The organism is Mesorhizobium sp. ISC25 (genome assembly GCF_042295465.1).
Lineage (GTDB): Bacteria > Pseudomonadota > Alphaproteobacteria > Rhizobiales > Rhizobiaceae > Mesorhizobium.
The window spans coordinates 4343546-4397784 of record NZ_CP135441.1; the positions used below are offsets into that span (position 1 = coordinate 4343546).

Annotated in this window: 60 protein-coding genes (2 of these 60 running past the window's edge); 31 read left to right on the top strand and 29 right to left on the bottom strand. The window is 63.3% G+C overall.

The annotated features are described in order from the left end of the window. A protein-coding gene (gene lepA / locus RQ479_RS21450) for a translation elongation factor 4 (protein WP_376702543.1) crosses the window boundary here: on the bottom strand, nucleotides 1-169 show its 5' portion. It extends 1637 nt beyond the left edge of the window; the window shows 169 of its 1806 coding nt (coding positions 1-169); it begins with the start codon at nucleotides 167-169; its stop codon lies off the left edge, out of view. 166 nt (nucleotides 170-335) lie between these two features. Between lepA and RQ479_RS21455 the strand changes: the two genes are divergently transcribed. The 4 genes from RQ479_RS21455 to msrA all read left to right on the top strand — a co-directional run bounded on the left by RQ479_RS21455 (nucleotide 336) and on the right by msrA (nucleotide 3647). Continuing rightward, nucleotides 336-1421, top strand: a complete 1086-nt coding sequence (locus RQ479_RS21455; protein WP_376702544.1) for a TadE/TadG family type IV pilus assembly protein — start codon at nucleotides 336-338, stop codon at nucleotides 1419-1421. A 342-nt stretch (nucleotides 1422-1763) separates the two neighbouring features. After that, nucleotides 1764-2474, top strand: coding sequence for a DUF1223 domain-containing protein (locus tag RQ479_RS21460; RefSeq protein ID WP_376702545.1), 711 nt, complete (start codon nucleotides 1764-1766; stop codon nucleotides 2472-2474). 79 nt (nucleotides 2475-2553) lie between these two features. Then, the gene (locus RQ479_RS21465; protein ID WP_292664581.1) at nucleotides 2554-2841 is read left to right on the top strand and encodes a hypothetical protein; all 288 of its coding nucleotides are present in this window, start codon (nucleotides 2554-2556) and stop codon (nucleotides 2839-2841) included. 77 nt (nucleotides 2842-2918) lie between these two features. After that, the gene (gene msrA / locus RQ479_RS21470) at nucleotides 2919-3647 is read left to right on the top strand and encodes a peptide-methionine (S)-S-oxide reductase MsrA (RefSeq protein ID WP_376702546.1); all 729 of its coding nucleotides are present in this window, start codon (nucleotides 2919-2921) and stop codon (nucleotides 3645-3647) included. A 231-nt stretch (nucleotides 3648-3878) separates the two neighbouring features. On the opposite strand, the gene RQ479_RS21475 is transcribed toward msrA, so the two are convergent. The 3 genes from RQ479_RS21475 to RQ479_RS21485 form a co-directional block, all read right to left on the bottom strand. Continuing rightward, nucleotides 3879-6413, bottom strand: coding sequence for a mechanosensitive ion channel family protein (locus RQ479_RS21475; RefSeq protein WP_376702547.1), 2535 nt, complete (start codon nucleotides 6411-6413; stop codon nucleotides 3879-3881). A 101-nt stretch (nucleotides 6414-6514) separates the two neighbouring features. Then, entirely contained in the window at nucleotides 6515-7519 is a 1005-nt protein-coding gene (locus tag RQ479_RS21480; RefSeq protein ID WP_376702548.1) for a cytochrome d ubiquinol oxidase subunit II, read from the bottom strand. Beyond that, nucleotides 7516-8889, bottom strand: coding sequence for a cytochrome ubiquinol oxidase subunit I (locus RQ479_RS21485; RefSeq protein ID WP_376702549.1), 1374 nt, complete (start codon nucleotides 8887-8889; stop codon nucleotides 7516-7518). Before RQ479_RS21485 ends, RQ479_RS21480 begins: the two co-directional genes overlap by 4 nt. Before the next feature lie 263 nt (nucleotides 8890-9152). Here RQ479_RS21485 and RQ479_RS21490 point away from each other — a divergent pair, with 263 nt between their 5' ends. The 4 genes from RQ479_RS21490 to RQ479_RS21505 all read left to right on the top strand — a co-directional run bounded on the left by RQ479_RS21490 (nucleotide 9153) and on the right by RQ479_RS21505 (nucleotide 12189). Further along, a complete protein-coding gene (locus RQ479_RS21490; protein ID WP_352716093.1) occupies nucleotides 9153-10079 on the top strand; it encodes an ABC transporter ATP-binding protein in 927 nt (308 codons plus the stop codon). A gap of 14 nt (nucleotides 10080-10093) precedes the next feature. Further along, entirely contained in the window at nucleotides 10094-10855 is a 762-nt protein-coding gene (locus RQ479_RS21495; protein WP_292656992.1) for an ABC transporter permease, read from the top strand. A gap of 165 nt (nucleotides 10856-11020) precedes the next feature. Further along, nucleotides 11021-11512 (top strand): MarR family winged helix-turn-helix transcriptional regulator, encoded by a 492-nt coding sequence (locus RQ479_RS21500; protein WP_376702550.1) that lies wholly within the window; start codon nucleotides 11021-11023, stop codon nucleotides 11510-11512. Next, nucleotides 11509-12189, top strand: a complete 681-nt coding sequence (locus RQ479_RS21505; protein WP_376702551.1) for a GNAT family N-acetyltransferase — start codon at nucleotides 11509-11511, stop codon at nucleotides 12187-12189. The genes RQ479_RS21500 and RQ479_RS21505 overlap by 4 nt, the downstream gene beginning before the upstream one ends. Nucleotides 12190-12292: 103 nt before the next feature. Here RQ479_RS21505 and RQ479_RS21510 read toward each other — a convergent pair whose 3' ends face one another. Further along, the gene (locus RQ479_RS21510) at nucleotides 12293-14284 is read right to left on the bottom strand and encodes a PhoX family phosphatase (protein WP_376702552.1); all 1992 of its coding nucleotides are present in this window, start codon (nucleotides 14282-14284) and stop codon (nucleotides 12293-12295) included. A 202-nt stretch (nucleotides 14285-14486) separates the two neighbouring features. Here RQ479_RS21510 and RQ479_RS21515 point away from each other — a divergent pair, with 202 nt between their 5' ends. The 4 genes from RQ479_RS21515 (at nucleotide 14487) to RQ479_RS21530 (ending at nucleotide 18017) form a co-directional block, all read left to right on the top strand. Next, nucleotides 14487-14825, top strand: coding sequence for a hypothetical protein (locus RQ479_RS21515; protein WP_352468647.1), 339 nt, complete (start codon nucleotides 14487-14489; stop codon nucleotides 14823-14825). A 14-nt stretch (nucleotides 14826-14839) separates the two neighbouring features. Further along, complete coding sequence (locus tag RQ479_RS21520; protein ID WP_376702553.1) at nucleotides 14840-15541, top strand: phosphatase PAP2 family protein; 702 nt, start codon at nucleotides 14840-14842, stop codon at nucleotides 15539-15541. Nucleotides 15542-15853: 312 nt separating this feature from the next. Continuing rightward, nucleotides 15854-16123 (top strand): helix-turn-helix transcriptional regulator, encoded by a 270-nt coding sequence (locus RQ479_RS21525; protein WP_352527542.1) that lies wholly within the window; start codon nucleotides 15854-15856, stop codon nucleotides 16121-16123. 181 nt (nucleotides 16124-16304) lie between these two features. Continuing rightward, the gene (locus RQ479_RS21530; RefSeq protein WP_292656928.1) at nucleotides 16305-18017 is read left to right on the top strand and encodes a SulP family inorganic anion transporter; all 1713 of its coding nucleotides are present in this window, start codon (nucleotides 16305-16307) and stop codon (nucleotides 18015-18017) included. A 13-nt stretch (nucleotides 18018-18030) separates the two neighbouring features. Here the strand turns inward: RQ479_RS21530 and RQ479_RS21535 are convergent, their stop codons facing one another. Beyond that, the gene (locus RQ479_RS21535) at nucleotides 18031-18891 is read right to left on the bottom strand and encodes an SMP-30/gluconolactonase/LRE family protein (protein ID WP_376702554.1); all 861 of its coding nucleotides are present in this window, start codon (nucleotides 18889-18891) and stop codon (nucleotides 18031-18033) included. Nucleotides 18892-19006: 115 nt separating this feature from the next. On the opposite strand from RQ479_RS21535, the gene RQ479_RS21540 reads away from it, so the two are divergent. Continuing rightward, entirely contained in the window at nucleotides 19007-19810 is an 804-nt protein-coding gene (locus tag RQ479_RS21540) for a helix-turn-helix domain-containing protein (protein ID WP_376702555.1), read from the top strand. Between the two features lie 132 nt (nucleotides 19811-19942). Here the strand turns inward: RQ479_RS21540 and RQ479_RS21545 are convergent, their stop codons facing one another. The 3 genes from RQ479_RS21545 to RQ479_RS21555 are packed head-to-tail and all read right to left on the bottom strand — an operon-like array spanning nucleotide 19943 to nucleotide 22202. Next, on the bottom strand, nucleotides 19943-20743 hold the full coding sequence (locus RQ479_RS21545) for a lipo-like protein (protein WP_376702556.1): 801 nt from the start codon (nucleotides 20741-20743) through the stop codon (nucleotides 19943-19945). Between the two features lie 41 nt (nucleotides 20744-20784). Further along, the gene (locus RQ479_RS21550; protein WP_376702557.1) at nucleotides 20785-21732 is read right to left on the bottom strand and encodes a CHAD domain-containing protein; all 948 of its coding nucleotides are present in this window, start codon (nucleotides 21730-21732) and stop codon (nucleotides 20785-20787) included. Then, nucleotides 21729-22202 carry a CYTH domain-containing protein gene (locus RQ479_RS21555; protein ID WP_352468640.1) on the bottom strand — a complete coding sequence of 158 codons (474 nt, stop codon included), beginning with the start codon at nucleotides 22200-22202 and terminating at the stop codon, nucleotides 21729-21731. Before RQ479_RS21555 ends, RQ479_RS21550 begins: the two co-directional genes overlap by 4 nt. 88 nt (nucleotides 22203-22290) lie before the next feature. On the opposite strand from RQ479_RS21555, the gene RQ479_RS21560 reads away from it, so the two are divergent. From RQ479_RS21560 to RQ479_RS21575, 4 genes are read left to right on the top strand one after another with little or no spacing between them, the layout of a single operon-like run. Then, nucleotides 22291-23007: a CerR family C-terminal domain-containing protein gene (locus RQ479_RS21560; RefSeq protein WP_352517903.1), complete on the top strand. Its 717-nt coding sequence runs from the start codon at nucleotides 22291-22293 to the stop codon at nucleotides 23005-23007. After that, nucleotides 23004-23957: an HlyD family secretion protein gene (locus tag RQ479_RS21565; protein WP_376702558.1), complete on the top strand. Its 954-nt coding sequence runs from the start codon at nucleotides 23004-23006 to the stop codon at nucleotides 23955-23957. The genes RQ479_RS21560 and RQ479_RS21565 overlap by 4 nt, the downstream gene beginning before the upstream one ends. Continuing rightward, nucleotides 23954-24874 (top strand): ABC transporter ATP-binding protein, encoded by a 921-nt coding sequence (locus RQ479_RS21570; protein ID WP_352912169.1) that lies wholly within the window; start codon nucleotides 23954-23956, stop codon nucleotides 24872-24874. The genes RQ479_RS21565 and RQ479_RS21570 overlap by 4 nt, the downstream gene beginning before the upstream one ends. 8 nt (nucleotides 24875-24882) lie before the next feature. Continuing rightward, a complete protein-coding gene (locus RQ479_RS21575) occupies nucleotides 24883-26019 on the top strand; it encodes an ABC transporter permease (RefSeq protein ID WP_292656995.1) in 1137 nt (378 codons plus the stop codon). 17 nt (nucleotides 26020-26036) lie between these two features. Here RQ479_RS21575 and RQ479_RS21580 read toward each other — a convergent pair whose 3' ends face one another. From RQ479_RS21580 to RQ479_RS21590, 3 genes are all read right to left on the bottom strand, one after another. After that, nucleotides 26037-26690: a glutathione S-transferase family protein gene (locus tag RQ479_RS21580; protein ID WP_376702559.1), complete on the bottom strand. Its 654-nt coding sequence runs from the start codon at nucleotides 26688-26690 to the stop codon at nucleotides 26037-26039. Nucleotides 26691-26782: 92 nt separating this feature from the next. Further along, on the bottom strand, nucleotides 26783-27760 hold the full coding sequence (locus tag RQ479_RS21585) for a threonine/serine dehydratase (RefSeq protein ID WP_376702560.1): 978 nt from the start codon (nucleotides 27758-27760) through the stop codon (nucleotides 26783-26785). A gap of 203 nt (nucleotides 27761-27963) precedes the next feature. Then, entirely contained in the window at nucleotides 27964-28281 is a 318-nt protein-coding gene (locus RQ479_RS21590) for a hypothetical protein (RefSeq protein WP_376702561.1), read from the bottom strand. A 180-nt stretch (nucleotides 28282-28461) separates the two neighbouring features. On the opposite strand from RQ479_RS21590, the gene mbfA reads away from it, so the two are divergent. After that, on the top strand, nucleotides 28462-29445 hold the full coding sequence (gene mbfA / locus RQ479_RS21595; protein ID WP_352491183.1) for an iron exporter MbfA: 984 nt from the start codon (nucleotides 28462-28464) through the stop codon (nucleotides 29443-29445). A gap of 6 nt (nucleotides 29446-29451) precedes the next feature. Here the strand turns inward: mbfA and RQ479_RS21600 are convergent, their stop codons facing one another. From RQ479_RS21600 to RQ479_RS21610, 3 genes are all read right to left on the bottom strand, one after another. Next, a complete protein-coding gene (locus RQ479_RS21600) occupies nucleotides 29452-29796 on the bottom strand; it encodes an antibiotic biosynthesis monooxygenase family protein (protein ID WP_376702562.1) in 345 nt (114 codons plus the stop codon). Beyond that, on the bottom strand, nucleotides 29793-30125 hold the full coding sequence (locus tag RQ479_RS21605) for an NIPSNAP family protein (protein ID WP_292656963.1): 333 nt from the start codon (nucleotides 30123-30125) through the stop codon (nucleotides 29793-29795). Before RQ479_RS21605 ends, RQ479_RS21600 begins: the two co-directional genes overlap by 4 nt. 96 nt (nucleotides 30126-30221) lie before the next feature. Beyond that, nucleotides 30222-30437 carry a DUF1127 domain-containing protein gene (locus RQ479_RS21610; protein WP_376702563.1) on the bottom strand — a complete coding sequence of 72 codons (216 nt, stop codon included), beginning with the start codon at nucleotides 30435-30437 and terminating at the stop codon, nucleotides 30222-30224. 69 nt (nucleotides 30438-30506) lie between these two features. Here RQ479_RS21610 and RQ479_RS21615 point away from each other — a divergent pair, with 69 nt between their 5' ends. Next, nucleotides 30507-31181 (top strand): ArsR/SmtB family transcription factor, encoded by a 675-nt coding sequence (locus RQ479_RS21615; protein WP_376702564.1) that lies wholly within the window; start codon nucleotides 30507-30509, stop codon nucleotides 31179-31181. Nucleotides 31182-31406: 225 nt separating this feature from the next. On the opposite strand, the gene ligD is transcribed toward RQ479_RS21615, so the two are convergent. The 3 genes from ligD to RQ479_RS21630 form a co-directional block, all read right to left on the bottom strand. Continuing rightward, nucleotides 31407-33905: a DNA ligase D gene (gene ligD, locus RQ479_RS21620; RefSeq protein ID WP_376702565.1), complete on the bottom strand. Its 2499-nt coding sequence runs from the start codon at nucleotides 33903-33905 to the stop codon at nucleotides 31407-31409. Nucleotides 33906-33914: 9 nt separating this feature from the next. Next, the gene (locus tag RQ479_RS21625; RefSeq protein WP_352469065.1) at nucleotides 33915-34766 is read right to left on the bottom strand and encodes a Ku protein; all 852 of its coding nucleotides are present in this window, start codon (nucleotides 34764-34766) and stop codon (nucleotides 33915-33917) included. 125 nt (nucleotides 34767-34891) lie between these two features. Next, a complete protein-coding gene (locus tag RQ479_RS21630) occupies nucleotides 34892-35398 on the bottom strand; it encodes a ferritin-like domain-containing protein (protein WP_352469066.1) in 507 nt (168 codons plus the stop codon). A gap of 407 nt (nucleotides 35399-35805) precedes the next feature. Between RQ479_RS21630 and RQ479_RS21635 the strand changes: the two genes are divergently transcribed. The 3 genes from RQ479_RS21635 (at nucleotide 35806) to RQ479_RS21645 (ending at nucleotide 38395) form a co-directional block, all read left to right on the top strand. Further along, a complete protein-coding gene (locus RQ479_RS21635; RefSeq protein ID WP_023718851.1) occupies nucleotides 35806-35952 on the top strand; it encodes a hypothetical protein in 147 nt (48 codons plus the stop codon). 196 nt (nucleotides 35953-36148) lie between these two features. Further along, nucleotides 36149-36592 carry a thiol-disulfide oxidoreductase DCC family protein gene (locus RQ479_RS21640; protein ID WP_376705990.1) on the top strand — a complete coding sequence of 148 codons (444 nt, stop codon included), beginning with the start codon at nucleotides 36149-36151 and terminating at the stop codon, nucleotides 36590-36592. A gap of 51 nt (nucleotides 36593-36643) precedes the next feature. Next, complete coding sequence (locus tag RQ479_RS21645) at nucleotides 36644-38395, top strand: DUF4166 domain-containing protein (RefSeq protein ID WP_376702566.1); 1752 nt, start codon at nucleotides 36644-36646, stop codon at nucleotides 38393-38395. Here RQ479_RS21645 and RQ479_RS21650 read toward each other — a convergent pair. The 3 genes from RQ479_RS21650 to RQ479_RS21660 all read right to left on the bottom strand — a co-directional run bounded on the left by RQ479_RS21650 (nucleotide 38284) and on the right by RQ479_RS21660 (nucleotide 41882). Further along, nucleotides 38284-38667 carry a DUF1850 domain-containing protein gene (locus RQ479_RS21650; RefSeq protein WP_352469070.1) on the bottom strand — a complete coding sequence of 128 codons (384 nt, stop codon included), beginning with the start codon at nucleotides 38665-38667 and terminating at the stop codon, nucleotides 38284-38286. The genes RQ479_RS21645 and RQ479_RS21650 overlap by 112 nt on opposite strands. Then, a complete protein-coding gene (locus tag RQ479_RS21655) occupies nucleotides 38664-40760 on the bottom strand; it encodes a TRAP transporter permease (RefSeq protein WP_376702567.1) in 2097 nt (698 codons plus the stop codon). The genes RQ479_RS21650 and RQ479_RS21655 overlap by 4 nt, the downstream gene beginning before the upstream one ends. Nucleotides 40761-40922: 162 nt before the next feature. Then, complete coding sequence (locus tag RQ479_RS21660) at nucleotides 40923-41882, bottom strand: TAXI family TRAP transporter solute-binding subunit (RefSeq protein ID WP_376702568.1); 960 nt, start codon at nucleotides 41880-41882, stop codon at nucleotides 40923-40925. A 255-nt stretch (nucleotides 41883-42137) separates the two neighbouring features. On the opposite strand from RQ479_RS21660, the gene RQ479_RS21665 reads away from it, so the two are divergent. After that, nucleotides 42138-42491 (top strand): YciI family protein, encoded by a 354-nt coding sequence (locus RQ479_RS21665; RefSeq protein WP_023718846.1) that lies wholly within the window; start codon nucleotides 42138-42140, stop codon nucleotides 42489-42491. Further along, nucleotides 42491-43747, top strand: a complete 1257-nt coding sequence (locus RQ479_RS21670) for an RNA polymerase sigma factor (protein WP_376702569.1) — start codon at nucleotides 42491-42493, stop codon at nucleotides 43745-43747. Before RQ479_RS21665 ends, RQ479_RS21670 begins: the two co-directional genes overlap by 1 nt. A gap of 15 nt (nucleotides 43748-43762) precedes the next feature. Here the strand turns inward: RQ479_RS21670 and RQ479_RS21675 are convergent, their stop codons facing one another. From RQ479_RS21675 to hrcA, 6 genes are all read right to left on the bottom strand, one after another. Beyond that, nucleotides 43763-44386, bottom strand: a complete 624-nt coding sequence (locus RQ479_RS21675) for a glutathione S-transferase family protein (RefSeq protein ID WP_376702570.1) — start codon at nucleotides 44384-44386, stop codon at nucleotides 43763-43765. A 176-nt stretch (nucleotides 44387-44562) separates the two neighbouring features. Continuing rightward, nucleotides 44563-45543 (bottom strand): cysteine synthase A, encoded by a 981-nt coding sequence (cysK, locus tag RQ479_RS21680; RefSeq protein ID WP_023718844.1) that lies wholly within the window; start codon nucleotides 45541-45543, stop codon nucleotides 44563-44565. Nucleotides 45544-45710: 167 nt separating this feature from the next. After that, nucleotides 45711-46328 carry a LysE family translocator gene (locus RQ479_RS21685; protein WP_352912189.1) on the bottom strand — a complete coding sequence of 206 codons (618 nt, stop codon included), beginning with the start codon at nucleotides 46326-46328 and terminating at the stop codon, nucleotides 45711-45713. An 87-nt stretch (nucleotides 46329-46415) separates the two neighbouring features. Further along, a complete protein-coding gene (locus RQ479_RS21690; RefSeq protein ID WP_376702571.1) occupies nucleotides 46416-47771 on the bottom strand; it encodes a PQQ-dependent sugar dehydrogenase in 1356 nt (451 codons plus the stop codon). Nucleotides 47772-47870: 99 nt separating this feature from the next. After that, nucleotides 47871-48068, bottom strand: a complete 198-nt coding sequence (locus RQ479_RS21695; RefSeq protein WP_254818005.1) for a hypothetical protein — start codon at nucleotides 48066-48068, stop codon at nucleotides 47871-47873. A gap of 33 nt (nucleotides 48069-48101) precedes the next feature. Further along, nucleotides 48102-49214 carry a heat-inducible transcriptional repressor HrcA gene (hrcA, locus tag RQ479_RS21700; protein WP_292658265.1) on the bottom strand — a complete coding sequence of 371 codons (1113 nt, stop codon included), beginning with the start codon at nucleotides 49212-49214 and terminating at the stop codon, nucleotides 48102-48104. Between the two features lie 132 nt (nucleotides 49215-49346). Here hrcA and rph point away from each other — a divergent pair, with 132 nt between their 5' ends. Genes rph through RQ479_RS21725 form a run of 5 tightly spaced genes read left to right on the top strand, consistent with a single transcriptional unit; the run spans nucleotide 49347 to nucleotide 52657 of the window. Further along, the gene (rph, locus tag RQ479_RS21705) at nucleotides 49347-50063 is read left to right on the top strand and encodes a ribonuclease PH (protein WP_292658263.1); all 717 of its coding nucleotides are present in this window, start codon (nucleotides 49347-49349) and stop codon (nucleotides 50061-50063) included. Nucleotides 50064-50096: 33 nt separating this feature from the next. Beyond that, nucleotides 50097-50507 (top strand): VOC family protein, encoded by a 411-nt coding sequence (locus RQ479_RS21710; protein WP_352469079.1) that lies wholly within the window; start codon nucleotides 50097-50099, stop codon nucleotides 50505-50507. Continuing rightward, a complete protein-coding gene (rdgB, locus tag RQ479_RS21715; RefSeq protein ID WP_376702572.1) occupies nucleotides 50507-51169 on the top strand; it encodes an RdgB/HAM1 family non-canonical purine NTP pyrophosphatase in 663 nt (220 codons plus the stop codon). Before RQ479_RS21710 ends, rdgB begins: the two co-directional genes overlap by 1 nt. Beyond that, a complete protein-coding gene (gene hemW, locus RQ479_RS21720) occupies nucleotides 51166-52329 on the top strand; it encodes a radical SAM family heme chaperone HemW (RefSeq protein ID WP_376702573.1) in 1164 nt (387 codons plus the stop codon). Before rdgB ends, hemW begins: the two co-directional genes overlap by 4 nt. Nucleotides 52330-52333: 4 nt before the next feature. Next, a complete protein-coding gene (locus RQ479_RS21725; RefSeq protein ID WP_352912196.1) occupies nucleotides 52334-52657 on the top strand; it encodes a low molecular weight protein tyrosine phosphatase family protein in 324 nt (107 codons plus the stop codon). A gap of 72 nt (nucleotides 52658-52729) precedes the next feature. Here RQ479_RS21725 and RQ479_RS21730 read toward each other — a convergent pair whose 3' ends face one another. Continuing rightward, entirely contained in the window at nucleotides 52730-52915 is a 186-nt protein-coding gene (locus RQ479_RS21730) for a hypothetical protein (protein ID WP_352469082.1), read from the bottom strand. Between the two features lie 7 nt (nucleotides 52916-52922). Then, nucleotides 52923-53108: a hypothetical protein gene (locus tag RQ479_RS21735; RefSeq protein WP_352469083.1), complete on the bottom strand. Its 186-nt coding sequence runs from the start codon at nucleotides 53106-53108 to the stop codon at nucleotides 52923-52925. Between the two features lie 175 nt (nucleotides 53109-53283). Between RQ479_RS21735 and rsmI the strand changes: the two genes are divergently transcribed. Both rsmI and RQ479_RS21745 read left to right on the top strand, forming a co-directional pair. Next, complete coding sequence (gene rsmI / locus RQ479_RS21740) at nucleotides 53284-54192, top strand: 16S rRNA (cytidine(1402)-2'-O)-methyltransferase (protein ID WP_376702574.1); 909 nt, start codon at nucleotides 53284-53286, stop codon at nucleotides 54190-54192. Beyond that, nucleotides 54185-54239: the start of a YraN family protein gene (locus RQ479_RS21745; RefSeq protein ID WP_352469370.1), read on the top strand. It continues 323 nt past the right edge of the window; the window shows 55 of its 378 coding nt (coding positions 1-55); its start codon is at nucleotides 54185-54187; its stop codon lies beyond the right edge, outside the window. The genes rsmI and RQ479_RS21745 overlap by 8 nt, the downstream gene beginning before the upstream one ends.

Consider the following 54239-nt stretch of genomic DNA (forward strand, 5'->3'; position numbering starts at 1 on the left):
TGATGCCGCGCTCGCGCTCGATGTCCATCGAGTCCAGCACCTGCTCCTTCATGTCGCGCAGCTCCAGCCCACCGGTCGACTGGATCAGCCGGTCGGCAAGCGTGGATTTGCCATGGTCGATATGGGCAACGATGGAGAAGTTGCGGATGTTCTTGATCGGCGTGGTCATGCGGCGCGCTTTAGCAGGGGCACGGTACATCGGCAAGCGGCGGGGCGCGGGTGCGGCGGCGGCGGCGGCGGCGAGGCAAAGTCGTTAAACTTTGATCCATGAGATTAGAGCATAGTTTGCGCCCGGCGTGATAGCCCACCGGTCTATCGCCGTTCGGGGGATCGGAATGCCGCTGTCAGCACGCAAATTTCTCACATCGGTGAGCGGCTCGTTCGCGCCGATGCTCGCCATCTTGCTTATTCCGATGGTTGCCGCATTGGGTTTTTCCATCGACTATACCTCGGCGGTTTCAACCAGGGCATCGATGCAGAACGCCCTCGATGCAGCGTCGCTGTCGATCACGACGCTGGAGACGACCACGTCACTGGCAGACCGCCAGGTGAAGCTGCAGGAGGCCTACCTGGCCAATGGCGGACAAGGCACGGCAAAGCTCGACAGCTTCGTCGTCGCCACCGACGGCGCCGCCAGCATCAAGGCTTCGGCCGGCTTTGCCATGCCGACGGCTTTCATGCAGATCGCCAAGATCAACACGGTGCAGGTCGGCGTTGCGTCGGCAGTGACAAAGCGGCCGGCATTGGTGGAGGCCACGTTCAAGGTCGACAAGGTGTCTGGCTGGTGGGACAAGACGGTGACGCTCTACGGCACGAAATCCGGGGACACGGTGGCCAACAAGCTGATGAGGATTTCCTACGCCTACAACAGGTTTGGCGATCCGAAAGGCTACGGAACGTCCTCTGTATATACGATCAACGGAACGACGGAGACGCTGGTCCAGAAACAAGTATGCACGACCACCACGGTGCTCAGCTTCTACGGCTTGCCCACCGGCACAATCACTCAGATCAGCGGCACCCGGAAATACGCAACCACCTGCGTCAACACGATGTATCCCGCGACCGGCGCCGGTGCGGTGATCGACGTGAAGGACATGGATAACCTGTCGCTGGAGATGAAGATTCCCAATCCCAATCCTGGTCTTGGCGGCGGCTATCTGGCCTCAGGCACGAAAACAACCCTGCGATCGGACGATCCGGTAACTTCCGACCGATTGTTCATCGACAAGGTCAAGACGCTAGCCAATACGACTGTCGACATCTTTACGGCCGTGCCGTGCGGCATCACCAGCAGTCAAGCGTGGGAAGACGGCGGATCACTTACCAACAACACCATAGACGACGCCGATTTTTCCTATTTCGTGACCGGCAAGTGCGCGTTCAACAAGCGGCCTTCGGAAACCGTGCTTACACAATAGCCGGGCGGCGGCTGAGTGCCACCTGCCCGCCCCAGAACTCGTCACAACGCCGCCTGGTCACCACCGGGTGGCGTTTTTGGTTGCGAACGACCGTCTTCCCTTCTCCCCCTGTGGAAGAAGGTGGCCGAGCGAAGCTCGGTCGGATGAGGGGTGTTCCAGGGAACGCCAACGCCTCATTTCTTCCAGCACCCCTCAACCGTCTCGGCGCTACGCGCCGATCCACCTTCTCCCACAAGGGGAGAAGGGAGAGCAGCGAACGATCACGAAGCGGTGATGTTGTAACGAACCGTGCGTCGGCGGCGAAGTGTGGACATGAAACGATGTCTGCGCAGGAGAAACGCGATGCCTGGATCGACAGCGAACACAGCCCTGATGGGGCTCGCCGCGGCACTGTTTTCGGCGACTGTGCTGTCGGTAACCAGCGCGGCTGCCGGCCAGACGCTGACCGTCGTCGAGCTGTTCACCAGCCAGGGCTGCTCGTCTTGCCCGCCGGCCAACGCCAATCTGATCAAGGTCAAGGACCGGCCCGGCGTGCTGGCGCTGTCCTTCAACGTCACCTACTGGGACTATCTCGGTTGGAAGGACACATTCGGCAAAGAAGAATTCACGCAGCGCCAGGTCCGCTATGAACCATCGCTCGGCCGTTCCGGCCCGTTCACGCCACAAGTGGTGGTCAACGGCAAGGCCGATGCGGTCGGCGCCAAGCCGGGCGAGATCGAGCAGCTGATTTCGAGCGGCGGCCACGCCGACGGACCTTCGCTGTCGCTCGCCGGCGGGAAGGTCAGCATTGACGCCGGCCCGGTGCCCGGCGGCAAGGCCGACGTCTGGCTGGTGCGTTACGACAAGGGCGTCGTCGAGGTGCCGGTGGCGCGCGGAGAAAACACCGGCCGCACGCTGCCGCACGCCAATGTCGTGCATTCGCTGACCAGGCTGGGACACTGGACCGGCGACGCCACCGCGCTGCCGCTGCCGGCTGCTGCAAGCGGCCTCAGCACCGCGGTGCTGGTGCAGGTGCCGGGCGGCGGGCCGATCCTTGCTGCCGCCACGAACTAGAAACCCTCTCGCGAAATTTCCCCAACGCGCAGCGGCGCCGCCGCATGCCGTCAACCCCTGCCAACCCTAGGAGATCATCATGACCAATCGTTTGACCAATCGCCCGACCCTGGCGGCACTCGCCTTCGCACTTTGCTCGACGGTGCTGTTCGCAGGAGGCGCCGCGCGGGCCGAAGATGCGATGAAACCGGCAACAGACGCCATGAAGCCGGCCGGCGCCATAGCGTCTGACGCGATGGCCACGACCGCGATGAAGGCGGGCGATCCGATGAAGGCCGACTGCATGAACAAGGCAGCCGCCGAAACGAACGCCATGAAGAAAGCCGAAGCGACCAAGGCCTGCGATGCCATGGCTCCGGCCAAATAGGCGATGCGCACAGCAATGTGAGAGCCCGGCGAACCTATCCGTCGTATAATCCACACCAGCATCATGGGAGATCAGACATGACCGCAGCCGTGAAACGCTCGTCGATTTTCGCAAAAGCAGCACTTGCCGCGCTCATCCTCACGGCCGCCGCGGCCGTGTTCTGGCAGACGCCGGCAGTCTCGGCCGAAGACGCGGTGGTGATCCCGCCGCCGGCAATGGACGAGAAGGCCACCGCCGGCACCGAGAAGGCGGTCTTCGCCGGCGGCTGCTTCTGGGGCGTGCAAGGCGTGTTCCAGCACGTCAAGGGCGTCACCAGCGCCGTTTCCGGCTATGCGGGCGGCGACAAGGACACGGCCGTCTATGAAATGGTCGGCACCAGCCGGACGGGCCATGCCGAATCCGTCGAGATCACCTACGAGCCATCCAAGGTGACCTACGGTCAGCTGCTGCAGGTGTATTTCTCGGTGGCGCACAATCCGACGCAACTGAACTACCAGGGGCCGGACAGCGGCACCCAGTACCGTTCGACGATCTTTGCCGAAAACGACGCGCAGAAAAAGATCGCCGAAAGCTACATCGCCCAGCTAGACAAGGCCAAGGTGTTTCCCAAGCCGATCGTGACGACGCTGGAGACAGGCAAGACCTTCTATCCGGCCGAGGACTATCACCAGGACTTTCTGACGCTCAACCCGACCTATCCCTATATCGTCTACAATGATCTGCCCAAGGTCGAGAATCTGAAGCGGCTGTTCCCCAACCTCTACAGCGAAAAGCCGGTTCTGGTGCTGGCTGCCAACAAGAGCTGAGTTTTTGGGGAGCTGCCTAAATTGGAAGCGTCGGCGGGACAGCGCCCCCCTCTGGCCTGCCGGCCATCTCCCCCACAAGGAGGGAGATTGCAGCTTCGGCGCCGGCTCCCTTCTTCCAACATCGGTGATTGGCGAAAGCCGCGGGACATCCAATCTCCCCCCAAGTGGGGGAGATGGCCGGCAGGCCAGAGGGGGGCGCGAAGGATCGCCTACGCCTCTGTACAAGCGACCCTACACACCCTTTTTCCAGGGCAGGCTCCAGCGCACTTTCTCCAGCGTCGCCTTTGCCTCGGCCGAATCCGGGTCGGGCTCTGTCTCGCGATAATGCGCCGAGCCCTCAGGCGGGTAGGCAAGCGTGTTGTTGAGGGCGAATTTGTCGATCTGGCTGAAGTCGGGGAAAGGCAGATTTTGCCCCTCGCGCCAATCGCTGACCCTTTTCTCCGCGGCGATGCGTTTTTCGTCGTCGACCGGAAGGTCGGTGGCCCTGTATTCCAGTGACGAAGGGAAGGCGAACTGCGCACCGGCATCATCCATGATGTTGATCATGGACAACAGGATGTCCTCGCGGATGGCTTGAAATTCGGCAACGTCGGCGGTTTTGACGTAAGTGAACACGTCGATGTCGAGCGAATAGGCGCCGAAGCCGGCAAAGCGCACGCGGCACGGCTCGTCGATGACGCGCGGATGGGCGATCAGCAGCTTGCGCAGCTCGGCCAGGACGTAGCGCAGCTGATCGGGCGTCGTCTCGTAGCGCAGCTGCAGCGTCGTCGCGAACCGGGTGCGGTCGCGATGCGCGTAGTTCTCGATCTGCATGCCGGCGAAATCCGAGTTGGGCACCGAGATGATCGTGCGGTCGAGCGACCGGATGCGCGTCGAGCGCATGCCGATATGCTCGATCGTGCCGGACTGGTCGCCGAACTTGCAGAAGTCGCCGACGCTGACCGGCCGGTCGGCATAAAGCGTCAGGCCGGAGAGGAAGTTCTGCAGCGTCGGCTGCGCGGCCAGCGCCACCGCCAGACCGCCGATGCCGAGACCGGCAATGACGCCTTCGTAGGGGATGGCGAGCACTTCGGCCAACAGCAGGAAGGCGACGACCAGCACAGCGACGCGCGCGACGCCGGTGGACAGCGAAATCAGCGTGTCGTGATAGCCGGGCACCTGCCACAGTCCGCGATAGTGTTCGGCGATCTTGCCGATCAGGTGCCAGACCACTGGCACGGCGCCGATCACGATCAGGCTCCAGGCGATTGCCTTGACCGGGGCGGCGACCACTTGCGGCAGACCGAGCGGGCGCAGCGTCAACAGCAGGAAGAAGCCAAGCACGATCGAGCGCACCGCCCATTCGACAATGCGGAAGAAGGCCGAGCTGTCCGTCCTTCGCACAAACAAGGAAATCAGCGCATTGGCGATGAAGCCGAAGACAATGCCGGCCAGTGCGGCAAGGCCGAGCATCCACCATTGCCAGTGCTCCATCGGGCCGGCGCGGGTGAGCAGGCCGGGGCTGATCTCGCGGGCGAGGCCACGGGCGATGAAGAACGGGTCGGTGCTGGCGAAGGCGGCGAATTCCGGCGCCACCGGCACGTCTTCGACGTCGGCGTAGAGCGCGCGGATGTGGGCGAGCGTCTCGGGCGTAAACTGCCAGATCTTGCGCTTCTCGGTCTCGACCGGGCCGATGACGATGTTGCCGGCGGGATGCTCGAAATAGACGAAGGGGGTGTTGCTCTTCGGATCGTCAGGGATCTCCTGCCAATAGACATAGCCGATGCGGTCGATGACCTTTTTGAGATAGCGTTCGAGCAGGAACGCCTCGTCGCCGCGCACCGCCGGACTGTAGTTGCGCAGGTCGAGCGCCGCTTGTGCCGGGTCGCCGGCTTCGGTGAGGCCACTCAACAGTACCTTGAACGTATCGCGCGGCGAGGCCAGCTTGCTCGGATCGTCGACCATGTCGACGGCTTCGCCACGCGCTTCCTGGAATTCGGCGAGCTTTGCCTGGAGCTGGGCAAGTGGCGGCCCGACGATGAACCAGTCGCCATTCTTGCGGCGAAAGGTGACGTCGAAGGAAATCCTGGTGCCGTATTGCGGCAGCGTCGCCGTCACCTCGTCGCCGGCAATCGTGTCATGCGGCAGGCGCCACAGACGGAACGTCGCGTTGTCGACGACGGTGAACAGGAGCTTGGTATAATCGGGCATGTTGAGGCCGCCGCGGTCGGCCTCGGTAACGTCGACGAGACCCGCTGCCAGACCGGCAAGACCCATGCCGCCGCCGGTGGCGCGCGGCACGTTGTCGGCGCCGCTCTCGTTCATCGTCTGCAGGAACGAGCGCATGGTGCTCATCGGGCTCGACTGGTCGACACGGACGTCCTCGACGGCGCTGACGCGCACCCCTGTCCACCATTCGGCGGTGGCGGCATCGAAGCGGCCCATGAAGCTGCCGCCGTCGGGCGACTGGACGAAGGTGAAGGCGCCCTGGCGGTCGCCTTCGAACCAGTGGCCGACAAGCTTGTCGCCTTCGGCCTTGGCCTCGATGCGGCCGTTATAAAGCGGGTAGACGCCCTTTACGTCGGTGCCGGTCTGCTCGAACTTGATCTGGGCGCCGCCGCCGCGCCATTTCGTGTCCCAGACACCGGTCCAGTTGGCCGCGTCCTGGGCATGCGCTTGCGGCATGGCCGGCAGCAGGCCGGCAAGCGCGAGTGCGCCGATCAGCGCGACCGTCCGGATCAGCAGAAGCAACAGCCGATCCTGCCTTGCCGCAAAAAAGGGGGTCATTCTGTTGCCCTTCTTCTGCCGGCGATTCTGCTGGGCCGGCCAGAGAAGGTTATTCCGCTTGAAGATGAATATTCTGTTTCAGGCGGCGACGGCGATGCCGGTCAGTCATAGGTCAGATCCGTCGCCTTGCCGGCGAACACCCGGTAGGCAAAGAACGAATAGAAGATGATGATCGGCAGCACGACGACCGTCCCGACCAGGATGACGGCCAGGCTTTCGGGTGCCGAAGCAGCCTGCCAGATGGTCAGCCGGTCGGGCACCACGAAAGGGTAGAACGACCAGGCGAGGCCGGCAAAGCCGAGCGTGAAGATCGCGGCCAATGTCAGGAACGGGAGCAGCGCGTGGCGGTCGCCGGGCTTCGGCAGACGGAAGGTCTGGCGCCATAGCCACAGGAACAGCACTGCCGACAGGATCGGCAGTGGCGACAAATAGAGCATGGCCGGCCAGACGAACCATTTGTCGAAGATGCGCGCGCTGGCAAAGGGCGTCGCCAGCGATACCGCGACCATGCCGAGCGCGGTCAGCACCAGCGCCGTGCGCAGCCACAGCACCGCCTTCCTCTGCAGGTCGCCTTCCGTCTTGTAGATGACCCAGGCCGCGCCCATCGCCGCGTAGGCCGCGGCAAGGCAGAGCGCCACCAGCGCGCCGAAAGCGATGCCGCCAGGGCCGACGTCGAGGCCGAGCACATAGACGCCGAGCATATAGCCCTGCGCCAGCGAAGCGATGACAGAGCCGAGGAAGAAAATGCGGTTCCAGCGGTGCTTCCTGCCTGCCGGCACCTTGGCGCGGAAATCGAAGGCGACGCCGCGCAGGATCAAGCCGACCAGCAGCACGAAAACCGGAATGTAGAGCGCCGTCAGGATGGTGCCGTGCGCCAATGGGAAGGCGACCAGCAGCAAGCCGACCGCCAGCACCAGCCAGGTCTCGTTTGCGTCCCAGAACGGGCCGATGGCGGCGATCATCGTATCCTGTTCGGTGTCTTCGGCTGCGGCGAACAGGATGCCGATGCCGAGATCGAAGCCATCGAGGATAACGTAGATCAGGATGGCGAGGCCCATCAGGCCGGCGAAGATCAGAGGCAGCAGGGTCGGCCAGTCGAAGCTCATGACGTTTCTCCCGGTTGCGCAACCGGCTGCGACAGCGGCCTGTCCATGACGCCCGGCAGCGGCGAGGTGTCACCATCCTTCGCCGCCTTCAATGCCAGATGCACCAGCACGCCGAGATAGGCGATCAGCAGCAGCGCGTAGAGGATGAGATAGACCGCGAGCGACAGCGCGACATGGCTGCCGGCGACCGGGCCGACGGCATCGGCGGTACGCAGCACGCCGGTGACCAACCAGGGCTGGCGGCCGATCTCGGTGGTGTACCAGCCGGCCAGCGTCGCCAGCCAGCCGGACAGCGTCATCGGCACCATGACAAGCGCCAGCGGCTTAGGCAGGCTGTCGCGGCGCTTGAGGAAGAAGGCCGCCGACCAGGAGACAGCGAGCATCAGGAGCCCGGTGCCGACCATGATGCGAAAGCCCCAGAACACCGGAAATACCGGGGGATGGTTGCCGGCATAATCGTTCAGCCCCGGCACGATGCCGCCGGCGCTATGCCTGAGGATGAGACTGGCGCCGTCGGGAATGGTGAGCTCGAACCTGTTCTCCTTGGCCGCTTCATCGGGAAACGCAAACAATACCAGCGGCACGTTGGGACCGGTGTTCCAGTTGGCCTCCATGGCAGCGATCTTCTGCGGCTGATGTTCAAGGGTGTTGAGGCCGTGCTGGTCGCCGGCAAAGATCTGGATCGGGATCAGGATCGCGGCGGTGAAGACGCCGGTGCGTAGGGCCTTCCACATCGATTCCGAGCGATCGCCGTAGACATAGCGCAGCGCCGACAGGCCGGCGATCAGGAACGAGACCGTCAGCCCCGAAGCAAGCAGCATATGAACGAGCCGGTAGGGCATGGACGGATTGAAGACAACGGCCCACCAGTCGGTGGCGTGCGCCACACCATCGCGCATCTCGAAGCCGGCCGGCGTCTGCATCCACGAATTGAGCGCGATGATCCAGAAGGCGGACAAGGTGGTGCCGCCGGCCACCAGCACCGTCGCCAGCGTATGGACGCGGTTTGAGACGCGGCGGAAGCCGAACAGCATGATGCCGAGGAACGCTGCCTCGAGGAAGAAGGCCGTGAGGATCTCGTAGGCCAGCAGCGGGCCGGCGATGTTGCCGACCGTCTCCATATAGCCCGGCCAGTTGGTGCCGAACTGAAAACTCATGGTGACGCCGGAAACCACGCCCATGGCGAAGGACAGCGCGAATACCTTAACCCAGGTGAAATAAGCGCGCATCCAGGCGGAATCGCCCGTCGCGTTGTAGCGGACCTTGAAGAACAGCAGCACCCAGCCGAGCGCGATGGTGATCGCCGGGAACAGGATGTGGAACGAGATGTTCGCGCCGAACTGTATGCGCGACAGAATGAGCGGGTCCATGGCGGCTCCGGCTGCTGCTTGTTCGTAGAAGGATAGGCTTGATGCACCGCACGGTCAAAGCGGCGTCCCGCCGCGAGGCGGAACGCCGCAGTGCCGGTTAATCTGCTTTTGCGTGGAATTTGGCTGGACGACCGGGCAGGTGTTGCCTATTCCGGCGAACCTCGATGTCCAGAACTGTCAGGAGCGGCATTGACATCCGGATTTGCGAACCGACATTCAGCGGATTAAATCAACAACTCTGTTTCAAGCAGCCGTTTTCAGCCATGCAGCCGATCATCTCGATTTCCGGGGTCACCAAGACCTACGCCACCGGCTTCCAGGCGCTGAAGGAGATCAATCTCGATATTGTGCGCGGCGAGATATTTGCGCTGCTCGGGCCGAACGGCGCCGGCAAGACGACGCTGATCTCGATCGTCTGCGGCATCGTCAACCGCTCGTCGGGCAGCGTCACAGTCGACGGCCATGACATCAACCGCGACTACCGCGCCGCGCGCAGTCTGATCGGGCTGGTGCCACAGGAACTGACCATCGACGCCTTCGAGAGCGTGTGGGCGACGGTCAATTACAGCCGCGGGCTGTTCGGCAAGCCGGCGGACAAGGCGTTCGTCGAAAAGGTGCTGCGCGACCTGTCGCTCTGGGACAAGAAGGATGCCAAGGCGATCACGCTGTCCGGCGGCATGAAGCGCCGGCTGATGATCGCCAAGGCGCTGTCGCATGAGCCGCGCATCCTGTTCCTCGACGAACCGACCGCCGGCGTCGATGTCGAGCTGCGCCAGGACATGTGGGCGATGGTGCGCCGGCTGCGCGAAGACGGCGTCACCATCATCCTGACCACGCACTACATCGAAGAAGCCGAGGCGATGGCCGACCGCGTCGGCGTCATCAACCGTGGCGAGATCGTGCTGGTCGAGGACAAGGCCGAGCTGATGCGCAAGCTCGGCCGCAAGCGGCTTGTGCTGGAACTGCGCAGCCCGCTGGCCACCGTTCCCGACGCATTTTCGCGCTACGCGCTGGAGCTTTCGCCGGATGGCGGGCAGCTGACCTATACCTATGACAACCAGAGCGAACGGCCGGGCGTCGCCTCGCTGATCCGCGAGCTCGAGGCGGCCGGCATCCAGTTCCGCGACATCGACACGGAAAACAGCTCGCTCGAGGAGATCTTCGTCAATCTGGTGAGGAAACAGGCATGAACCCGCGCGCGGTCATGAATCTTCATGCGGTATGGGCGATCTATCGGGTGGAGATGGCGCGCGCTCTTCGCACCGTGCTGCAGAGCATCGTTTCACCGGTCATTTCGACCTCGCTCTATTTTGTCGTCTTCGGCTCGGCGATCGGCTCACGCATCACCGAGATCGACGGCATCAGCTACGGAGCCTTCATCGTGCCGGGGCTGATCATGCTGTCGCTGCTGACGCAGTCGATCTCCAACGCGTCTTTCGCCATATACTTTCCGAAATTCGTCGGCTCGATCTACGAATTGCTGTCGGCGCCGGTGTCCTACCTGGAGATCGTCATCGCCTATGTCGGGGGTGCGGCGACAAAGTCGATCGTGCTTGGCCTGATCATCCTGGCGACGGCCTCGCTGTTCGTACCGCTGACGATCGAGCATCCGTTCTGGATGCTCGCCTTCCTGGTGCTGACGGCGGTGACCTTCAGCCTGTTCGGCTTCATCATCGGCATCTGGGCAAAGAGCTTCGAGCAGCTGCAGCTGGTGCCGCTGCTGATCATCACGCCGCTGACCTTTCTCGGCGGCAGCTTCTATTCGATCAACATGCTGCCCGGCATCTGGCGCACGGTGACGCTGTTCAACCCGGTGGTCTACCTGGTCAGCGGCTTCCGCTGGAGCTTCTACGGCAAGTCCGACGTTTCGGTCGGCGTCAGCCTCGGTATGACGGTGGTCTTCCTGCTTGTCTGCATAGCGATCGTCGCCTGGATCTTCAGGACCGGCTACCGGCTGCGCAACTGATCGACTGGCCGTGCCAGGCAAAGCAGCCTTATCGGTCAACGTTTCCTTTCCGAAGGCGATATAGGCCTGCGCCCGTGCCTGGAGCCGGCGCTTGAACGTTCAAGCTTGCTTTTTATGCATTGTTATATATCATGTTATCGATTTTCGCATGAGATGAAGTGACCTATGGAAGACGTCATACGATCGCTTGGCTTCCTGTGCCTGGGCAGCAGGCTGAAGCGTATGGGCGAGCAACTGCAAGCGGAGGCGCAGCGCCTGCTCGACCGGCTGGATGTCCCGGTTCAGGCGAGCCAGTACCCGCTGTTGGCCGCGCTCGACAGGCTGGGCCCGCTACCAGTCGGGGAACTGGCGCAATCCCTTGGCATCGCGCAGCCAGGCGTAACGCGAAGCGTCTCGCTTCTGGCCGAATTGGGACTGCTCGAGGTCAGTCCGTCGACCGATGACCAGCGGCGCAGGATTGTCTCCCTCACCTGGGGCGGCCGGCGGCTGGTCGATGTCGCAAAGCGCGACGTCTGGCCTTGCATCGAGAACGCCGTCGCGGATCTGTGCGCGGATCTTTCGGGGCCTCTTCTCGATCAGCTGGCTGCCATCGAGGACGGCCTCGCCGCGGCTCCCCTCGATCATCGAGTAAAAAAGCCGAAGGATGCGGTACAATGAGGCACCTGCTTGACCGCCCTATCTGGAGCGCGCTTCAGACGCGACATCGGGCCTTCGCGGAGGGTGACAACCTCGCCATGCGATACCGGCAGTCGGTCGTCCCTTTCGCCGCCACCGGGGCGGACGACGCGGATAGCCTGCAGGCGCTCGGAAAGCTTGTCTCCCCAGGCGAGAGTGTCATCCTGCTTCAGTCGGACGCCATTGCTCTGCCCGCGGGGCTTTCCGCGACTTCGACCGCAGCCGGGGTTCAAATGATTGCCGAGCAGCCATTGCAGATCGTCTCCGACCCGCGCGTGCAGTCTCTGACGCGAGACGATGCCGCTGAGATGCTCGCCCTGGCATTGCTCACCAAGCCTGGCCCATTCACGCTCGAAGCCTTGAGCCTGGGTGATTTTTGGGGTGTGAAAATCGACGGCAGGCTTGCGGCGATGGCCGGCGAGCGCATGAAGCAACCCGGCTATACCGAACTCAGCGGGGTGTGCTCACATCCGGAATTTCGGGGCGGCGGCCTGGGCAAGCTGCTGTCCCTGTTCGTGGCAAACCGGATAGTGGCGCGCGGCGAAGTTCCCTATCTCCATGCCTATGCCAGCAACGCCACGGCCATTAGACTATACGAGTCCATTGGCTTCACGTTGCGAAGCACAATGAATGTCGCCGTGGTTCAGCGCACCGAATAATTCGTCGGCGCATGATGCGCAGCATGGATGCATCCTGTATCCGGAAAGGAAGGATTTCGTATCGCCGAAATCCTTCCTTGAGACTGCAGGACCTTCCTGCGTGTCAGACCGCGATCTTGCCGCCACCTTGCCTGGTGATCGCAACGACCGCCGGGCGCACCGGCATGTCCGGCTTGAAGTCGGGCCAGCGGGTCGACAAATCCTCATAATAGGATGGACGGCCGAAAGCCTTCCAGTCCTCGCCGCCGTCGCCTGGATGCTGGACGGCAACGAAGGCGGTCTGGTCGTCCGGCGCAAACAGCGGGCCGCACATTTCGGCGCCGATCGGCACACGGAAGAACAGCTTTGATGTCGCCCTTGCCGGCCCTTCCGTGTCGACCGCCCACAGACCGTCGGTGCGGCCAGTGGCCTTCGGGCCCTGGCCGTCGGTAGCAACCCAGAGGCGGCCGGCCGAATCGACCGCGCAATTGTCCGGCATGCCGAACCAGCCATTGGCCGTGGTTGCGGTCGAGAAGGTGGCACCGACAGCCGCAACCGAGGGATCACCGCATTTCAAGAGCACCTCCCACTTGCCGTTGGTGGCGGCAAAATCGCCGCCGTCCTCGACGATCTCGATGATGTGGCCAAAGGCATTTTCGGCACGCGGGTTGGCGGCGTCGACCTGATCGGCCTTGCGCTTCGAATTGTTGGTCAGCATGACATAGACCTTGCCGTTGGCGACATTGGGCTGGATGTCTTCCGGACGGTCCATCTTGGTGGCGCCGAGCAGGTCGGCGGCGCGGCGCGTCTCGATCAGCACGTCGGCCTGGCTGGCAAAGCCGTTCTCCGCCGTCAGCGGCCCTTGGCCGAAGACGATCGGCAACCATTCGAGCGAACCGTCGTCGGCAAACTTGGCGACATGCAAGGTGCCGTCGTCGAGCAAATCCATGTTGGCGGGGCGATCGTCCGGGTTGAACTTGCCTGTGGTGACGAACTTATAGACGTAGTCGAAGCGCTCGTCGTCGCCGAGATAGAAGACGACACGGCCATCCTTGGCGACGATCGATTCAGCGCCCTCATGCTTGAAGCGGCCCATCGCGGTGCGCTTCCTCGGCACCGAAGTCGGATCCTGGACGTCGACCTCGACGATCCAGCCGAAGCGGTTCGGCTCGTTCGGCTCCTTGCCGATGTCGAAATGGTCGTAATGCGCTGCCCATTCATAGGCACCTTCGGGAATGCCGAGGCGCTTGTAATTGGCGGCTTCCCTATGGCCCTGCGGCAGCTCGCCCGAGAAATAGCCGTGGATGTTCTCCTCAGCCATGACATAGGTGCCCCATGGCGTGACGCCGCCGGCGCAGTTGTTGACAGTGCCGATGACTTTGGTGCCGCTCGGGTCGGCGCTGGTCTTGACGCGGTCGTGGCCGGCGACGGGGCCGGAGAGCGCGATCTCGGTGTTGGCGGTGATGCGGCGGTTGAGCTTGCCGTCGCGAATGACCTGCCATTTGCCTGATACCTTGCGGATCTCGACAATGGTGCCGCCATGCGCGGTCATCTCGACGTCGACTTGTTCCTTGCTGAGAGGCGCCTGCTTGGCTTTGCCGTCGACGATGGTGACGAGGCCCGGAAACATCAGGTGCGGATTGGTGTATTCGTGGTTGACCACCAGCAGGCCGTGCTCGGCCGAGCCGTCGATCGGGATATAGCCGACATAGTCGTTGTTGTAGCCGAATTGTCTGGCCTGGGCCTCCGCCGACTGTTTTGTCGGATCGAATTCCGGCGAATCGGCGAACAGCGGATCGCCCCAGCGCAGCAGTACATCGGCGTCATAGCCGGGTGCGACGTGATGCTTGTCGTCGATGCCGGCCTCGAGCTCGTCGAAAGCGAAGGCGGAGCCTTCGGCGGCGCGGGCGTTGTCGGCGGTGATCAGCGCCAGAGGGCTGACGGTAGCGGCTATGGCCGAGACGGCAAGCGAGCCCTTGAGGAAGCCGCGCCGCGAGAACCGTGCGGCGATGATTTCACCCATGGTGCGGTTGTCGGTGGGATTGGCTCCTGGCCCGTCGTTTTCCTCGAGCAGGCTGGTGCGGAAATGGGCGTCAGGGGAGCGATGTTCGGTCATAGGGGCATGCCTCTGGCTGGATGGATTGCTGGAGCGTGTTGCCTGGCCAGTCCGGTATCGCCGGCAGGTCACAGTTTGATGACATGCCGGCTAATTACCACTGCGATTTTGTATCCAGCATCGGCCCCGCTTGACCGCGACCGGCGCTTCGGAAACAAGAGCTGCGGCAGGCGCGTAAGGACCGCATCGGGAGGAACAAAAAGTGAGTTTCTGGGGACTTGGGCAGCTCTGCGTTTCGACGGTGATCTTCCTGCTGGCGGCGACGGCGGCGAAGCAATGGGGACTGGCGCCGAGCCTCGGCAAGATCGTGCTGACGTTGGCGCTCTATTCGCTCGGCAATCTGATCATGCTGAGGCTGATCCGCGAATTCGGCATGTCGGTGTCGTTCAGCCTGTCAGCGGTGATCCAGCTGGTGTCGGTGAATGTGGTGGCGCTGGTCTTCTTCGGCGAGCGCGTCAATGCCTTGCAGGCGACCGGCATTGTGCTTGCCATCGCAGCTGTGGCGCTGATCACGCTCGGGCCCTATCTGCAAAGGCTGTAACTGCGATCGGGCCGATGAAGAAGACCGCAAGCAGACTGCGCAACTGGCTGGAGTTCCCGGTTCTGCTGGCCGGGCTGATCATTGCCGGCGGGCTGTGGGGGTTCGAGGAGCTAATGGAGATGGCGCGGGCCACCACGCCGCATGCCTTCGATACCGAAATCCTGCTCGCCTTCCGCAAGGCCGGCCAGCCCGACAATCCGATCGGACCGGCGTGGTTGGAAGGAGCGATGCGCGACATCACCAGCCTCGGCAGCGCCAGCGTGTTGGTCCTGATTACCGCGGCAATGATCGTCTATCTGCTCCTCATACGCAGGCCAGGCGCTGCGCTTCTCATGTTCGTCGCGGTAGCGGGCGGCCAGGTCCTGTCAAGCGTGCTCAAGTTCGATATAGACCGGCCGCGCCCCGATCTGGTCTCGCATCTCGCCGACGTGGCATCGCTTTCGTTTCCGAGCGGCCACGCCATGCTGTCGGCGGTGACATATTTGACGCTGGGCAGCATGGCGGCGCGGTTTTTGCCCGGGCGGACAACGAAGATCTATGTGCTCGGGCTGGCGGTGCTGACGACGGTGGTGGTCGGCATCAGCCGCATCTATCTCGGCGTCCACTGGCCGTCCGACGTATTGGCCGGCTGGTGTGCCGGCTTTGCCTGGGCGATGCTGTGCTGGCTTGCGGCGCGGTTCCTGCAGCGATGGCTTGGGCGGGCCGGCGGCACCTGACTCATGTCAGTCCATTTGCGGTCAAATCAGCCTGTTGATCAGGCCATGGCCGCAGCCTGCCAACAGGAAAATCATCGACAGCAAGGCTGTCGAGGTCGCCAGCGCTTTGAATATCTTCACGTGCTCATCCTTTTTGAAGTCGTGCCTGTGAAATCGGTATCGCAATGGATGTCCCGCCAACCGATGCCGTAGCATGCTAGCGCATCGGCTGGCAAAGAGTGCTGCATGTTTCACATATGCAAGATGATGCTTGAACCATCATAATGAAGGTAATATACGTGATACCGCAGACTCAGACGGGGGTTTTGGCCGATGATCACTGCCGCGCAGATGCGTGCCGCGAGGGCGCTGGCCGGCATCGATCAGAAGACGCTCGCCGAGCGCGCCGGGGTTTCGCTTCCAACCATTCAGCGCATGGAAGCGAGCGACGGCGTGGTCCGGGGCGTGGTCGATACGCTGATGAAGGTCATCCAGGCACTTGAAGAGGCCGGGGTCGAGCTGATCGGCGAGAACCAGGCGAGCGAGCGTGGCGGCAGGGGCGTTCGCCTCAGGCCTGTCACGCCGCAGAACCCGCAAGGCTGACGGTACTGCCGCATCGCCGAAAATCAAATTCGATTTTCGGATAGTCCGATGCGCCGTTCAAAAGTGTTGGAGCGTATCTGTGCGCCCTTTTGGACGCACGCCGCTCCAAGTCGCGACGGCGACCGCCGACAGTCCTGCCGACGATCCCGCCGCCTCCTTGGTTTCATGCGGAAGGCACTCGATGGATCAGACCCGGCGGGCAGCGCATCAACCGGCACGGCCAACATTTTCCGAACTGTTCACGCCGAAGCTGGTGACGGTGCTGCGCGAGGGCTATACGCTCGCGCATTTCAAGGCGGATGCCATCGCCGGGCTGACCGTCGCCATCGTCGCATTGCCGCTGTCGATGGCAATTGCCATTGCTTCAGGCGTGACGCCGGAGCGCGGGCTCTACACCTCGATCATTGGTGGCTTCCTGGTTTCGGCGCTTGGTGGCAGCCGCTTTCAGATCGGCGGCCCGGCCGGCGCCTTCATTGTGCTTGTGGCGGCGACGGTGGCGCGGGTTGGCGTCGATGGCTTGCTGCTGGCGACGATGATGGCCGGCCTGTTCCTGCTTGCCATCGGCTATCTCAGGCTTGGCACCTACATCAAGTTCATCCCCTATCCGGTGACCGTCGGCTTCACCGCCGGCATCGCCGTCATCATCTTCTCCGGCCAGATCGTCGAACTGTTCGGGCTGAAGCTCGCCGGCAAGGAACCGGGGCCGCTGGTGCCGAAGCTGATGGCCATCGGCGAGGCGGCCGGAACGATCAATCTCGCTGCAACCGCGGTGGCGGCATTGACCATCATCACCATTGCGCTGTTGAAGCGGTTTCGGCCGAAGTGGCCAGCTATGCTGATTGCCATCGGACTGGCATCCCTCGTCGTGGCATTGCTCGCCATGCCAGCCGAGACGATCGGCACGCGCTTCGGCGGCATCCCGCGCAGCCTGCAATGGCCGGCCTTCCCGCCGCTTAGCCTCGACAGGATAATCGACGTGCTGCCGGACGCCATCGCCTTTGCGCTGCTCGGGGCGATCGAATCGCTGCTGTCGGCCGTCGTCGCCGACGGCATGACCGGAAGGCGGCATCGCTCCAATTGCGAGTTGGTGGCGCAAGGCTTCGCCAATGTCGCCTCCGCTCTGTTCGGCGGCATCTGCACTACCGGAACCATTGCCCGCACCGCGACCAATGTGCGGGCCGGCGCGCATGGACCGGTCTCAGGCATGATGCACTCGGCCATCCTGCTTGCGCTGATGCTGGTGGCGGCACCGCTGGCCAGCTATATCCCGCTTGCAGCACTTGCCGGCGTGCTGGCGGTGGTGTGCTGGAACATGTTCGAGAAACAGGCCTTCGCAACCTTGCTGCGCGCCTCGCGCGGCGATGCGCTAGTGCTGATGGCGACGTTCCTGATCGTCATCTTCCGCGACCTGACTGAAGGCATCGTCGTCGGCTTCGTGCTTGGCTCGATCCTGTTCATCGACCGCATGGCCAAGAGCATCGCGATGGAGGCGGACCATCAATCCTTGGTGCAGGAAGACGTCGCCGACCGCGCCAGTGCTTATGATTCCAGCGAAGCGAGCGATGCCGACACCGTCGTCTACCGGATATCGGGCGCCTTCTTCTTCGGCGCCGCCTCGACCGTCGGCACCGTGCTGGACCGCATCGCCGACCAGCGCAAGAACTTCATCCTCGACTGCTCGGCGGTGCCGTTCTTCGATTCGACGGCGGCCAATGTCATCGAGGGCGCGGCCCACAAGGCGAGCCGCGCCGGCGTTCGGTTCATTATATCAGGCGCTTCACCGCAGATACGCCGCATGCTGATCAACCATGGCGTCAAGCGGCCGCTGGTGACTTATGCCGCCTCGATCACGGATGCGCGGGCGCAGCTGAAGAAAGCCGCGCCTGCCGCCTGAGCTGATGGCTGGCTTAGTCGAGGCCCAACGCTGCGACTTCGCCCTCATTCATCAGCGGCACGAAGAGGGTCGACCTGCCGTCGGTGCCGATGTCGGCGCTACCCGGCTTGAACGTCGCAACCACCTGCGGCGTGCCGCCGGCTTTGTAGCGGTAGAGCGTGCCGGTCATATAGGCGGTGGCGTAGATGCTGCCACCGGTGGCGACCACGCCATCGAGGTTGGCGAATTTTTCCGCGCCGGGCAGTGGCGAAACGGCCTTGGTAGCAAGATCGACCGAGAGCAGGCCGCCCGGCTCCGCGGTGCTGAAGTCGGGCTTGATGCCCTTGCCCCAGGAAGCGACGATCAGCCGGCCGCCATCGGCGAAGATGCCATTCGGCGAAGCAAGCGCCGCATCCTTGACGAACAGTTCGGGCCGGTCGCCGTCGATAAGATAGATCGTATCGGCCAGCATATCGGTGACGTAGACCTTGCCGGATGCATCGGCGGTCATGTCGTTGAGGAAGACGGCGTTCGGCACGTCGATCGTCGATGTTAGCTTGCCGCTTTGGAGATCGACGACGCGCACATGAGTGATGTCGGCGACGTAGAGTTTGCCATCGGCAATCGCCATGCCCTTGGGCGCGTCCATGCCGTCGGTCCAACGTTGCGTGATTAGCTTGCCGTCCATCGATAGGACCGACAGATAGCCGTTGCCGTCGGCTTCGCCGGGATTGCCGACAATGTTCGAGACGATAACGCGCTGGCCGGCGGCGTCGAACAGCGCCGATTCCGGTTGCTCGAGGCCGCCGGCGCGCCAGAGTTCAGCGGCCTGAACTGCCGGCGCAGTCGCGATGCCGACGATGGCGAGAAGTATCGGTGTGAAGAGGCTCTTCATGGCTAGTCTCCTGTAATGGACTGGCGGAGAGCTAGGCCCTTCGATACTTTTCGGGAAGATGTATCAGGACTAGTACCGAAGGCTGATACCAAATCGCGCAGAAGAGGTGCATCCCATGAACGGCCTGATCTTCGAGGCGCTGAAGCGGACGCTTAAGGCCAAGGGCGTGACCTACCGCGTCCTTGCCGAGCGGATGGGCGTTTCCGAGCCGACGGTGAAGCGCATCTTCCACGAGCGCAACTGCAAGCTCGACCGGCTGGTGGAGATCTGCGCTGCCGCCGGCGTGGAGTTGGAAAACGTGCTCGGCTCAATGACCAGAGGACCAGGACCCGCCAACCAGATCGCGCCGGAGATCGAGCGCAAGCTCGCCGGGCGGCCGGCACTGCTGTTCGTCTTTGTCATGCTTTCCGAGAAATTCACGCCCGAAGGCATCATGCGCTCACAAGGATTGAGCGAGGCTTCGATGTTCCTCTATCTGCGCGACCTCGAGGAACTCGGCCTGGTTGCGCTCGGTCGCGGCCTGTTGGCAAGGCTGCTGGTCGAGGCGCCGATCCAGTGGAACTTCGACGGGCCATTGCGGCCGCTGTTCGAGATGACCAACAAGAATTTTATCGGCTGGGCCATCACCCATCTTGAGCGCGAGGCGACATTCGTCAGCTTCTCCAGGCGGATGCGGCCGGAAACGGCGGAAATGGTCAGGCGCGAGGCGGAGGAATTGGCGGAGCGCGCCAAATTGCTTGCTCATCACGACCAGCACACGACGCCCGAAGACGGCCTGGTCGGCTACAAATGGACGTTTGCGTTCGGCGCAACGCCGTTCCCGGTGATCATGCCGATCGGGCCGCATCCGCGCGACGCAGGCGCGCGGACGGACGATCGAGTTGCGGCCGCCGCAAATGGACGGCGTCTGCCGGCCTAGGTCAAAACACAATCACTGAACGACCGAGTTCGGGCTGTTGGCGGCAGCCAGTCTGACTGAGCTTCTTACTCCTGAGTATCGGCCGCAAACCGGTTGTCAGAGCGTCCCATGCTCAACCACAAGATCGAGCGGCTATTCGGCGGTCTTGTTCGCCGCCACCTTGTCATCCCAGACCATCTGCCGGTAGTCGAAGCCGTATTCCAGCGTCGGCTTGACGATGCGGAAATAGGGCGAGAGGTCGAAGTCGCGCGGCGTGTAGAGCGAGTGGTGGCGGATGTGCAGAATTTCCTTGCGCGAATAGCTCGACTGGGCCGAAGCACGGCCGGGCGCCCGGGTAATCTCGGGTAGGATCGGGTAGCGGATCCGGCCGTAAGCCTCCGCGATCAGCGACGAGCAGATGGCGCGCGTCGGGTCGCCGGAACCGAAAGCCAGCATGCGGCGACGCCAACGCACCGGCACCGGCGGCGTCGGCAAGAAGTAGCGCAGCATGTCGAATATGTTCTTGAGATCGTATCTGAGACCGAGCCTGCCGATCATGAAGGCGACGACCGCTTCGCGATCGTCCGGAGCCAGGCCACTCGCCCGGCAGATGCGGGTGTTGTAGCTGCGATAGCGCGACAGCGGCACGGCGATGCAACCATCACGGAGCGTGACCTCGATCAGGCGCCGCCGCTCCGAGCCGTCCTCCGGCTCCGGCAATGCATCGCCGACATAGAAGGCGGCATGCGACCAGGTCGACTGGGTGAGGTATTTGATTGCCGCCGAGATCTTCTGGTTGCCCTCGATAAGCAGGATGTCGCCGGGTTCGAGCGTGCGGCGCAGCGTTTCGGCGTCCGACGGCGTGTAAGGCTCGTAGCCGGACGATTCCTCCTGCAGCCGGCCGGCAAGCCAGCGGCCAAGTCGGTCCAGAAGCGTGTCGCCGGGCTCGGTCATGCCAGACGGCGATTACCACGGGGCGGCAAATTAGACCATGATCAGCCCATACCAGGCGCGCCGGCGTTTTCGTGCTGCGGTACCGCTGTGAGATCGTCGCGCACCTTGCGGGCAAGCTCCCTCGTCGAGCGCTTCGGACTGTCGCCGAAAAGCCCGGCCGCCTCGGCGAGGCAGGTCTTTTTCAGGCTCTTTTCCGAGCGCTTCAGCAGCTTGGCAAGCAACCGCGTCTCCTCAGGGGGGCCAAGCGGCTGGTCCTCGGCATCGAGAAGCGCGCGCATGACGAACACATCGTGCAGTTCGCCAAGCCGCTCGCCCAATTCGTCGACGGCCTTGCGCCGCGTCTTGATCGGCATCGGCCACAGCCGGCCGAGCAGCGACAGGTGCATGGCATGCGTCTTGGCCGCCTTGCGCAGATCGTGAAAGTCATCGGCTTCGCCGCGCGAAGCCGCCTTGTCCAGCGCTTTCCTGGCGCGGCGCAAAGTGGCGCGCGCGCCTTCGGCAAGCACGTCGGCAGCCTGCTCCGGCTGGTCGGGCAGAGCGAGCTTGTCGATCCGGACGACACCTTCCTCGCAAGCGGCGATCGCCGCGCCTATCGCAGCATCGAGGCCTGCTCCGCCATGCAGTTCATGCTGGCGCGCGACAAGCCTGTCACGCACGGCCTCGAGACCGCCGCCGGCACTTTGCTCGGGAAAGCTTGCCGCTAGCCGGTCGATTGTTTCCACCAGTGCGGTCGCCTCACGCGGACCGGCAAGCAGGGCCGCCACCTGGCGGTAGCACTGGTTCTCGGTCACGCAGAATGTTTCGTCTCCGGAACGGACAAGGCGCAGCAAGGCGCGGACGTTCTTCAGCCGTTTGCGGCATTTGTGCAGCCCCTGTTCGGGCCTGTCACGCGCCGCGTTCAGATGGTCGAGCGCCTTGCCGATCTCCTCGGCGAGGATGCGCCGGACCTCTCCGGTCAGCGACATGCGCGGATCGATACGAAAGCTCATGCGACGATCTCCGGAATCCCCCCAAGGGCGAGCGACGCGTTGTAAAATCTCGGCTCGCCGGTGACCTCGCGGCCGAGCCAATCTGGCAGCATTTCGTCTGGTACATCCTCCGGCGTCTCGAGCTCGGCGATCACCAACCCCGCAAGCGTCCCGCCGAAGACATCGACTTCGTAGCGATAGCCGCGGTGTCTAACATGGTGGCGTGTCTTCTCGATGACATGTCCGATGGCAAAGGCCTGCATCTCCTGCGCCTCCGCCAAAGGCACCGGATATTCGAATTCATCGCGCTCGCGTGCCTGGCTGCCGAACTTGAGCGTCAGCTTGGCGGCGGCGTCATCGCTGATGCGCACACGCACCGTGCGGCTGGGTTCGGCGACAAGATAGAATTGACGGATATGAATGTCCGCCTCGACGATTGCTCGCCATTCCTCACCTGAGACCAGGAATTTACGCTCGATTTCCTTGCCCATGGTCAGGCACTAAAGCGCGCACGGCCAGAGTTGGCAAGCCGCTTGACCGCACTTGACTTTAATCATTCGATTGATTAAATTGCCGGCCATGATCAAATCGCCCAACGCCAGCGGCCTTCCTCATGAGGCGCCCAAGACCGCCGCAGATATGACGCGGACGGCACTCGTGCGCGCGGCGCTGAAGCTGTTCGGACGCCAGGGTTTCGACGGCACGTCGACGCGCCAGATCGCGGCTGAGGCCAAGGCCAATATCGGCTCGATCGCCTATCATTTCGGCGGCAAGGAAGGGCTCCGCAACGCGGCGGCCGACTACATCGTCGACACCATCCAGACCGTTGCCGGCCAGGCGATCGGCAATCTGCAGGCGCCGCCCGCGGCATTGGCGGATACCGAGGCCGCGCGGGCACATTTAGCCGTCGCGCTGGAGCGGATGGTCGCCTTCATCGCGGCAAGGCCGGAAGCCGGCGAGATTGTGCAGTTCGTCCTGCGTGAGCTGTCGCATCCAACCGCCGCGCTCGACCGTATCTATGATGGCGTGTTCGAACCGGCGCATCACCGGCTCTGCCTGATCTGGGAACAGGCGACGGGCGAGCCGGCCGAGAGCGAGCGCACAAAACTCACGGTATTCACGCTGATCGGCCAGGTCGTCTACTTCCGCATCGGTCGCGAGGCGGTTATGCGCCGGATGGGCTGGCGCGAGATCGGCGATGACGAGGCCGGCAAGATCGCGGCAACAGTAACCGACAATCTCAGCGCGATTTTAGCTCGGCGCGATTTGGCTGTACGGAAGGATCGTGGATCATGAGCCTGCTCTGTTCTTTGCCGCTTGCCGCCCAGCTTTTCAGCGCCTGCGCGCCGGCAGCACCGCTCGCCGTCGGCTACGTCGAGGGCGATTATGTGCTGCTGGCGCCGATCGAGGTGGCGCAGGTCGAGACGATTGCGGTCAAGCGCGGCGACCGCGTCGCGCCCGGCACGCCGGTGGTGACGCTGGAAAACGCCGACGCCAAGATCGCCATCGCACAAGCCGAGGCGGCCCTTGCGCAGGCCCAGGCGCAACTTGCCGACCTACAGGTCGGCAAACGGCCGGAAGAGATCGCGGTGCTCAAGGCGCAGGTCGACATGGCCAAGGCGCAAGCCGCCGATGCCAAACGCCGATACATCCGCGCCAGCGATCTGTTCAAACGCGGCACCGGCACACAGGCCGACTATGATACGGCTTCCGCGACGCTGGAGACGGCCAACGCACAGGTCGGTCAGGCGGAGGCCAATCTCGCCGTCGGCGGCCTGCCGGCACGGCCGGAGACGATCAAGGCCGCCGACAATCAGGTCAGGCAGGCGCAATCGGCCCTGGAGCAAGCGCAATGGCGGCTGTCGAAGCGTGTGCTGACGGCGCCCTCGCCCGGCCGGGTCAACGATGTCATCCGCTATCCAGGCGACACGGCCGGTCCGACCGCGCCGGTCATCTCCATGCTGCCGGACGGCGCGGTGAAGCTTAGCGTCTATGTGCCGGAAAGCGCGTTCTCGTCGGTCGAGGTCGGCACGCTACTCAACGTCCATTGCGACGGTTGCGGATCGGGCGTGAAGGCTCGCGTCAGCTATGTGTCGCCGGATCCGGAATTCACGCCGCCGGTGATCTACTCGCTCGAGACCCGGCAAAAGCTGGTCTATCTGGTCGAAGCGCGGCCGGAGGGCGACGCCAGCGCATTGCAGCCCGGGCAGATCGTCGACGTCGATCTGGCGGGCATCGGAAAATGAACGTCATCGACGTGCACGGCCTGGTCAAACGCTTCGGCGACAAGACCGTTGTCGACCATGTGACGATGACGGTGGCCGAGGGCGAGATCGTCGGCTTCCTCGGGCCGAACGGCTCAGGCAAGACGACGACCATCCGCATCATGTGCGGCTTGCTGACGCCGGATGAGGGTGAAGGCACGGTTCTGGGCTTCGACATCCGCACCGACAGCCTGCGGATCAAGCGCGAAGTCGGCTACATGACGCAGAGATTCTCGTTCTACGAAGACCTGACGATTGGCGAGAATCTCGAATTCGTGGCGCGGCTCTACCGGCTGAAGCCGCTCGACGAGCATGTGGCTAAGACGCTTGAGGAGCTCGGCCTGACATCGCGCAGGAACCAGCTGGCCGGCACATTGTCCGGCGGCTGGAAGCAGCGGCTGGCGCTGGCCGCCTGCATCATGCACAAGCCGAAACTGCTGCTGCTCGACGAACCGACGGCGGGCGTCGATCCGAAAGCGCGACGCGAATTCTGGGACGAGATCCACCGGCTGGCGAGCGGCGGCCTGACCGTGCTGGTCTCCACCCATTACATGGACGAGGCCGAGCGCTGCCATCGCATCAGCTACATCTCCTATGGCAAGATGCTGGCTACCGGCACGGTCGAGGACGTGGTGAGGAACGCTGGCCTGACCACCTTCGTCCTGCAAGGGCCGCGCCTCGACCAGGTCGCGACCGCACTCAGTGGCCGCCCCGGCGTCGATCAAGTGGCGCCGTTCGGCGCGACGCTGCATGTCGTCGGCTCCGACAGGAAGGCGCTTCAGGCAGCGCTCGCCGATGTCGAGAAAGAGCACAAGGGTGTCACGGTATCGCCTGGCGAGACCAGCCTTGAGGATGTGTTCATCCAGTTCATGTCCGGTTCGAAGGACAACATGGGATGAAAAATGGGATAAACAGCGTCTTTTCCTTTGCCAGGCTCGGCGCGCTGCTGATCAAGGAGTTCATCCAGATGCGGCGCGACCGCATCACCTTCGCCATGATGCTGGGGGTGCCGCTGATGCAGCTGGTGCTGTTCGGCTATGCCATCAACAACGACCCGAAGAGCCTGCCGGCAGCGCTGGTGGTGATGAGCAGCGATCCTTACACGCGGGCCATGGTTTCGGCGCTGCAGACCACCGGCTATTACCGCTTCGACCATGTCGCGCAAAGTGCCGCCGAAGCCGAATTCCTGATGGCGCGCGGCGACGTCGCCTTCGTCGTCACCATTCCCGCCGATTTTGCCCGACGGGTCGAGCGCGGCGATAGTCCGCAGATCCTGATCGAGGCGGATGCGACCGACCCGGCCGTCGCCAGCGGCGCCATCTCGACGCTCGGCACCGTTGCCAACCAGGCGCTGCTCAGGGCACGCGGCATGCAGGAGACGGCGGCAGAAGCTGCCCGGGGCCAGCTCCAGGTGGTGGTGCACCGGCGCTACAATCCGGAAGCCGTCTCGCAATACAACATCGTGCCCGGCCTGCTGGGCGTCATCCTGCAGATGACGATGGTGATGATGACCTCGATCGCGCTGACGCGCGAGACCGAGCGCGGCACGATGGAGAACCTTCTGGCGATGCCGTCCAGCCCGCTCGAGATCATGCTGGGCAAGGTGCTGCCCTATCTGGCGGTCGGCGCCGTGCAGGTACTGGTGGTGCTGGCGGCCTCGAAGCTTCTGTTTGCCATCCCCTTCACCGGGTCGATGTCGCTGCTGTTAACCGCCGTCCTGATCTTCGTCTTGGCGCTGGTGCTGCTCGGCTACACGATCTCGACGATCGCCCGCACGCAAATGCAGGCCCTGCAGCTCACCTTCTTCTTCTTCCTGCCGTCGATCATGCTGTCCGGCTTCATGTTCCCCTATCGCGGCATGCCGGACTGGGCGCAGGTCTTCGGCGAGGTGCTGCCGCTGACGCATTTCCTGCGCATCATCCGCGCGGTAATGCTGAAGGGCGCCGAGCTGCCGGCGGTGGCAACGGAGATCGGCTGGCTGGTGGTGTTCGTGGCGCTGTTCGCCGGCATTGCGCTGGTGCGGTTCCGCCGGACGCTGGATTAGGGTCAAATGATCGAGATTCACACGGCCTTGGCCTGGCCCGGGACCGGTGTCAATTCCGGTGCATTGAGCCCTTCGAAGGGATCGCGCCAGGCGTCGATTTCTTCAAGCTGCCGATACCAGCGGCCGACAGAAGGATAATCATCGAGAGGCAATCGAGCGACGTCGTTGAAGGGCAGAAACGTCGCCATTCGAAAGTCGGCGTAGGAGACCGAATTTCCGACCAGCCATTCTCGCTGGGAAAGCTCGGAATCAAGTATTACAGCGGCGGTACTGAAGTCCCTCAGGCCCTCCTCAACCCGCGCCTGATCGATCGGGCCGAGCCCATAGCGCTGTTTGGTCCCGCGTTCGAAATGCACGACATCGCAGGCTCTTGCGAAGTTCTCTTTCCCCCAACTCAGCCATCGGATCATCTCGGGCTCGTCGTCGCCAGCGCGCCAGAAATCTGAATGCATGTCGCGTGAAAGCCGGCAGGCTATGGCGTCGGCCTCCCAGAGGCTTTTTCCCGAACCTACAAGGATGGGCAATGAAAGATTTGGATTGAGCGGCCGAAATCGCTCGGCCTGCCCCGGAGCGAAGGGAGAGGCGAATTCAAACTCGACCTTGGCGTTGAGATACCGTGCCACCGCGACCGCGAGGCGAGGATTGGGATTGCGGCTGAAGAACAGTTTCATCGATCTCAGTCTTTGGAGGGTACCGGTTCGACCGGGCGCAACGGACGCTCAAGCACCTCGAATCGGCACATGACCTGGAACTGGTCGCTATCTTAGCCGGCAGCAATGATCTCGGCATAGGTGCTGAGATCGACATTGCCGCCGGAGAGCACCACGGCAATGGATTTCCCGGCAAGGTCGATCTCGGCTGACGACAGCGCGGCCAAGCCGACGCAACCGCCAGGTTCGATGACCAGCTTCAGGCAAGCCATCGCATCGCGCATCGCCTGTGCCACCGCCTTGTCGGAAACGGCGATGGCGCCGGCGAGATTCTTGCGGTTAATCTCGAAAGTGATCGCGCCCGGCTCGGCGACGAGAAGGGCATCGCAGATCGATTTATGGCCAGGCTCGTTCGACACCCTGGCGCCTTTGATCAGCGAGCGGCGTGTGTCATCGAAATGCTCGGGTTCCACGGCCCAGACGGCGGTGCCCGGCGAGGCGTCTTTGACCGCGATCGAAATGCCGCTGCTCAATCCGCCGCCGCCGCAGGGAACCACTACCGCATCGAGGCTGACGCCAAGCGCTGTTGCTTGGCGCATCAATTCGAGGCCGATCGTGCCTTGGCCGGCGATGATGGCCGGATCGTCGTAGGGCGGCACCAGGACCATGCCCTTTTCCACGTAAGAACGGACGACGGCAGTGCGATCGTCGCGGACCCGGTCGAAGGTGATCACTTCCGCGCCCATCTTCCTGACATTGCCGACTTTCATCGCCGGCGCATCGGTGGGCATGGCGATGACCGCCTTGACGCCGAACATCGCCGCTGCGGCGGCAACGCCTTGCGCGTGATTACCCGAGGAGAAGGCGACGACGCCGCGGGCGCGTTCTTCCGCCGAGAGCGAGGAGAGCTTGTTGTATGCACCGCGGAACTTGAACGAGCCGGTGCGCTGCAACGTCTCCGGCTTGAACAGGATCCTGGCGCCGAAGCGCTTGTTTAACTCCGGCGATTCGATCAGCGGCGTTTCGACGATCAGTCCGGACAATCGCACCGCTGCGCTGTGAATATCGGCGATGCCGGGAGGGGTGGTCATGGCTAAGTCCTGCAAGAGATGAGACCGCCTATGGTGCACGGAAAGGGAGGCCGCGCACCAATGAAAAAATGTGACGGTTACAATTCGTCCTGGAGGCAGGAGTAGGGCGTGACTGTCACCCACTGCCTCCTCGACCCTCCGCCATGCGTTCGTCGCTTCAATCGACAAATCGTTGCCGATCGACCGGCTCGGCCGGCCGCTCCTCACCCCAACAGCGTCTTTTGCCGTTTAGGGCCGCCCATCTTGCGCCAGGTGTTGAAGCGGTGGGTGGCGGCGGCGAAGGAGATCTTCATCTGCTGGGCGACCGAATAGCGCGACTTGCCCTCGTCGAACAGCCGGTAGCAGCACTCGACGCCCTCCTCGGTCAACTTGCCGTCGGGAGCCTTGTTGTGCGGATTGGCGGGATCGAATTTTTCGACCTGCTGCTCGACCAGGCCTTTCAGGCGCTGCAGATCCGCCTCAATATTAGTGATCAGGTCGAGAACCGGTTTGGGATCAAACGGCTGCTGTTTTTCCGGCATCTGCGGGTTCCTTTCTCTTGGTTGAGATTCCGTTATATAAGTGAACGTTTGCCGATAGCAAACGGCAACCTGTTCGGGATTTTGAAGCCGTACCTTTTGAGCATGAGTGGAGCGCACACGATTGACCGGCGACGTGCAAGATCATAGTTTAGAACTATTCTAAACTAGGGTGAATTTCTCATGCTTTCCCGCGTTTTCGGCATCGGCCGCCGTCCCTTTGAATCCCTCTCGGAACAGGAGATCCTGGCGCTCGCCATCTCGTCCGAGGAGGATGACGGGCGTATCTATCGCGCCTATGCCGACGGGCTGGCGGAGAGCTTTCCGCAATCGGCCAAGGTGTTCGAGGAGATGGCGGAGGAGGAGGACGGCCATCGCGATTCGCTGATCGAGCTTTACCGCAAGCGTTTCGGCGAGCGCATACCATTGATCCGACGCGAACATGTGAAGGGCTATTACGAGCGCAAGCCGGACTGGCTGGTGAGGCCGCTCGGCATCGATCATGTGCGCAGCCAAGCCGAGGCCATGGAGCGGCAGGCCTACCTGTTCTATATCGAGGCGGCCAAACGCACAGGCGATGCGTCGACGCGAAAGCTGCTCGACGACCTGGCGATTGCAGAACAGGGCCACGAGACACTGGCGCAGCGGCTGGAGCAAAAGCATGTGCCGGGCGCGGTCAAGGACGAAGAGGCGGCAGCCGAGCAGCGCCAGTTCATCCTGACCTATGTGCAACCGGGGCTGGCCGGGCTGATGGATGGGTCGGTGTCGACGCTGGCGCCGATCTTTGCCGCCGCCTTTGCCACGCATGATACGTTCCAGACCTTTCTGGTCGGACTTGCCGCCTCGATCGGCGCCGGCATCTCGATGGGTTTCACCGAGGTGGCTTCCGACGACGGGAAGTTGTCGGGCCGCGGCTCGCCGGCAAAACGCGGGCTGACCGTCGGCGTCATGACGACGCTGGGCGGGCTCGGCCATGCGCTGCCCTATCTCATCCCGCTTTTCTGGACGGCGACCATTGTCGCCGCCGTGGTGGTTTTCTTCGAGCTGTGGGCGATCGCCTTCGTGCAGAACCGCTACATGCAGACGCCATTCTGGCGCGCCGCCTTCCAGGTGGTGCTGGGCGGCGCGCTGGTGTTTGCGGCAGGGGTGCTGATCGGGAATGCATAGCGGTCCCTATCCGTTCACCACCCGGCTATCTGCTGGCGCCTCGGCGCGTTCGGTCAGGCCGTAGTCGCGCACGACATGGGCGATGCGCAAACGATAGTCCGCAAAGATACCGCCGCGCCCGGCCTTCTGCGCCTGCCGATGTTCCTGCGTGTTGCGCCAGGCCTTCACCGCGTCCTCGTCGCGCCAGAAGGACAGCGACAGGATGCGGTTCGGATCGGCAAGGCTCTTGAAGCGCTCGATCGACAGGAAACCGTCGATGCCGTCGAGCAATGGGCGCAGGTCGGCGGCGATGCCGAGATAGGCATCGCGCATGCCCGCCGCCGGCTCAACCTCGAAGATGACGGCGATCATGGCTTCACCAAAGGAGCATGCGGCCCAGAGGCCAGCTTGAGGAAGATGCGGTCCTCCTTCAGGATGAATTTTTCCCGCCGGGCGAACTCGTAATTCGCCTTGCCGGCGGGATCGGCGGCGAGCCGGGCGCGGTAGGCTTCGTAGGCCGCAAGATTGTCGATGTTGTAGGCGGCATAAGCCGTGGTGGCCGAGCCTTCGTGCGGCGCGAAATAGCCGATCAGATCGGCGCCGCAGCGCGGGATCGCCTGCCCCCAATTGCGGGCATATTCCTCGAACGCAGCCTTGCCGAACGGATCGATCTCGTAGCGGATGAAGCAGGTGATGGTCATTTTCGCCTCCTTGGCGGTGGATACTTTCTTGCGGTCACGGTTCGAGCGGGGTCGAAACGTTCCGAAGATGGATATGCTAGGCAAATCCCTCGCTGATCATGCCTGCCAGAACGATTTCGCGCATTCGCGGTGGACGTCTTCGGGTGTCAGACCAAGGTCACGCAGCAGATGATCGTCGATCTCGGCGAGGTCGAGACGCTGCGAATAACGGTCGTACCACCGCTTCAGGAGCCGCAGCCGCAAGCGGCGCAAGACAAAGAACGGGAACGGCCGGCGAGCAGGCGCGGCGCTGAGAATGGTCCTTGCAGGCATCGTCGTCTCCTTGATTTGCATCGAGATTAATGCTTTATCTGACGAGGATGCTTCGATGAGGAACGAACTATGCGCGAAGGACCTGACATAGCCCGCATTGCCAGCCTGGTGGGCGATCCGGCGCGGGCAAACATGCTGTCCGCACTGATGGGCGGCACGGCACTGACGGCGAGCGAACTGGCACTCGAAGCCGGCGTGTCGCTTCCGACAGCGAGCTCGCATCTGTCGAAGCTGATGGAAGGTGGGCTGCTGACGCTGGCGAGCCAGGGACGGCACCGCTATTACGGCCTCGCCGGCCCGCAGGTGGCTGGAATGATCGAGGCGATCACCGGCGTCGCTGCTGCTGTCGGGCCGCAGCGGGTGCGACCTGGCCCTCGCGACGCGGCCATGCGCGTGGCACGGGTCTGCTACGACCACCTCGCCGGCGAGCAGGCGGTGGCGATGCTGGACCGTCTTGTCGCTCGACAAGTGCTCCTGCGCGATGACGAGGAGATTCAGCTTGGGCCGTCGGCCGCCTCGCATTTCGCCGCGATCGGCATCGACATCCATACCAAAGCGCGGCGACCGGTGTGTCGGGCCTGCCTCGACTGGAGCGTGCGGCGTTCGCACCTTGCCGGCACGCTGGGCGCCGCCATTCTAGGCAAGATCCTCACCGAGAAATGGGCGCGGCGCGAGAAGGACAGCCGTGCTGTGATCTTTTCACCGGTAGGCAAGCAGGCCTTCGAGAAGACGTTTCTCGCCTGACGGCGCCCTTCGATGCGCTAGAACGCGTTCGTCGTTTCAAGGAAACGCCGAACCGCTCTAGCTTTTTTGTTTCGACGCAATTCCGGACGGAAAACCTTTTCATACTTTTCCTGGAATTGCTCTAAAGTGCGTCGCGTTCGACCGACCTCGTGCGATGCGCTTCAGGTTCTTGTTTTGATGCATGTCGTTATCGCAAAACCGCTGCACACTTTTGCGCGACATGCATTAGCCGCGCTTGAGCGGCTTGGCTTGCTTGAAGAAATCAGCCCAGGGATCGGCTTGCCCTAGCCGCTTCAGCGTCGTCTTGTCGCCGATCGGAAAGGCGTTCGGCGGCAATCCGGCCTCGATTTCCGCCCAGGTCGCCGGCATCGATACCGTGGCGCCTTTTTTGGCGCGCGACGAATAAGGCGCAACCGTGGTGGCGCCGCGGCCATTGCGTAGATAATCGACGAAAATCTTGCCCGTGCGCGCCTTCTTCGACAGCGTCGCCGTGTAGCGGTCGGGTGCCGCCTGTTCGAGCGCTCGGGCGAACTCATGGGCGAAGCCTTTGACCTCGTCCCAGTCCGCCGACGGCTTCAGCGGCACGAGGACGTGATAGCCCTTGCCGCCCGAGGTCTTGACGAAATTCGGCAGGGACAGGTCGTCGAGCCGGCTGCGGATATCGAGCGCCGCGGCACGCACCGCCTTCACGTCGACACCCTCGTCGGGATCGAGATCGAAGATGATCTGGTCGGGTTTTTCCAGTTCGTCAGTGGTGCAGCCCCAGATGTGGATCTCGACGACGCCGAGCTGCACCAGGGCCACGACACCGTCGAAATCGCGGATGAACAATATCTCCTCGCCGTCGGTGGGATCCTTCATCACGGCGATCTTGTCGTGCATGCCGGCCGAGGCATGTTTTTGGAAGAACCGTTGGCCGCCAACGCCGTCCGGCGCCCGCACGAGGCTGAGTGGCCGGTTGATGACGAATTGCTTCATGCGCGGCCAGACCAGCGCGTAGTGATCGACCAGATCCTGCTTCGATACGTTCTCCTCGGGCCACAGAAGCTTATCGGGGCGGGACAGCGTAACCGAGGTTTTCGCCGCGCCTGCGGGTTTGGCGGGCTTTGGCTTCGGCTCTGCCGTGGCTGAGCGTGCTTTCGGTTTCTCCTGCACGACTTCCTCCGCCGGCTTGTCCTCGCGCAATCCCTGGAACGACGCGTGGCGTATTATACGGTCCGACGTCCAACTGCGAAACTCCACTTCGCCGACAAGTTCGGGCTTGACCCAGACCAGCCCCTTGCCCCTTGGCACCGCCCTGTCGAAGGGCGAGGTTGTCGCCTTCAGCGCATCAAGCCTCTTCTTCAGTTCGTTGGTGCTTTTGGCCGTGAAGCCGGTGCCGACGCGGCCGGCATAGCGCAGCTTGCCGCGCTCGTGATAGCCGACCAGCAGCGAGCGCAGGCCGCGCCCGGTCTTGTCCGACGGCATGTAGCCGCCGATGACGAATTCCTGGCGCGCCGTGCATTTCGACTTCACCCACGAGGGAACACGGCCGCTGCGGTAGGGCGCATCGGCGCGCTTGGAGACGACGCCTTCGAGGCCCAGGCGGCAAGCGTGCTCCAGCATGATCTTGCCGGGCTCGGCAAAGTGGTCGCTGAAGCGCACGGCCTGATCCTCGGCCTGTCCGGCGAGCAAGGTGCGCAGCCTTTCCTTGCGCTCGACCAGCGGCTCCGAACGGATATCCTCACCGTTGAGACGCAACAGGTCGAAGACATAGTAGATGAAACGGTCCGTACGGCCCGCCGACAGATCTTGCTGCAGCAGCGAGAATGACGAGACACCGTTATCCGCCAGCACGACGATTTCGCCGTCGATGATCGCATCGGTGCATTTCAGGCCGCCAAGTGCCGCGACAATTGCGCCACCGAATTTGTCGGTCCAGTCGAGGCCGGTGCGTGTCAAAAGCCGCACCTCGGTGCCGGCAAGCTGCGCCTGCATGCGATAGCCGTCGAACTTCACCTCATGCAGCCAGTCCTTGCCGGGCGGAGCCTCCCGCTCCAGCGTTGCGAGCGCCGGTTCGATGAATTCGAGCCGCCTTGCCGCGACTGCCTTCTTGCCGGTAGCCGGCCTGTCGGACTGCCAGACCCTTGGCTTCTTGCCGTCGGCGGTCTTGCCTTCGCCGACCTCCTCGATGGTCAGGCCGGATTTCACCGATTGCGGCGCCTCCTGCAAAATGTCCTCGCCCGGACGCGCGGCGGCATCGTCGGATTTGATCAGCAACCAGTTGTCACGCTTTTCGCCCGGACGCGGCTTCAGCCGCACCAGATGCCAGGCGCCATGCAATTTGTGGCCGTGCAATTCGAAGTTGATGTGGCCTTTCTTCATTGCCTTTGCCGGGTCGCCATCGGGGACCCAAGTTCCCTCGTCCCAGACGATGACCGAGCCGCCGCCATATTGGCCCTTGGGGATAGTGCCTTCAAACGGCGCATAGTCGATCGGGTGGTCCTCGACGTGGACGGCGAGCCGCTTTTCGTGCGGGTCGAGGCTCGGGCCTCGTGTCACCGCCCAGCTCCACAGCACACCGCCATGCTCAAGGCGCAGGTCGTAGTGGAGCCGGGTGGCGGCATGCTTGTGTATGACGAAAATGCCGCCCGGCTCGGCTTTCTTGCCGCGTGAGAGCTTGCCGGCTGGTTCGGCGGTCTTCTTGAAATTGCGCTTGGCGTGATACTGCTCGAGGCTGGCCATGGTCTGATCCTAAGCAGATTTGCGCCGAGCTGCTTTGGGCTTGGCGCCTTTTGCCGGGCGTCCGGTCTTTGTCGGCGCACCGGCTTCCGACGAAAGGCTCTTCTTCAGTGCATCGAAGAGATTGACGACGTTGGAGGGCCGTGGTTCTGCCTTTGTCTTCGGTGCCTTCTTGCCGGCCTTCTTGGCTCGGACCAGCTCGATCAGCGCGTTTTCGTATTTGTCCTCGAATTCGGAAGGATCGAACTTCGCCTGTTTCTCATTGACGATGTGTTCGGCCAGCCTGATCATCTCGGCGTCGGTCTTCACCGGCTTGATGTCGCCGAACACCATCTCGGGCCTGCGAACCGTATCGCCATAGCGCAGGGTCGTCAGCAGCAGACCCTTGCCCAACGGCTCGATGACCACCGGACGTTCGCGGCGATAGAGCACGATGCGGGCTAGCCCCGCCGTCTTCTTGGCGGCCATGGCATCGCGGATGACGGCGAAGGCCTCTTCCGAGACCTCGTCAGCGGGCGTCACATAATAGGGCGTATCGAGATAGATCTGCTGGATCGAGGATTTTTCGATGAACCCATCGAGGCTCATTGTATGCGAGGATTCGATCTGCACGGCTTCGATCTCCTCCTCCTCGATTTGGACGAAGTCGTCGTCGCCGATCTCGTAGCCCTTGATCTCGTCGCCTTCATCGAGCGGCTTGCCGCTTGCCGAATCGACATAGACGCGCCTGACAGTGTTGCCGGTCTTGCGGTTGAGCACGCGGAACGAGACCTTCTCGGCCTGGGTGACGACATTGGTCAGTTCGACGGCGCAAGTGACCAGCGAAAGCTTGAGATACCCTCTCCAGGCCGGGCGCGGCGCCATGACAAACTCCCTGCGCGACAATGTTCAACCGAGAACGGGCAAAGTCCGTTCCGGTTCCGGCGGCGCAAAGGCAAGTCCGGACTTTCAGCCCAGCCTTGCCTTGAACTCCATTCTCGATCGCGGCCCTACTCGGCGGCTTGCAGGTTGATCTTGCTTTCCGCCATCTCGGTAAGCTTGCGGTCGGTCGCCTGTTCCTCCTTGAGATTGTTGGCCAGCACATTGGCGCAGTCGCTGCGGCCCAGTTGCTTGGCCCAGGCAATCAAGGTGCCGTAACGGGTCATCTCATAATGCTCGACCGCCTGGGCGGAGGCGATCAGCGCAGCGTCGAGGACCTCCTTGTCGGCGATGTCGCCGCTGACGTCGTCGGCCTCTTCGAGAATGCCGTCGATGGCCGGGCAGTCGACCTGCTTGGCCTTCACGCCGTGCAGTTCGAACACCTGCTCGACACGCTGGATATGACCCTTGGTCTGGGCGAGATGTTTCTCGAAGCCGGCTTTCAGCTGCGGATCACTCGCCTTGTCGATCATCTTCGGCAGCGATTTCTCGATCTGTTTTTCAGCGTAGTAAATGTCGCGCAGCGTGTGCACGAAGAGGTCGTCGAGTGTTTTGATATCCTTCGAAAAGAAGCCCATGGCCTTTGCCTTTCCATTGCTCTTGCAGTTTCGGATTTTTGGCTGCGGCTCAACCCGAGCACCACAGCTGCGGAACCGGTTCGTCCCGGCACTGGGAAATCAACGTGCGGCTGACGGGCAGGTTCCTGGTTTTCCGGCCGCGTGCACGGAAATTTCGCGGTCCAGCAAAAACCTGAAACAAAACCGCGCCTCTGCGACATTCAGGCGAAACATATGTGATGCAAAAGTCACACTGGACGAAATGCCGACGGACTGCATGGAAACACCGCGAATCAGCCGCATTCCAGCCATGAACAAAGGCATTTTCGACCAGAGATTAACATCGCGTTCACCGACTATTCACGCCTGGACGCTATGATCCCCGCAATTCGGAAGGGACATCCGAAACGGGACAGGGACCGAGTAAAATGAGCTTCTGGAATCAAATCGCCGGCTATGCCGCCGCCATCCGCGAATTCGTCGCGCCGACCTATCGACCCGAGCGCTATTACATGCGCGGCCCAGGCCCCGCCTGCGCGCGCCGTGGCAACACGCTTGGGATCAGCGTGCACTGATGATGAGCATGGAGAGCCGTCACGACAGCCGTATCTGCCGGCCCGACGCCGACAATCGGTCAACGACCTATCGCGCCGAGCGCCCGGCGCTGACCGACAGACGGTGTGCGACCACGCCAAGCCTCTAGCATTCCGGGCTTTGATCCAGCCGCCGGCAGGCTTAGTGTCGCCTGACACCAGCTGCCGGGCGCGCCACGTGATCGTCAAGCCGAACCATTCTCCTGAGCCGCCAGAATTCGAATCGAGTCGCCCGCTGATCGTGTTCGACGGTATTTGCGTGTTGTGCTCGGGCTTTGTGCGCATGGTGGTGAAGCTCGACCGCAAGGGCCGCTTCCATTTCGTAGCGGCGCAGTCGCCCTTCGGCGAGATGCTGTTCAAGAAATTCGGGCTGCGGACGGATCGCTACGAGACCAATCTCGTCATCGTCGATGGCGCCGCTTTCACCCGCCTGGACAGTTTCGTTGCCGTCATGGCCGAACTCGGCTGGCCGTGGCGGGCGGCGCGGATCCTGCTGCTGTTGCCGCGCCCGCTTCGCGACTGGCTCTACGACCGCATCGCAAAGAACCGCTACGCCCTGTTCGGCAAGAAGGACAATTGTGAAATACCTTCCGCCGAGGTGAGGGCAAGATTGATCGGCTAAGGCGCATTGCCGTGGCCGGGAGCGGCGCGGGGCATTTTGGGGGAATTGCGGATGAAGGTTCTTGTCGTCGGCGGCTATGGTACCTTTGGCGGTCGCACCGTCGAGCTTTTGGAGGGCGAGCCGCGTCTGATCCTGATCGTCGCCGGGCGCTCGCTCGCCAAGGCTGACGCGCATTGCAAGAAGCGCGCCCCGACAGCAGCCCAGCTGGTGCCGGCACTGTTCGACCGTGACGGCGATCTCGCTGCGCAACTCGCTGCATTTGAGCCCGATGTCGTAGTCGACGCGAGCGGCCCGTTCCAGGCCTATGGCGAGGGACGCTATCGCCTGATCGAGGCATGCATCGCCCGGCGCATCAACTATCTCGATCTAGCCGACGGCTCGGATTTCGTCGCCGGTGTCTCTGCGTTCGACGAGGCGGCGCGAAACGCCGGCGTCTTCGTGCTGTCCGGCGTCTCGAGCTTTCCGGTGCTGACGGCGGCGGTGGTGCGTCGCCTGTCTTCGGACCTGACGCGGGTTGACGGCATTCGCGGCGGCATCGCGCCGTCGCCCTTCGCCGGTGTCGGCGGAAACGTCATTCGCGCTATCGCCGGTTACACCGGTCAACCGGTGCGCCTTGTTCGTAATGGCCGTCCCGAACAAGGCCGTCCGTTTACCGAGCAGCTGCGCTATACTATCGCGCCGCCGGGCCGGCTGCCGCTTCGAAACACGCTGTTTTCGCTCGTCGACGTTCCGGATCTGCGTGCTCTGGCCGCGCTTTGGCCGGAGGCGAAGACCATCTGGATGGGAGCTGGGCCGGCACCCGAGGTGCTGCACCGCGCCCTGATCTGCCTCGCCTGGCTGGTGCGTGCCGGATTGATCGGTTCGCTTTTGCCGCTGGCGCCGCTGATGCATCAGGCAACGAACCGGCTGCGCTGGGGCGAGCATCGCGGCGGCATGTTCGTCGAGGTGGAGGGATCGGACCGGGCGGGCGCCATCGTCAAGCGCTCGTGGCATCTCTTGGCCGAGGGCAATGATGGGCCGCTGATCCCGTCTATGGCGGTCGAAGCGCTGGTCCGCAAAGCGCTGGCCGGACATCAGCCCGCGCCGGGTGCACGGGCGGCGGTGCGCGATTTGGAGCTCCGGGATTATGAGGCCCTGTTCGCCGGGCGGACGATCTACACCGGCTTCGGGAACGGGGCCGCGGACGAGGACAAGCCGCTTTATGCCGAGCTGCTCGGTGCCGCCTGGCAAGGCCTTCCCGAGGCAATACGGTCAATGCATGACCGTACGATCACGGCCGCAGGCCGCGCGCGCGTCGAACGCGGGCGCAATGTTCTTGGCCGGCTAATGGCCTGGATGGTCGGCTTCCCCGGGGCAAGCGAGGACATCCCGGTTCATGTCCGCTTCGACACCGACAAGGACGGCGAGACCTGGACGCGGACATTCGGCAAGCACAGTTTTTCGAGCCTGCAGTTCGCAGGCCGCGGTCGATCGCAGCGCCTGCTGTGCGAACGCTTCGGCCCGCTGACCTTCGCGATGGCGCTGGTTACCGAGGACAGCCGGCTGATGCTGGTCTTGCGCCGCTGGAGCTTTTTTGGCCTGCCGCTTCCGATGTGGCTCGGTCCACGCTCGACTTCCTACGAAACGGTGGAAGATGGCCGCTTCCGCTTCCATGTCGAGATCTCGCATCCGCTTGCCGGCATGATCGCCCGCTACCGCGGCTGGCTGGAGCCCTCCGGCCCGCACGGCTCCAGCGAGATCGTGTCGCCTGCCAGCTTGGCCAGTTCGCGGCAGTCCTGCGCCGTGCACAGGGTCCAGCCCTGACCCGTAGCGCCCGAGGCGGCGAGCACCAGGCGCCGCTGTGGCCTGAGCTTGGGCGCATAGACCCACCAGCCGTCGCGCAGTGCCGAGCCTTGCGGCGGCTCCATCCCGGCGCCCGATCCCTTGATGCGGGCCTCGACCAGCTCCAGGCCGGACGGCAGCACCTTCCAGTCTTCCTGCCACTGAGTCTTCTCCACCGAATGCATCCAGGAGAGCGTGAAGGCAGCGACCGCGAGCGTCACCGTCTTGCCAGCCGCGACGATGCAGAGGCTCATGCTGAATTGGCCAGCGAAGCCTGCCGCGCGCGCCAGCAGTGCCAGCCGATCCAGGCAAGGGACAGCGCCCAGCCCGCCTCGTCGGTGAGCGGCAGCGCCGCAACCAGCAGCACGCCGGCGGCGAACGCGACGAGGCGTTCCCACCAGGCCATGCGCCGGGCGAAAAATCCGACGGCCGCGGCGCCCCAGAGCACGATACCCATGCAGGCTTTGATGACGATATAAGCGACCTCGACGGGATAGCCGAACTGGGCGGCGATCGGGCCGGGATCCTGCAGCATCAGCGCCGGGGTATAGACCGCCATGAACGGCACCACGAAGCCGGCAATGGCAAGCTTGGTGGCCTGGATGCCGATCTTGAGGCCGCTTTCCTTGGCCATGGGTGCGGCGGCGAAGGCGGCCAGCGCGACCGGCGGAGTGAGATCGGCCATGATGCCGAAGTAGAAGACGAACATATGGCTGACCACCAACGGCACGCCGAGCGACAGCAGCGCTGGCCCGGCCAGCGACGAAGTGATGATGTAGTTGGGAATGGTCGGTATGCCCATGCCGAGCACCAGGCAGGTGAGCATGGTCAAAAGCAGCGACAGGAACAGATTGTTCTCGCCGATCGAGATGATCCAGCCGATGAAGGTCGAGGCGATGCCGGTAAGCGTCAACGTGCCGATGACGATGCCGACAATGGCGCAGGCAATGCCGACCGGCAGCGCGTTCTTTGCTCCCTCGGCAAGGGAATCCACGCATATGCGCAGCGTCTCGCGCCCGCCCTTGAAGGTGAGGCAGGCGACGACCAGCACGGCGATGACCACGCTGAGGATGTTGACGCCGAATTTCATGAAGGAAGCCGCGGCAAGCCCGAGCGCCAGCCAGAAGACGACGCGGAAGGCGAGCGGCCCGATCGATGCTGCCAGCGGCGTGCCGAGGATGAGCACAATGGTCAACGCCAGGCCCATGGTGCCGGCGAAGACCGGTGTGTAGCCGGCAAACAGCAGGTAGATCAGTGCGGCGAGAGGCAGTACCAGCGGCCAATGTTGTCTCACTGCATCCCACGGATTGGGCAGGTCGGCCTTGGCCATGCCGTGCAGGCCGGCCTTGCCGGCTTCCAGGTGCACCTGCCAGAAACACGCGCCGAAATAGAGCAGCGCCGGAATGATCGCCGCCTTGACCACCGCGGCATAGGGGATGTTCAGCGTCTCGGCCATGATAAAGGCAACCGCTCCCATCACCGGTGGCATGATCTGGCCGCCCATCGACGAGGTCGCCTCGACGGCGCCGGCGAAGGCCGAGCGGAAGCCGAAGCGCTTCATCAGCGGGATGGTGAACTGGCCGCTGGCCACCACATTGGCGACGCCGGAACCGGAAATGGTGCCCATCAGCGCGGAGGACAGCACGCAGACCTGCGCCGGGCCGCCGCGCCATGAGCCGACCAGGCCAAGCGCAAAATCGTTGAACAGCGCGATCATGCCGGCGCGCTCAAGAAAGGCGGCGAAGACGACGAAGATGAAGATGTAGGCGGCCGAGACATAGATCGGCGTGCCGTAGATGCCTTCGGTGCCATAGGCGAAGGTGTCGACGAGCTGGGCGAAATCATAGCCGCGATGGATGAAAGGCGGCGGCAGATGATTGCCGGCAAATGCGTAGGCGAGAAAGATGAAGGCAATGACGGCGAGCGGCAGCCCCATCAATCGCCGCGCCGCCTCGAAGACCAGCACGACCAGCACCGCGCCGACGATCAGGTCAGGCGTGGTGAGAAAGCCGGAGCGGCGGATGAGGTCGGCATAGAACACCCAATTGTACAGACCGGTGGCGAAGCCAAGCACGCCGAGCGTCCAGAACACTGCTTTCGCCGGGAGGCCTTTGGCGCGCAGATTGGCGATTAGGGCAAAGCCGAGCAGCAGCAGGAAGCCGACATGCATGGCGCGTACGACCTGGCTCGGCAGGCTGCCATAGGCGGCGATGTAGATCTGGAAGATAGAGAACGCGATGGCGATAAAAAACGCCGCCTTGCCGGCGATGCCTTCGCCGAAGCCGGGCGGCAATCCTTCGACAGGAGCTTCCGCTGTGGGGGAAAGAACGGTCGGGGTTGCGGTCATTAGCGGGGTTCCTGGCGGGGCGCTCCCTCCCCCTCGAGGGAGGGTGCCGAGCGAAGCGAGGAGGGTGGGGTCGGTGCGGCAGTGCGCGGCCTCAACCGACCCCACCCGTCCATCCGCCTTCGGCGGCTGTCCACCTTCTCCTCAAGGGGGAGGGATGGCTCCTTACTTCACCAATCCCTTTTCTTTGTAATACCTCTCGGCGCCTGGATGCAGCGGCACCGGCATGCCGTCGAGCGCCTTGGCTGGGTCGATCGCCTTGGCGGCGGCGTGGGCAGCGGTGAGCTGGTCGAGATGCTCGAACAGCAGTTTGGTCATCTGGTAGGCGGTCTCGTCGGAGACATCGGCGCTGGTGATCAGGAAATTGCCGACGGCGGCCGTCGCGACATCCTCGGTCTGGCCCTCATAGGTGCCCTTGGGGATGACCACGGAAAGATAGGGCGAGCCGATCTTGGCGACGTCCTCCGCCGGCACGGCAACGATGTTCACCGGCACCGAGGTGGCGAGGTCACGGATCGACGCGACCCCAAGGCCAGCCGATTGCAGCGTGGCGTCGAGCTGGCGGTTCTTGATCAGTTCCACCGATTCGGCGAAGGGCAGATATTCGATCCGCCCGAGGTCTTCGTATTTCAGGCCGGCAGCGGCGAAAATGGTGCGGGCGTTGAGCTCGGTGCCTGAGGCCGGCGCGCCGACCGAAAGGCTCTTGCCCTTGAGATCGGCGAGCGTCTTGATACCGGACTCCTTGCTGGCGACGATCTGGATGTAGTTGGGATAGATGGCGGCGATGCCGCGCAGCTTATCGAGCTTGCCTGGGAAACCGGCTTCGGTGTTGCCTTCGGCGGCCAGCTTGACGGAATCGCCGAGCGCAAAGGCGATCTCGCCCTTGCCCTGCTGCAGCAGATTGAGGTTCTCGACCGACGCTTTCGTCGCCTGCACCTGGGTGCGCGCGCCTTCGATGCCCTTGCCGTAGATTTCCGACAGCGCGACGCCGAGCGGATAGTAGACGCCGGACGTGCCGCCGGTCAGCACGTTGATGAATTCCTGTGCCTTGACCGATGCCGCGCCAAGGCCAAGTGACAGCGCCAGAACGCCGGCTGCAACAAATTTCGTCCTGAAATTGAGCATGCGATTTCCTCCCTGAAAATTCGGCCCGTGCCCTCCTCTGCGGCACGAAGCGAGGCGAGTTTAGACAGCGGGCGGGAAATGCCAACCCGCAATAGCAGCGATTAGACGAACGGCTAAGCAGTGCCCCAGCACATCGTCGCTTGCGCGAGGTCGCATCACGGCCGAAAGATTTTTCCAGCGCCTGTCGAAATCGGCCAGGGCCGCGCGACATACGTCCGGCTCGCAACGATGCGGCCTTAGAAACGGGAGAAGACCATGCGATATATGCTTTTGATCTACGGAAACGAAGCGGGGATGGCAGCCGCGCCGGCAGACGCGGTGACACAGATGTCGAGCGCCTATGTCGCCTATACGGAAGCGTTGAAGAAATCCGGCGCCTGGCTCGCCGGCGACCGGCTGAAGCCGACGCAATCCGCTACCTCGGTGCGGATGGCCAATGGCAAGACCAACGTGCTCGACGGCCCCTATGCCGACACCAAGGAGCAGCTTGCCGGCTTCTATATGATCGAAGCGGAGGACGTCGACGCGGCCATTGCCTGGGCGGCGCGCTGCCCGGGCGCCAGCACCGGCACCGTAGAGGTGCGGCCGATCTGGGAACTCACCATGTGATGCCGGAACTGCCCGATACCGCGCGGGCGGCGGCGGAAGCGGCCGCCCGGCAAAGCTACGGCAAGCTGGTCGCCTATCTCGCCGCGCGCACACGCGACGTGGCCGCTGCCGAGGACGCCTTGGCTGATGCCTTTGCAGCGGCGCTCGAGCGTTGGCCACAGGCGGGCGTGCCCGACAAGCCGGAAGCCTGGCTGCTGGCGGTGGCACGCAAGCGCCGCGTCGACGCTGTCAGACGGCGACTGACAAGCGAGGCGGCCCGCGATCACCTTAGGCTGATCGCCGAGGAGATGGAGGCACGCGTGGCCGACGAAGACCTGCCGGACGAGCGGCTCAGGCTGATGTTTGCCTGTGCCCACCCGGCAATCGAGGCCGGCGTGCGAGCACCGCTGATCCTGCAGACGGTCCTGGGCTTCGACGCAGCGACGATCGCCTCGGCTTTTCTTGTCTCGCCAGCCACGATGAGCCAGCGCCTGGTGCGCGCCAAAATGCGAATTCGCGAGACAGGCATTCCGTTCCGCGTGCCGGAGCGGGCCGAGCTCGGCGAGCGGCTGGGCACCGTTCTGGAAGCAATCTATGCGGCGTTTGCCGAAGGTTGGTCCGACCCGGCCGGCACCGAAACGCGGCGCCGCAATCTCGCGACCGAAGGCATCTGGCTCGGTCGGCTGGTCGCCTCGCTGATGCCGGACGAGCCGGAAGCACTCGGCCTGCTGGCGCTGATGCTGTTCGCCGAGGCGCGGCGTGCAGCCCGGCGCAATGCGGCGGGTGACTATGTGCCGCTGGCCGAGCAGGATCTTGCGTTGTGGGACGACACAATGATCGATGACGCGGAGGCGCTGCTCGTGCGCGCGGCGGCCGAGGGTGTTGTCGGTCGCTACCAGCTCGAGGCCGCCGTGCAGTCCGCCCATACGACACGGCGGCTGACCGGTTGTACCGACTGGGTCGCGATCAAGGAGCTCTACGACGCGCTGTCGGTGATTGCCGGCTCGCCGGTGGTGTCGATCAACCGTGCGGTGGCGATTGCCGAGGCCGAAGGTGCTTCGGCAGGATTGGGCGCCCTTGATCAACTCAGCGGCGACAAGCGGCTGTATGACTATCAACCTTACTGGGCCGCCCGCGCGGGCCTGCTGGCCAGACTCGGCAACATTCGGGAGGCGAGCGAGGCCTATGACCGGGCTATCGGCCTCGAACGCGATCCGGCCGTGCGTCGGTTCCTGCAGGAACGACGGGCAGGGCTCGGCCGCGCGGAAAGACACTGAGACAAGGCGGAGTGCTTAGGCCGGCCACATGTCGTGGGAAGCATTCAGCCTCTTCATCACCCGATGTTCCCGCAAATTGGCCCACAGGCGTTCAATATTCGGCCAAGCGGTTGGAACCTTCGCGACCTCCGGATGCCAGGCCAGCAACATGACGAGATAGATGTCGGCCAGCGAGAGCCGGTCGCCGGCCAGCCAGTCACGGCCTTCGAGGGCGGCATCGAGAATGGCGAAGCTGCGATCCATTTCCGAGACCGCCGCCTGTTTGACAGCGTCCACGCCGCGGGGATCGGTCGTGTAGCGATGAGCGTAGAAGAACCGCAGGTCAGCCGAATAGGTGACGGAGGACATGAAAAACATCCAGCGCAGGAAGTCGGCACGGTCAGGCGAACTTGCTGCGGGCGCCAGTCCTGCTTCCGGGTGGCGCTCGGCCAGCAGGATGCAGATCGCCGCCGATTCGGTCATCGAGCGTCCGTCCGGCAAGATCAAAACCGGCACCTGGTTCAAGGGGCTGATGTCCAGAAAGGCCTGATCGAGTCGGCCCTTCGGAACGTCGATCTGGTCGAAAGGCACACCCCCCAAAGCGAGCGCCGCCTCGACGACAAAGCCGCCGGTATTGGCACGCGTATAGAGCTTGTACATGAAGTCCTCCGCCAGCCGGGCAGCGACGATTTGATACGGAAGTGACTCGCCGCTCAAGCGAACGACGCCCGCCACAGGTGGTTTTTAAGCGGTCCACGCCGAAGCGTTGATATAAAACGTTGGTGCCGGAGGGGCAGCGCGAAGGATCGCTACGAACCGGTCAAAAACTCTCGTGTCTAAGCGCCCAATCCCTCGAACAGGATCGTCGAGAGATAGCGCTCGGCGAACGAGGGGATGACGACGACGAGGTTCTTGCCCTTGTTCTCGGGCCGCGAGCCGACGACGATTGCCGCTTGCAGGGCGGCACCCGACGAGATGCCGACCGGCACACCTTCGAGCCGAGCGACGAGCCGCGCATTGGCAACCGAATCCTCGTTCGAGACCTTGACGATCTCGTCATAGATCGTCGTGTCGAGGATTTTTGGCGCGAAGCCGGCGCCAATGCCCTGGATCTTGTGCGGGCCTGGCTGGCCGCCCGACAGCACCGGCGAGGCTTCCGGTTCGACCGCGACGACATGCACCGAGGGCTTGCGCTTCTTCAGCACCTGGCCGACGCCGGTGATGGTGCCGCCGGTTCCGATGCCGGCAACGAAGATATCGACTTCGCCATGGGTGTCGTTCCAGATTTCCTCGGCCGTGGTGCGGCGATGGATTTCCGGATTGGCCGGGTTCTCGAATTGCTGCGGAATGACAGCGTCGGGCAACGTTGCCGCCAGCTCGTCCGCCTTGGCGATGGCGCCCTTCATGCCTTTCGGCCCTTCGGTCAGCACCAGTTCGGCACCGAGCAACGCCAGCATCTTGCGGCGTTCGACGGACATGGTTTCCGGCATGGTCAGGATCAGCTTGTAGCCCTTGGCGGCGGCGGCAAAGGCGAGCGCGATGCCGGTATTGCCCGAGGTCGGCTCGATCAGCGTGGTCTTGCCGGGCGTAATCCTGCCCGAAGCCTCCAATGCCTCGATCATCGACACGCCGATGCGGTCCTTGACCGAGGCGATCGGGTTGAAGAATTCGAGCTTGGCCAGCAGATTGGCGACGACACCCTTCTCTCTGGCGAATTTATCCAGCCGCACCAGCGGCGTGTCGCCGATCGTCTCGGTGATCGAATTGTAGATGCGGCCGCGGCCGGGCACGTGTGTGGGGGTGGCGGGCTTGTTCATTGATTTTCCTCCCAAAGGTCAAGCGGCAAGAGTCGGGGCGGGCATAGGATAGAGCCATCCACCGCGCAAGATAGGCTGTCGATCGAAAATATCCGAGTGAAGTTCGTGCTGAATACCACCGCCCTTGGAATGGCGTGACAATCCCTGGGCGGATTGGCGAAAGAGGTCTATTGGCGGGCGGCAATTGCCGCCGCCGCACCGACCATGAATCCGGCGGCGGTGCGGTTGAGTGCCCTCAGCGCCCGCGGCGACTTCAGGAACCAGCGCGCCTTGGCCGCCAGCGCCAGATAGGGCACCAGCACCACGAGCAGGACGACGATGGTGAGCGCGACAAGGATGCCGTAGTCGACCAGCGTGATCGCCTTCAGATCAACGATGGTCGGGGTAATGGCAAGATAGAAGATCATCGTCTTCGGATTGCCGAGTGTGACGGCGAGACCGGCTACAAAGCTGGATGCCAAGCCGCCCTTGCCTTTCTTTGCCTCCACCGTTTCGGGCGTGATGCCGCTCGTCCAGAAACGCCAGCCAAGAAAAGCGAGGTAGGCGACGCCCAGCCATTTGATGGCCAGGAAGACCATGCCGAAAGTTTGTGCGACGAAAGCGAGGCCGAGCACCACAGCAGTCAAATAGGTCAGGTCGCCGAGCATCAGCCCGAAGGACATGGCCAGCGACGAGCGGAAGCCGGAGCCCAGTGCACGCGCAACGAGCGCGGTGACGCCTGGGCCGGGGATGGCTGCGGCGATGCCGAGGGCGGCGCTGTAGGCGAGGAACCCGGTGAGCGTCATGATTCGCGCTTGTCGCACAATGTTGAAGTTGGGTGAATTCCCTCGGGCCGGATTCGATTGCGCCAGCGTAGCAGGCGACACCGCCGTTCAGGAGCGGCCGTCTTCGTAGGTAACGCGCCAGATGGTGCCGTTACCGTCCTCTGTGACGATCAGCGAGCCGTCCTTGGCCATCGCGACACCCACCGGGCGGCCCCAGACGGCGTCGTTCGAGATGACGAAGCCGGTCATGAAGTCCTCATACTCGCCGGTCGGCTTGCCATCCCTGAATTTGAGCCTCACCACCTTGTAGCCGGTCCTGGCGCCACGGTTCCACGAACCATGCATGGTGACGAAAGCGTCACCCTGGTAATCCGCCGGAAAGTTCTTGCCGTCGTAGAAGGCTATGTTCATCGGCGCCGAATGCGCCTGCATCAATACATCGGGGACAGTGGCCTTGCCGGCGAGGTCTGGCCGCTCGCCCTGATGGCGCGGATCCTCGTTATTGCCGATGTAGTACCAAGGCCAACCATAGAATCCGCCGTCCTTGACCGCAGTTGCAAATTCGAACGGCACGTTGTCGCCGAGTTCGTCCCGCTCATTGACGACGCACCACAATGCGCCGGTGGCGGGCTGCACCGTCATGCCCGTGCAGTTGCGCAGGCCGGTGGCGACAGTTCGGGGATTTTTCCCATCCGGGTCAAAGGCGAGCACATCGGCACGGCCTTCCTCGGAGCCCCACGTTGCACCGAGCGGCTTTGATTTCGCCCACGCGTCGAGGCCGCCATCGGGCTGCTTGTCCATGTCCTCGGCGACATTCGAGTCCGATCCAACCGATAAAAAAAGCGTCTTGCCGTCAGGCGAGAAGGCGATGTCACGGGTCGAGTGACCACCCGACGGAATTTTGGCGACAATGGTTTCTGGTTTAGCGGACGCCTTTAGGTCACCGTCGCGATAGGGGAAGCGGACGATGCTGTCGCTGTTTGCGACATAGACCCATTGCGGCTTGTCCCCTGGCGGATAGAAGGCGATGCCATATGGATAGTTGAGGCCCTTGGCGAAAATCGCTTTCTCGATGGGTTTGGCACGGCCCTCGGCCAGACGGTAGACGCGTATTTGGTCGGCATGGCCGTTGGCGATGAACAGGTCGCCGTTCGGAGCGGCGCGAACGACGCGCGGATTATAGAGTCCGGAGGCGATCATTTCGGCCGAAAAGCCCGGAGGCAATTCTGGCTTGGCGCTTTCGGGCCGCTCCGCCACGCCGGCGCCGTTCGAAGCGGATTGAGCGGGGTCGGCTGCCGGCATGTCTTGCGGCCCGATCAGGCGGCGGACGCCAGGCCTGTCGGCGTGCCAATCGCCAAAAGCCGCTTCGCCTTTGAGCACCTTCTGATCCGACTGCTGGGCGGATGCCGGTGTCGCGACAAGGAGAGCAGCGGCAATGGCCGCAAAGCCGCCAGATCGGGTCATCAACGTCCTCCGGGATTCGCCTCGAAGAGGGCAAACGGAATGAGGCATTGGTCGTTCCAAGCGGTCGTCCGGAACACGAGGATTTGAAGCCGAACCCCTTCAGTTGCCAGAGGCGTAGAAATCGTCATCAAGGCGCTTTTCCAGCGCGACCAGATCGGCCGGCAGCGGCAGGCCCATGGCCCGCATCTCTTGCAGCTTCTCACGCAACTGCTCTTGCACCTCGTGCTGATCCTCAGGCTGATTGACCATTTCCTCGAGCAGCAGGCTAATCTGGGCCTTGAACGATTCCAGCGCCATTCTTTTTCTCCTTGCGGCAGGCCGCGGCGGCTCCTAGCGCAGCATGCGCGAAATCAGCTGCGCGGTATAGTCGACCATCGGTACTATGCGGGCATAGTTCAGCCGCGTCGGCCCGATGACGCCGAGCGCACCGACGACGCGCGCGTCCTTGTCGCGATAGGGTGCCACCACCAGCGAGGAGCCAGACAGCGAAAACAGCTTGTTTTCCGAACCGATGAAGATGCGCACCCCCGGACCTTCCTCGGCGAGGTCGAGGAGCTGGATCAGCCCATCCTGCGTCTCCAGATCCTCGAACAGATGCCGCAGCAATTCTATGTCGGCCTGGGCGGTGACGTTTTCCAGGAGATTGGCGCGGCCGCGCACGATAAGCCGCCCAGGCACGCCGCTTTCGGCGCCTGCCCAGACCGCCAGGCCCTTCTCGACCAGATCCTGCGACAGCGTGTCGAGGGCTGCCCTGGTCTCTTCCTTGATGCGGGCGATCTCGACCCGCGCCTCAGCCAGGGTGCGGCCGCGGATATGGGCGTTGAGGAAGTTGGAGGCTTCGTGCAACTGCGAGACGGTGATGCCGGCGGGCAGATCGATGACGCGATTTTCGACGTCGCCGTTCTGCGAGACCAGCACGGCCAGCGCCTTGGTCGGCTCGAGCTGGATGAATTCGATGTGCTTCAGCGCCACCTCGTTCTTGGCGGCGAGCACGAGGCCGGCGCCGCGCGACATGCCGGACAGCATCTGGCTGGCCTCGGTCAGCATATGCTCCAGCGTCGCGCCCGAGCCGGAGGCGCGCACCTGCGCCTCGATGGTGCGGCGCTCCTCGTCGGAGAGGTCACCGAGTTCCATGAAAGCATCGACGAAGAAACGCAGGCCGGCCTGGGTCGGCAGCCGGCCAGCCGAAATATGCGGCGCATAGATCAGGCCGAGATGCTCAAGGTCGCTCATCACGTTGCGGATGGTGGCCGGCGACAGCGACGACGGCAGGATGCGCGACAGGCTGCGCGAACCGACCGGCTCGCCATCCCTCAAATAGGAATCGACGATGCGCCGAAAGATGTCGCGCGAACGCATGTCGAGCGATTGAAGCGCGGGCGATTGCAGCGCGTGCGACGGAAGCACGTGCGATTGCGAACCGGGATCGACTGCCTTTGTCATTTCGAGCCAAAAACCTCCGCCCCGAAGATATAGACTTCCGCGGCGGCGGCGCAACCGGTCCATTTTCCTTTGCGCCTCACGCCCCGTGCGGCTACAAGCCGGCCAAGATCCCGAAGAAAGAAAGAAGCCTGAATGCGCCCTTCCAAACGCCAATTCGACGAAATGCGCCCCATCTCCTTCGAGCGCGGCGTCTCCAAGCACGCGGAAGGCTCCTGCCTGGTGAAGTTCGGCGACACCCATGTGCTGTGTACGGCCAGCCTGGAGGAAAAGGTGCCGGGCTGGATGCGCAACTCCGGCAAGGGCTGGGTGACGGCGGAATACGGCATGCTGCCGCGTTCGACCGGCGAGCGCATGCGCCGCGAGGCTTCGGCCGGCAAACAAGGCGGCCGCACGCTGGAGATCCAGCGGCTGATCGGCCGCTCCCTGCGCGCCGTGGTCGATCTGCAGGCGCTCGGCGAGCAGCAGATCACCGTCGACTGCGACGTGATCCAGGCCGACGGCGGCACGCGCACCGCTTCGATCACCGGCGGCTGGGTGGCGCTTTACGATTGCCTGCGCTGGATGGAAGTCCGCCAGATGGCGAGCCTTGGCAAGGTGCTGAAGGATCACGTTGCGGCGATCTCCTGCGGCATCCATGATGGCCAGCCGGTCATCGATCTCGACTACATCGAGGATTCCTCGGCCGGCACCGACGCCAATTTCGTCATGACCGGCAAGGGCGGTATCGTCGAGATCCAGGGCACGGCCGAGGGCGAGCCGTTCTCGGAAGAGCAGTTCGCGGCGCTGATGGTATTGGCCAAGAAGGGCATTCAGCGCCTGGTCAGCCTGCAGCAGATGGCCGTGGACTGATCTTCAGTTTATGACGATGAGGTTGACGATCCTGTGACCCCTTCCGCAATCCTGGAATCAGCACTCTACGTGACGGATCTTGCTGCCGCGGAACGGTTCTATTCGGGCGTGCTCGGGCTCGATCCGCTCGGCAAAGTCGACGGCAGGCATCTCTTCTTCCGCTGCGGCGACGGCGTGCTGCTTATCTTCAATGCCGAGGCGACCAAGGTGCCGCCGGCGTCCGATGCCAAGCTCAAAGTGCCGCCGCATGGCGCCGTCGGCGAGGGGCATCTTTGCTTCGCCGCAAGCGCGGATGAAATCCCGCGCTGGAAAGCCCATCTTGAGGCGAAGAAAATCGCCATCGAAAGCGAGTTCGAATGGCCGCAGGGCGGCCGCTCGATCTATATTCGCGACCCGTCGGGCAATTCGATCGAATTCGCCGAGCCAAGAATCTGGGGCATCTGATGCATTCGCCAACTGTTCACTCGCTTGACGGGCATAAGATCGTCGTCGCCAGCCATAACGCCGGCAAATTGCGGGAATTCGCCGATCTGATGGCGCCGTTCGGCATAGAAGCGAAGTCCGCAAAGGAATACGGCTTGCCGGAACCGGACGAGACCGGCAGCACTTTCGAGGAGAACGCCCTCATAAAAGCCTTGGCCGCCGCCAAGGCCACTGGATTGCCGGCGCTGTCGGACGATTCCGGCCTATGTGTCGATGCGCTCGACGGCGCACCCGGCGTCTACACCGCCAACTGGGCCGAGACGCCGGACGGCTCCCGCGACTTCGGCATGGCCATGCAGCGCACGGAAGTGGCTTTGCAGGAAGTTGGCGCGATCACGCCTGCTCAGCGCAAGGGCCGCTTTGTCGCGGTGATCTGCCTGGCCTTTCCCGACGGCCAGGCGGAATATTTTCGCGGCGAGGTCGAGGGCATGCTGGTATGGCCGCCGCGCGGCGAGCTCGGCTTCGGCTACGATCCGGTGTTCTTGCCCAACGGATTCGAAAAGACCTTCGGCGAGATGAGCGCGGAGGAAAAGCATGGCTGGAAGCCCGGCCAGCAAACCGCATTGTCACACCGTGCCCGCGCCTTTCAAAAATTCGCCCACGCCCGATTGGCCGCCGCATGACCATGCTGCTCGACCGCAGCCCTGGTTTCGGCGTCTACGTCCACTGGCCGTTCTGCGCGGCCAAATGCCCCTATTGCGACTTCAACAGCCATGTCCGCCACCAGCCGGTCGACCAGGAGCGTTTTGCCCGCGCCTTCGAGACCGAGCTGGCGACCATGCGCGGCCGCACGGGACCGCGCGAGGTGACAAGCATCTTTCTTGGCGGCGGCACGCCGTCGCTGATGAAGCCGCAGACCGTGGCGGCGGTGCTGGATGCAGTGGCGAAGAACTGGACGGTGCCTGATGGCATCGAGGTGACGCTGGAGGCCAATCCTTCCTCCGTCGAGGCCGAGCGCTTTCGCGGCTATCGCGCGGCGGGCGTCAACCGGGTGTCGCTTGGCGTGCAGGCGCTGAACGACAAGGATCTGCGCTTTCTCGGCCGTTTGCACAATGTCGATGAGGCCCTGCATGCGATCGGCCTGGCGCGCGAGATTTTCCCACGGTTGTCCTTCGACCTGATCTACGCGCGGCCGGACCAGACGCCTGAAGCGTGGCAGACGGAACTCGAGCAGGCGATCGGCCACGCCGCAGACCATCTGTCTCTCTATCAGCTGACCATCGAGGAAGGCACGCCGTTCCATGCACTGCATGCGGCAAGGAAATTCATCATTCCAGACAATGAGGTTGCCGCCGATCTCTACGCGTTGACGCAGGAGATCACCGCCGCACGCGGACTGCCGGCCTACGAAATTTCCAACCACGCCAGGCCCGGCGCCGAAAGCCGGCACAATCTCACCTATTGGCGCTATGGCGAATATGTCGGCGTCGGTCCTGGTGCGCATGGCCGCTTCGTCGAGAGCGGGCGGCGCGTGGTGACGATCGCGGAGAAAATGCCGGAGACCTGGGCCAATCTGGTCGAGGCCAAGGGCCATGGCGTTGCCGGCGGCGAAATCCTGACGCGGTCGGAAGAGGCCGACGAGTTCCTGCTGATGGGGCTGAGGCTGGCGGAAGGCATCGACCTTTCCCGCTACGAGGCATTTTCAGGGCGCGGCCTGTCGACGGCACGGCTGTCGGTGCTGCAGGACGAAGGCCTGGTGGCGCCGATCGGCAATGCCCGCCTGCGCGCCACGCCGGCCGGCATGATCGTGCTCGATGCGGTCGTGGCGGATCTGGCCAGATAGCACGTTGAAGAACGTTCTCTTCGTCTGCAGCCAGAATCGCTTGCGCAGCCCGACGGCGGAGCAGCTGTTTTCCAAGCGGCGGGACATCGAGGTCGCATCAGCGGGCACCAATCACGATGCCGACACTCCGTTGACGCATGAACTCGTCGCCTGGGCAGACATCATCTTCGTGATGGAAAAACCGCACCGCGCCAAACTGCAGCAGAAATTCAAGACAAGCCTGAAAAAGGCTCGAGTAATCTGCCTCGATATTCCCGACGACTATGAATTCATGGACCCGGCTCTGGTGGGCCTGCTGGAGGCGCGCGTCTCGAAGTATCTGGGCTGAACGATACATCGCGGAGCATGCGCAACCGCGCTTTCGAGCGCTGTCTCGACCAATCGCGAAGGTCTGCGGTGGTCAAGCCTCGTGCTTGTGGCGGTGTTTGGCGCGATCTTTTTCGCTGGTCTCTCCGGAGCGCGCCGGCTTGATCTCGCTTTTGTCGCGCGAGGCACGGTGCTGGTCGGCTGTGGGATGTGATGCTGCGCCATCGCGGGCGCTTTTTGTTTCGAGGCGGGTGATGAAAATGTCGAAGCGATTGGGCATCGTCCGGTCAGTGCTCCATCGTGCGGTCGGTTTCGGTTGCGGGCTTGCTCTCTGCCGATCGCTGGCGGGCAAGCGGCTTCTTGGCTCTGCCATCTGCGGCTTCGGCAGGCAGGCTCTTGTCGCATGGCGCGGCGAAGCGCTTGCGGCCGGCATAGTAGGGTTCGAAAACGTCCTGTATCGTCAGGCTGTCCATCCTGCTCCTCCCGAGATCAGGGGTAAAATTCGCCGGCAACGGTTTCGTTCCCTACTATGGCGAAGGCATGGCGGCTGGTTCACGTCGGCATCCCTTTTGGAACCCGGGCTTTGCAACCCAAGCTTTTGCAACCAAGCGTAAGCCGTGCCAAACAGGGTCGAACGGAGTTGTGCAGGTGTCCGGCGAATTGGCCAAACGCAGTTATGTGGTCGGGCAGATCGAGATTGCCGCCCGGCCGCTCGAGCCGGCGCTCTATCTGGTGGCGACGCCGATCGGCAATCTCGCCGACATCACGCTGCGCGCGCTGGAAACGCTCGCCGCCGCTGATATCGTCGCCTGCGAGGACACACGTGTCAGCCGCGTGCTGCTCGACCGCTACGGCATCCGCCGCCGTACCACCGCCTACCACGAGCACAATGCCGGCGAGGCCGGGCCGAAGCTGATCGCGGCACTCGAGGCCGGGCAGAGCGTAGCGCTGATCTCGGATGCCGGCACGCCGCTCATCTCCGACCCCGGCTACCGGCTGGTCGGCGAGGCGCTGGAACGCGGCATTCGTGTCGTGCCGATCCCCGGACCGTCGGCGCCACTTGCCGCTCTGACGGCATCCGGCCTGCCTTCGGACGCCTTTCTGTTTGCCGGCTTCCTGCCGGTGAAGACCGGGCAGCGGCTGACGCGGCTGGAAGCGTTGAAGGCGGTGCCGGCAACGTTGATCTTCTTCGAATCGCCGCGCCGGCTGGCCGAGACGCTCAATGCCATGGTCGAGGCACTGGGCGGTGCCCGCAAGGCGGCGATCGGCCGCGAGCTGACCAAGACTTTCGAGGAGATGCGGACCGGCACCCTCCAGTCGCTCGCCAGCCATTACGCCGCAGCTGATACGCCGAAAGGCGAAATCGTCATCTGCGTCGGCCCGGCGGATGTGGTCGCTGATGAGCCTGAAGACATCGACCGGCTTCTGCTTTCGCTCGCCGCCGAGATGCCGGCCTCCAAGGCAGCGGCGGAAGCCGCCAAGATGACGGGTGGCCAGAAACAGGCGCTCTACCGGCGCCTGCTCGAACTCAGGGATAACGGAAACCGCGATGGCTGAACGGCCGAGCGCCAGCCGGCAAAAGGCCTACCGGCGCGGCCATCATG

Coding starts and splice junctions, on each gene's coding strand:
- RQ479_RS21455 (WP_376702544.1), top strand. CDS start 336: ATGCCGCTGTCAGCACGCAAATTTCTCACATCGGTGAGCGGCTCGTTC.
- RQ479_RS21460 (WP_376702545.1), top strand. CDS start 1,764: ATGCCTGGATCGACAGCGAACACAGCCCTGATGGGGCTCGCCGCGGCA.
- RQ479_RS21465 (WP_292664581.1), top strand. CDS start 2,554: ATGACCAATCGTTTGACCAATCGCCCGACCCTGGCGGCACTCGCCTTC.
- msrA (WP_376702546.1), top strand. CDS start 2,919: ATGACCGCAGCCGTGAAACGCTCGTCGATTTTCGCAAAAGCAGCACTT.
- RQ479_RS21475 (WP_376702547.1), bottom strand. CDS start 6,413: ATGACCCCCTTTTTTGCGGCAAGGCAGGATCGGCTGTTGCTTCTGCTG.
- RQ479_RS21480 (WP_376702548.1), bottom strand. CDS start 7,519: ATGAGCTTCGACTGGCCGACCCTGCTGCCTCTGATCTTCGCCGGCCTG.
- RQ479_RS21485 (WP_376702549.1), bottom strand. CDS start 8,889: ATGGACCCGCTCATTCTGTCGCGCATACAGTTCGGCGCGAACATCTCG.
- RQ479_RS21490 (WP_352716093.1), top strand. CDS start 9,153: ATGCAGCCGATCATCTCGATTTCCGGGGTCACCAAGACCTACGCCACC.
- RQ479_RS21495 (WP_292656992.1), top strand. CDS start 10,094: ATGAATCTTCATGCGGTATGGGCGATCTATCGGGTGGAGATGGCGCGC.
- RQ479_RS21500 (WP_376702550.1), top strand. CDS start 11,021: ATGGAAGACGTCATACGATCGCTTGGCTTCCTGTGCCTGGGCAGCAGG.
- RQ479_RS21505 (WP_376702551.1), top strand. CDS start 11,509: ATGAGGCACCTGCTTGACCGCCCTATCTGGAGCGCGCTTCAGACGCGA.
- RQ479_RS21510 (WP_376702552.1), bottom strand. CDS start 14,284: ATGACCGAACATCGCTCCCCTGACGCCCATTTCCGCACCAGCCTGCTC.
- RQ479_RS21520 (WP_376702553.1), top strand. CDS start 14,840: ATGAAGAAGACCGCAAGCAGACTGCGCAACTGGCTGGAGTTCCCGGTT.
- RQ479_RS21525 (WP_352527542.1), top strand. CDS start 15,854: ATGATCACTGCCGCGCAGATGCGTGCCGCGAGGGCGCTGGCCGGCATC.
- RQ479_RS21530 (WP_292656928.1), top strand. CDS start 16,305: ATGGATCAGACCCGGCGGGCAGCGCATCAACCGGCACGGCCAACATTT.
- RQ479_RS21535 (WP_376702554.1), bottom strand. CDS start 18,891: ATGAAGAGCCTCTTCACACCGATACTTCTCGCCATCGTCGGCATCGCG.
- RQ479_RS21540 (WP_376702555.1), top strand. CDS start 19,007: ATGAACGGCCTGATCTTCGAGGCGCTGAAGCGGACGCTTAAGGCCAAG.
- RQ479_RS21545 (WP_376702556.1), bottom strand. CDS start 20,743: ATGACCGAGCCCGGCGACACGCTTCTGGACCGACTTGGCCGCTGGCTT.
- RQ479_RS21550 (WP_376702557.1), bottom strand. CDS start 21,732: ATGAGCTTTCGTATCGATCCGCGCATGTCGCTGACCGGAGAGGTCCGG.
- RQ479_RS21555 (WP_352468640.1), bottom strand. CDS start 22,202: ATGGGCAAGGAAATCGAGCGTAAATTCCTGGTCTCAGGTGAGGAATGG.
- RQ479_RS21560 (WP_352517903.1), top strand. CDS start 22,291: ATGATCAAATCGCCCAACGCCAGCGGCCTTCCTCATGAGGCGCCCAAG.
- RQ479_RS21565 (WP_376702558.1), top strand. CDS start 23,004: ATGAGCCTGCTCTGTTCTTTGCCGCTTGCCGCCCAGCTTTTCAGCGCC.
- RQ479_RS21570 (WP_352912169.1), top strand. CDS start 23,954: ATGAACGTCATCGACGTGCACGGCCTGGTCAAACGCTTCGGCGACAAG.
- RQ479_RS21580 (WP_376702559.1), bottom strand. CDS start 26,690: ATGAAACTGTTCTTCAGCCGCAATCCCAATCCTCGCCTCGCGGTCGCG.
- RQ479_RS21585 (WP_376702560.1), bottom strand. CDS start 27,760: ATGACCACCCCTCCCGGCATCGCCGATATTCACAGCGCAGCGGTGCGA.
- RQ479_RS21590 (WP_376702561.1), bottom strand. CDS start 28,281: ATGCCGGAAAAACAGCAGCCGTTTGATCCCAAACCGGTTCTCGACCTG.
- mbfA (WP_352491183.1), top strand. CDS start 28,462: ATGCTTTCCCGCGTTTTCGGCATCGGCCGCCGTCCCTTTGAATCCCTC.
- RQ479_RS21600 (WP_376702562.1), bottom strand. CDS start 29,796: ATGATCGCCGTCATCTTCGAGGTTGAGCCGGCGGCGGGCATGCGCGAT.
- RQ479_RS21605 (WP_292656963.1), bottom strand. CDS start 30,125: ATGACCATCACCTGCTTCATCCGCTACGAGATCGATCCGTTCGGCAAG.
- RQ479_RS21610 (WP_376702563.1), bottom strand. CDS start 30,437: ATGCCTGCAAGGACCATTCTCAGCGCCGCGCCTGCTCGCCGGCCGTTC.
- RQ479_RS21615 (WP_376702564.1), top strand. CDS start 30,507: ATGCGCGAAGGACCTGACATAGCCCGCATTGCCAGCCTGGTGGGCGAT.
- ligD (WP_376702565.1), bottom strand. CDS start 33,905: ATGGCCAGCCTCGAGCAGTATCACGCCAAGCGCAATTTCAAGAAGACC.
- RQ479_RS21625 (WP_352469065.1), bottom strand. CDS start 34,766: ATGGCGCCGCGCCCGGCCTGGAGAGGGTATCTCAAGCTTTCGCTGGTC.
- RQ479_RS21630 (WP_352469066.1), bottom strand. CDS start 35,398: ATGGGCTTCTTTTCGAAGGATATCAAAACACTCGACGACCTCTTCGTG.
- RQ479_RS21635 (WP_023718851.1), top strand. CDS start 35,806: ATGAGCTTCTGGAATCAAATCGCCGGCTATGCCGCCGCCATCCGCGAA.
- RQ479_RS21645 (WP_376702566.1), top strand. CDS start 36,644: ATGAAGGTTCTTGTCGTCGGCGGCTATGGTACCTTTGGCGGTCGCACC.
- RQ479_RS21650 (WP_352469070.1), bottom strand. CDS start 38,667: ATGAGCCTCTGCATCGTCGCGGCTGGCAAGACGGTGACGCTCGCGGTC.
- RQ479_RS21655 (WP_376702567.1), bottom strand. CDS start 40,760: ATGACCGCAACCCCGACCGTTCTTTCCCCCACAGCGGAAGCTCCTGTC.
- RQ479_RS21660 (WP_376702568.1), bottom strand. CDS start 41,882: ATGCTCAATTTCAGGACGAAATTTGTTGCAGCCGGCGTTCTGGCGCTG.
- RQ479_RS21665 (WP_023718846.1), top strand. CDS start 42,138: ATGCGATATATGCTTTTGATCTACGGAAACGAAGCGGGGATGGCAGCC.
- RQ479_RS21670 (WP_376702569.1), top strand. CDS start 42,491: ATGCCGGAACTGCCCGATACCGCGCGGGCGGCGGCGGAAGCGGCCGCC.
- RQ479_RS21675 (WP_376702570.1), bottom strand. CDS start 44,386: ATGTACAAGCTCTATACGCGTGCCAATACCGGCGGCTTTGTCGTCGAG.
- cysK (WP_023718844.1), bottom strand. CDS start 45,543: ATGAACAAGCCCGCCACCCCCACACACGTGCCCGGCCGCGGCCGCATC.
- RQ479_RS21685 (WP_352912189.1), bottom strand. CDS start 46,328: ATGACGCTCACCGGGTTCCTCGCCTACAGCGCCGCCCTCGGCATCGCC.
- RQ479_RS21690 (WP_376702571.1), bottom strand. CDS start 47,771: ATGACCCGATCTGGCGGCTTTGCGGCCATTGCCGCTGCTCTCCTTGTC.
- RQ479_RS21695 (WP_254818005.1), bottom strand. CDS start 48,068: ATGGCGCTGGAATCGTTCAAGGCCCAGATTAGCCTGCTGCTCGAGGAA.
- hrcA (WP_292658265.1), bottom strand. CDS start 49,214: ATGACAAAGGCAGTCGATCCCGGTTCGCAATCGCACGTGCTTCCGTCG.
- rph (WP_292658263.1), top strand. CDS start 49,347: ATGCGCCCTTCCAAACGCCAATTCGACGAAATGCGCCCCATCTCCTTC.
- rdgB (WP_376702572.1), top strand. CDS start 50,507: ATGCATTCGCCAACTGTTCACTCGCTTGACGGGCATAAGATCGTCGTC.
- hemW (WP_376702573.1), top strand. CDS start 51,166: ATGACCATGCTGCTCGACCGCAGCCCTGGTTTCGGCGTCTACGTCCAC.
- RQ479_RS21730 (WP_352469082.1), bottom strand. CDS start 52,915: ATGCCCAATCGCTTCGACATTTTCATCACCCGCCTCGAAACAAAAAGC.
- RQ479_RS21735 (WP_352469083.1), bottom strand. CDS start 53,108: ATGGACAGCCTGACGATACAGGACGTTTTCGAACCCTACTATGCCGGC.